The sequence below is a fragment of the Mesorhizobium sp. WSM4976 genome (assembly GCF_029625685.1).
Classification (GTDB): domain Bacteria; phylum Pseudomonadota; class Alphaproteobacteria; order Rhizobiales; family Rhizobiaceae; genus Mesorhizobium.
Genome location: NZ_JARTVT010000028.1, coordinates 1 through 42783, shown reverse-complemented (window position 1 = coordinate 42783; position 42783 = coordinate 1). Strand labels below are relative to the sequence as shown.

Here is a 42783-nt window from a genome sequence, read left to right as displayed (position 1 = left end):
ACCGGCGCTACTGGAGCAACCGGCTCGACTGGTGCAACGGGTGCGACCGGAGCAACTGGAGCGACTGGCTCGACCGGTGCAACGGGCGCGACCGGAGCAACTGGAGCGACTGGCTCGACCGGTGCCACTGGAGCAACCGGCTCGACAGGTGCCACAGGCTCGACCGGGGCGACCGGCGCCACAGGTGCGACGGGCGATACCGGCGCTACTGGAGCGACTGGCTCGACCGGAGCGACCGGCGCCACAGGTGCGACTGGCTCGACCGGAGCGACTGGTGCTACGGGCTCGACCGGTGCCACTGGAGCAACCGGCTCGACAGGTGCCACAGGCTCGACCGGGGCGACCGGCGCTACAGGTGCGACGGGCGATACCGGCGCTACTGGAGCGACTGGCTCGACCGGAGCGACTGGTGCTACGGGCTCGACCGGTGCCACTGGAGCAACAGGTGCGACGGGTGACACCGGAGCAACAGGCTCGACTGGCGCAACGGGCTCGACTGGCGCCACCGGAGCAACTGGAGCGACCGGTGCGACCGGAGCAACCGGCGCCACGGGTGCGACGGGTGATACCGGCGCCACTGGAGCAACCGGCGCAACCGGAGCCACGGGCGCGACGGGTGATACCGGTGCAACTGGAGCAACAGGCTCGACTGGTGCAACGGGTTCGACCGGAGCAACTGGCGCCACGGGCGCGACGGGTGATACCGGCGCTACTGGAGCAACGGGCGCCACGGGTGACACCGGCGCCACTGGAGCGACTGGAGCAACCGGTGCGACAGGTGCCACGGGTTCAACCGGTGCAACCGGAGCCACGGGCGCGACCGGATCGACGGGTAGCGGGGGTCCGACGGGGGCCACCGGACCGACAGGCCCAGGCGGCGAAACGGGGCACCAAGGTCCGCAGGGCAACAACGGGCACGGCAATGGCCAACAAGACGCGCCAGGCAACTCCGGCGACCACAACAACGCCGATAACAGCCCGCACCAAGGGCAGGGCAACTCTGCCGGTGGCCAAGGCAATGGAAATGGCGGGCCTCACGCAACCTTGACGGCAAGCACGCTGGGGCTGACGGACTCCAAGCAGTTCTTGCAGTCCGGCTCGTCCGGCGGAGGCAACCCCGCCTCGTTCGGAAAGCTCGTCAGCCAGGCGGCCGCTTCTGCAACGACGGACCTCTTGAACGTTCTCAATTCGATCAAGGGCTTCGGTGAGAACCAGGGTAAGCCGTCGGGCGCCACGTCCGACTTGACCTCCGACAAGACCAAGCAAGGTGTCGGACACGTCCAGACCGACGATACGCTCAAGAATGCGCTTAAGAACATTCTGAAGCCGCATGACTGAGTAGACATGGCGGGCTGGTACCGGCCCGCTTGAAGACTAGGAACGGGCGCGGGTTTTGCATGAATGCAAGGTCTGCGCCCGCCCGCATGACGGAAGAAGGGCAGATGGCTGTTGTATCCGTGAACATCGAAGGCCAGCAGCTCCTGATCCAGGCTGACACGGAGTCTGGTCCGCAGGCCACGACTGGGCCAGAAAGCGAAGCAGTCCGGAGCCCCGGCGGCCCCGGGGTTGTTGACCAGATTGCCCCCCGCCTCAAGGCGATGTTGCGGGTTGCCCGCTACCATGGGATCGAGCTAGACCCCAACGAATTCAGGGCAGCGAAATCCAAGCCGATCCCGGAAGCTGCCGATCTTTCGCAATGGGCGCAGAATGGCGGCATGTGGGCGCGCGCCGTCCGCATCCGCTGGTCGCACCTCCTGCGCTTCGAGCAGTCGGGACCGGTCGTCCTGCTGTTCAGCGACGGCGGCGCAGGCATCCTCATGGGGGCTAGCGCAGAGCGCAATGTCGTTCTCCTCAAGAGCGTCAATGCGCCTGACGACGCGGAGGGCGTACCGATCGACGAGTTGCGGTTGTTGCGGGTTTGGTCGGGCGAGGCCGTTCTGTTGCGTCCGACGCGATCCTACATCCCAGCGGACGCGCCCTTCACCTTCTCGTGGCTTGTCGATCTCGTGCGGTTGGAAAGCCGGCCGCTGCGAGACATCGGCATCGCTTCCTTCACGCTCAGCATCCTGACCATTCTGCCTCCCCTGATCGTCATGACGGTGGTCAACAAGGTGCTGCAGTTCAACAGTACCTCGACCCTGGCGCTGCTGACCGCTATCATCGCTGTCGTTTTCATCTACGAGACGCTGCTCGGACATGCGCGTCGACTGATCATCAACGTCGTCGGGGCCCGGCTGGACACCAAGTTGCATCTGCATGTCTTCAGCCGGCTCCTGCGTCTGCCGCTGGACTATTTCGAGCGCCATCCGGCCGGTGAAACCATGTACCGTCTCGCGCAGGTCTACCGCATCCGCGAATTCCTCACTGGAAAGCTGCTCAGCACCTTCCTCGACCTGATCACGCTGTGCGTGCTCATACCGGTGATGTTCTACATAAACTTCACGCTCGCCTGGATGGTGCTTTTCTGCGCCGCAGTGATCACGGCGATAATCTTTGCCTTCCTTGCGCCGCTGCGCCGACGCTACCAGCAAGTCGTCGACGCCGAGACTTGGAAGGCGGCGGCTCTCGGCGAGACAGTCGTCGGCATTAAGACCGTCAAGGCGCTCGGTCTCGAACCGCAACGCAAGACGTTGTGGGACGAGCGGGTGGCGGACGCGGGCAAGGCCAGGCTCGCCTTCGGACAATTGGCGAACTGGCCGCAGACTCTCGTCACGCCGATAGAGCGTGTCATGGTGCTCGGCACGATGCTGATCGGCGCCTATCTCGCGATGAACGACCAGACGGGCTATATGGTCGGCAGCCTGTTCGCCTTCATGATGATCGCTCAACGCGTCGCGCAACCATTGGTCGGCCTTGCTCGGCTGGTCGAGGACTACGAAGAAGTGGGGGCCGCAATCGGCGAAGCCGCGTCGGTTCTCAACCGCCCGCTGGAAAGTGCGTCCAATTCCGCCGGCCTGCGGCCGAAGCTTGCCGGGAACATCAGTTTCGACGACCTGACCTTCAGCTACATGGGCACAAAGACCCCGGCGCTCGACCACGTCACCTTCGACATCCCAGCGGGTACGATGTTCGGCATCGTCGGACGCAGCGGGTCGGGCAAGTCGACGATCGCGCGGCTGCTGCAGGGTATCAATCGTGACTACAGCGGGTTCCTGAAGCTTGACGGGGTGGACCTGAAGGAGATCAACCTTCGCCATCTTCGCCAGGGTTTGGGTGTTGTCCTGCAGGACAATTTCCTTTTCCGCGGCTCGATCCGCGACAACATCATTGCCGGGCGGCCCGGCTTGACGCTGTCAGACGCCATGCGAGCCGCTCACCTTGCTGGCGCCGCCGAGTTCATCGAACGCATGCCAAATGGCTACGACACCTACATCGAGGAAGGATCGCCGAATCTTTCAGGCGGCCAAAGGCAGCGTTTGGCTATCGCGCGCGCGCTGATCCACAATCCGAGCATCCTGATCCTCGACGAAGCGACCAGCGCGCTCGACCCCGAAAGCGAGGCGGTGGTTAGTGCCAACCTCATGCGCATTGCCAGTGGCCGCACGATGGTCATTGTATCGCACCGGCTTGCCTCACTCACCGAATGCGATCAGATCCTCGTCATGGATCAGGGCAAGGTGCTCGACGTGGCTCCCCATTCGGTGCTGCTCGAACGATGCGGTCTTTACCGTCAGCTATGGTTCCAGCAGAACCGGCACCTCGGTGCGCGACATGGCCATCTGGCCGCTGTGCCGCCGGGCGTGGCTTGAGGCGGGGTCGGCCATGAGCAGCATAACTGTCTCAGCCCCTCCCGCTCGCCGGCGTGGCGTAGAAGCGAGCGATCCGACCGCCCCCATCATCCTCGAATTTCAGTGGCCATCGACGGCGGTCGCCAACGCCCCCATTCCACGGGTCGCGCGCAGCATCGTTTGGATCATCTTCAGTCTGGTCGTCGCGTTGATAACGCTTTCGGCACTGATCCCGGTCGATCAGGTCGTCACGACACGGGGCCTCGTGGTCTCGCAGTCACCCAACATCATCGTTCAACCGCTGGAGACCGCGATCGTCCGTTCGATCGAGGTGCGAGAGGGGCAACAGATCAAGGCCGGGCAGGTGCTGGCAAGGCTCGACGCCACTTTTGCCTCGGCCGATCTCACGGCCCTCGCCACCCAGGTCACGACGCTTGAAGCGGAAGTAGCCCGTCTGAAGGCCGAGGCGGATGGAAAGCCTTTCACCTATGACGGATTGGACCCAAGCTGGACGTTACAAGCCTCGATCTTCGATCGTCGCAAGGCCGTCTACGACGCGAAACTGGAAAGCTTCGATAGGCAGAGCGACGAGCTCAGCTCGATCATCTTGCGCTCGCAGTCGGATGCGGAGGGCTACCGGCAGCGTTTGGCGGTCGCGGGGTCGATCGAGGAGATGCGCAAGCAGCTCGAGGTCCGACAGGTCGGCAGCCGCCTCAACACACTTCTTGCCGAGGACAATTCAGCCGAGATGTCGCGCTCGCTCAGCAATGCCGAGCAGACGACGGAAGCTGCCAAGCGTCAGAAGGCCGCCGTTGCCGCGGAGCGTGACGGCTACATCGAGAGCTGGCGTGCCGAGGTCTCGCAAAGCCTTTCGGATGCCAACTCGCGCATGTCCGATGCACGTGAATTGCTCAACAAAGCGAGGCTGCGCAAGCAACTGGTTGAGCTGAGGAGCCCAGCCGACGCCACCGTGCAGTCGGTCGCCAAGGTCTCGGTAGGTTCGGTGCTGCAGTCGGGAGACAGGCTGATCACGCTCGTTCCTGCCGATGCGGTGCTCGAAATCGAGACGAACATAATTGGTCGCAGCAGCGGTTTCGTCCACGTGGGTGATCCCGTGGCCATCAAGTTCGACACTTTCCCATATTCGCAATATGGCTTGGCGCATGGCACAGTTCGCACGGTCAGCCCGGACTCGTTCTCGGCCCGGGAACAGGCACGCGACCCCAACAGCTCGCTGGCCATGCTGCCCTCCGACGCCGACCTGTTTTACCGCACGCAGATTTCCATCGACGACGTCGCGCTGCATGGCGTGCCCGCTGACTTCGCTATCAGTCCGGGCATGCCTGTAACTGCCGACGTCAAGGTCGGTCGCCGTACAGTGCTCAGATATCTGCTCGGCGCCATGCTGCCGATCGGACAGGAAGCGATGCGGGAGCCATAGCATGGCTATGCTCGACCGCCTGATTGGACGCATCCACCCCGCTCTCGCGCTTCGCCGGGCGATTCAGCTTTCCGACAGCGGCAAGCCTGGCGAGGCCTTTACGCTGATGGCCGTGGCGGCACGCGCGGGGATTTTGGAAGCGCAATATCGGATCGGCCGCTGCTACCTGGAAGGCACCGGCGTGCCGCCCAGCCACGCGGAGGGCGCGCGTTGGTTGCGACGCGCAGCCGATCGCGGCAGTCCCGATGCGCAAGCCCTTCTTGCTGCGCTCTGCGTAGCCGGGCTTGCCGACCGGGAAGTCGACGGTGGTTCGGAAGCCTTGTTCGAGCGAAATTCTTCGAGGAAGCCAGACTTCGCGGCAGCGCTCGACCTGGCGCGGAAAGCCGCCGAGGCAGGCTCCGCAACAGGACAGGCCCTGCTGGGCTATATCCTGAGCAAAGGTCCCAAAACGATGCGCGATCTTGATGCGGCGCACGGCTGGTACGAGAAGTCTGCGGCCGTCGGCTGCGCGGAAGGATGCCTTGGCCTTGCCCTTTCCCTGATGCGGATGGGACAGCCTGAGCAAAGCACCAGAGTTGCCGCAGAGGTCCGTCGCGCAGCGGACGCCGGGCTGCCAACGGCGATCTATTTACTTGCCATCCTCACCGAGCATGGCATGGGAACGCCTGTCGATCTGAATGCGGCTCAAAGGCTCTACCGACAGGCCGCCGAGAACGGCCTCACATCTGCCCAATTCCGGCTGGGCCTGGCGCTGATCGAGGGTAGCCTGGTGGATCGGGACGCCGTCGCTGGCGAAGCCTGGGTGCGTCGCGCCGCGCTGGCGGGAAATGTAGATGCCGCGTATCGCCTCGGCGAACTGTATGCGAGCAGTCCCCAGCGGGACTATGCAGAGGCCGCGACATGGTACCGGCGGGCCGCGGATCAGGGCCACCAGACCGCCGCCCGTACATTGGCTTCCCTCTATCTCTCGGGCAACGGCGTGGCTCAGGATGCCGAGGAAGGAACGCGCTTGCTGCGTGCGGCGGCAGCCAGTGGCCACCGAGAATCCCAAGTCGATCTTGCAAACCTCGTTCTCGAGGGCTCAGGCGAGCCAGATGACGGCATCAGCGTTGCCACATGGTTTGGAGCAACCGCGTCCTCGGGCGATCTGGTTGCGGCGTTCAATCTCGGCCTTTGCTTTGCCGAAGGCGTTGGTGTGAGCAAGGATCAAGAGCGCGCGGCGCATTGGATGGAGCGCGCGGCGAAAGGCGTGGCCGAGGCGCAATACATGTATGCCCGTCTGCTTCAGGAAGGGAGAGGCATAGCTGCCGACCCGAGGCGGGCCCGGGTCTTTTTTGAACAGGCGGCCAAGGCAGGCATCGTGGACGCGCAGGTGGCTCTTGGCGAAATGCTCTACAATGGCCGCGGTGGCGAACGCTCTGTTGTTGCGGCAGCCCATCTTTTCAAGCAAGCCGCAGCTGCTGGACATGCCGGAGCGATGTTCGCGATCGGCGCTTTGTATGAGAGCGGACAAGGCCTGTCGATTAATACCAAAGCGGCGCAGCAATGGTTTGCAGCGGCCGCCGAAAGAGGGCACGGGCATGCGCAGCTGATGCTTGGCCGCTATCTCTCCAGGGGCACTGCCGGCGACCAAGACTTGGCTGCTGCCCGCATTTGGCTTGAGCGGGCAGGTGCGCGCGACGTCGAGGACGCCGCTGGCGAGCCTGCCGAGACTTAGATTATCGGACATTCAGGTTGAATCGCGAAGGATCCCGCTGATGAAGGGTTTGTGATTCACTTACTTATGGAGGTGATTTGCCATGCCCAAGCCTTATTCGCTCGATTTGTGTGAACGCGTTGTGCGGTTTGTCGAGGGGGCCATTCGCGGCGTGCGGCGGCGGCACATTTTGGGGTGTCGATTTCGTTTTGGTGATCCTGATGAGGAACTAGCGAAAGACCGAGAGCCTGGCGTCCAAAGCCAGCGGTGGCCGCCGCCATTCCAAGCTCGACCCGCATAGTGCGGTTCCCGCTTGCTTGTAATGGCCGACATCACCATGCCGGAGCTTGCCACCGAGTTGGTTACTGCCACAGGCGTCCAGATGCCGCCGCCTCGATGACGCCCCAACAAATGTGATCGGCGGAGGCGACTGAAGTCGCAAATCCTAGGGGATTCAGTCGGTTTGCTGACATCCATTCCAGCACGCCGGGATCGGCCAGCCTCATCACTATTCGGGCGAGCAGCGTTGTTTCTATTGAAACAGACCAACCGCAACCGAGGCAATTGCAGAGCCAAGTATGTGGCAGGACATATTGGGTTATGAGCCGTCGCGGAATTTAGCAATTGCTAGAAGCACAACTATCAGAAGCAACGCACAACCGGCAGCGAAACCAAAATCTGCCAAGCTCCAAGACCCAGACGAGATGGCTGGCATAGTGATGTCGTTCATCAAGACGACATTACCACGATTTACTCCCTGTTACGAGAGCGAGCGCTCCGTACCGTCCGTAGCATCAAAGGAAAGCCTCACCGTCGCCACGGTGCTGGCGGCCGCCTCGGCTTGGCAAATCCCCAGCCGGCATTCTTGCCGCAGCCTCCATGCTCGCAGACATGCCAAATGCCAACAGTCATGTGCGCAAGCTGCTCGCCAAAGGTCGATAGAGGCCCGCCATTGTGCAAAGCCAGCGGAGCGCTGCCGCATGACCAAGCGAAAGATGGTTCGCCCCGACCAGGTCGACCTCTTCGCATGGGCCGCCGCTCGGCCGACGGAATTGCTATTCCTGGCATCGCAAAGCGGATGTGGCGGGAGCGGCACATGCAGCAGCCGAACAACCCGCCGCACATCGTGCCGCTGCGGAGGCGCGCATGATAGCGTATCGCAGCGCCGCCGTCTGGATCGAGACCGCGCTTGGCTGCTTCGCGGCGGCTGCGGAGCGCATGCCTGAGGCTGCATTCCTCGCAACACTAAGCAGCACACAACACGCCGCGGACGCCGGTCGGCGATGTTGTAGCAAGCGTGCTCGAGCGCGAATGGTGACGCAGGTTTCCCTGCGGGCGACGAATGAGCGCCGCGTTACATGTTGCTGCAGGGACGGATCGGCGGCTTCGGCTTGAACGGAAGTGACTGGCGCCTGAGAGGAACGTCAGCGAGAGACGTTCGGTTGACGGCAGCGGTGGTCGACTGAGCGGCTGCGGCACGCCTCGCGAGCAGCGCCGCCGACATTTTCGCGAGCTTCGATTTTATATCCAAAGGACGGAACTCCTCCCAAGAGACATCCAGCCTCTCGCCTCTACCACAGCCACCGAGGCGCCCGCATTAACCTTTGACGCGTGGGAAGGGATTTATCGATTAACCCGACCATCAGACCCGGACCAACCGTCAGCGCCAACTCGTCAATGCGCGCTTGTCTGCGGCCCAACCTTCAGCAGTCGCCGGTTGGTCTCGGCGATGCGGCGCTGCCTTGCTCCGATCTGCGAAGCCGACCGCAAGGCCGCAATCATCGTCAAGCATCGCTTTGGCGTTCCTAAGGGAAGACTCCGAGCGTACAACACGCTGCCGAACTCTTGCCTGTTCCATGTGCAGCAGTTCCATTGGTGCGCTTCCTTTCGAGTTGTAGCCCCCTCACTTTCGAAAGCGTCGCGGTTTGGATCGGTTCCGACAGGCTCGCAACACGCTGTCACATGGTGTCACGGAGGGTCGGCTGACGCCGTCAAAGCCCCAGCGTCTGCCCCACGTCCAGGTGCAAGAAAGCCGCCGATGAATTGCTGCGAATGGCGTCTTCGAAGGCCTCTGTGGCGTTGTCGTGAGTGACGTCGACCAAAACGGCGGCGGCTCGCTCGACTTCGTCGGCCGCGCGTTCAACGCGATCAAGACGCTTCGCCAATCGATCATGGAGCATTTCCAGCCGTGCGGCCCGGTGCAGATCGGATCGCTCTTCGCGGTGGTCGAAATCAAGTGGCGCAAACATCATCGTGGTCATAATTCCGGCTCCTCAATGCGCGGTCGGCGAGATCTTCAGCAGCCGGCGCTTCGCTGCCTTCGCTCTGGCCTGGCCGGCTCTAATGCGGCAGCAAAGTGCAAGGCTGACGGCGAGACCATGGTCCTCGTCGAGCAGCGCCGTGGCCTGCTTCAACGAGCGCTCGGCTCGCTTTGCGCGTTGCCTTGCGACCCCCATTTCAAGGACCGTGAGTTCAATCATCGTTCGGCATACTTGCGGTTTGCCGTCCCTTCGAGAAATCAATCAGCGCCGGGAACTTTTGTTCCCGCGACGTTACATCCCTTACCAGGCGCCAAATTGATCGCTCAACTGAGGCGAGCACGCGGTGGACCGAGTCAGGACAGGGCAGTCGGGCTGTTAGTCATCGGCTCGCCCTTCGCCGGCCGGCCGCTTGAGCCTCAGCCTCGCTGCAGAACAAGCGCTCGCCCCTCAGCAGATTAATCCACGTCGCGCTACCCAGTAATGATGGGGCGTCCGAATTAGTTAGCCTTGGATGGTGCCTATCGCATACCCATGACTCTGGCGCGGCAGTCGCTCCGTCAAGCTCTTGCTAATGGAACATCGTATCCCAAGGTAAGTTGACCAAGCAGGCGGTGCGCGGACAGGCTGTTTATATCCGAGCGCCGCGTCGGGTGGGATTCATCGCAACCAGGCCCACACTGGAAATGCGATTTCCGCAGGTAGGCCCGATAAAGAGCCCGTCTGTCACCCATGTCAGGCGGGCTCTTTCACAATGCTGAATGGACGACCATCGAATAGGACCCTTATGACAAGGGGTTATCGAAGATCATTGCTTACCGCCGAGTTTGAAACCATTCCCCCCCGGAATAGGTGTCGGCGGCCAAGCCCGGCCCGCATAATCCTGTGTAACCTCGATTTGCGAGCCGGGCTTTGCGCCAAACCAATTCGTCATTTGGCAAAATCCTTGGGCGGCTCTTCTGCAATGCTGAATTCGTGGACGGTGCCTTCCCGTTCGTCGACGACCCGAAACCAGTGCTCTTACAAGGCCTTGGTAGAGATCGCCTTTCCGGTCAGGATCGCTGCGGCGCTGAGCGCATCATGTGCCTCTGCAGATGTCGTAGCGGAAGGGCTTGCCCCCTTGTCCTTGATCCGGGCGGCCGGCTAGCAGCGGGGTAGGCCGCAGGCCGGGCCTGACCGGTGGCGCACGACTAGATATTCACACGCGCTGGCCGATAGCGATCATATGGGGAATTTCCTAAAATCATCGCCATCCGAACGAAAGGAGGTCCCGAGTTGAAGGATCATCAACTCGCGGGGCCCGAGCTGGATGCCCTGGTCTGAGCGGCCCGACAGTTCCGCGCTCTGTTGGGGTGCGTTGGTCGAACCGCCGGGCCTAACCGACTCGGGGTGGGGAGTCGGTCGACGCACACGTTACATTAGCGAGGCTGCATGAATATCACGGTTGGTTACATTCCACCGGTTTTGCTGAAGCGCGCCACGCTTTCTCTCCCGGCGGCGCCAATTTCTGTTGTCGGCCTCGCGACTACCGGCCTCTTCGTCGCGCATCAATGATGGGCTCCCGTCAACTGCAAAGACAATTCCCGCGCCCTCCAAGGCCCGACGCATGGCGGCGACAGCACCGGGCCTCGGTTTCCTGACCCCGTTTTCAAGTTCGCTGATAGTCATTTCGCCAACATTGGCCTTGGCAGCGAGTCGCACTCGAGACCAATTCAACAGAGCTCTGGCGGCTCTTGCTTGTTCTGCGGTGAGTAAGTGCCGGCTGTCCATAGGCATACAATGCCGGAGCGACATATAGGTTCGCAAGCATCGGCTAATATGTTCTCGCGCTTGCCGCTAAGCCGCGACTTATGCGAATATTTGCGGTCCCAACAGGGAGGCGCGGACATGACCGAGACCGAGATCGTGGTCGAAGGGGTCGGCGCCTATCGACTGCCCAACGAACGGCAATACGGGCCGTCTAGGCCGGCTGCGGGTCGAGAAACGCCACAACGCGGTCTTGGCCTTAGGATGCGACATGCCGGTCCGCCAGTTCGCCAAGCTCTCCCTGGACAAAGGGCTGGAACTCGAGGCCAAAGCTCCCAGGCATTTAGCGCGCTCCGCTCCAGCCGAAATCAACGCTGGTGCCTGCCTATTGTTTCTTGCGCCGCGAAAATGATGGAACTTTCGTCAGGACGCGCGTGCTGTTGCTTGCAACCTAGTGGGAACCGCGACTTATGACAAATCTTCTCAAGCTACCTGCCATGACGGGCCAATATTTCCGGATGGTGATCGAGACGCCCAAGGGCTCGGCTGCAAAGCTCGCCTACGAACCGAAGGCGGGTGTATTTGAATACTCGCGACCGCTGCCCGTGGGGAACACTTACCCGTTCGATTGGGGGTTCATTCCTTCGACGTTGGGTGATGACGGCGACCCGCTGGACGGGATGGTGATCCACCAGGCCGCGACGGCTCCCGGCGTTGTCATAAAATGCGCGTTGCTCGGGGCTGTACGCCTCAAGCAGACAGACGATGACGGCAACAGGATTCGCAATGACCGGTACATCTTTTGCCCGCATAAGGAAGATGCGCCCGACGAGCCGATTACCGACGGTCATGTTCCGGACGAGTTGCGCCGCGAGATCGAGCAGTTCTTCTTTTCGTCAGTGCTCGGCACGGGCAAGAAGATCAAGCTGAAAGGCTGGCAGGACGCGGATGAAGCGGCAGTGTCCCTGCGCAAGGGAATGAAGGAGTTTCGGCGCCGGCAGGCACATTGACGATATCGGTAGATGACCCTTGCCGCTGGGAGGGCGCACATCTGCGTCGGCGTGGCGCTTCGCGATTGGGGACGTTCCTGCGGCTCGTTCAAACGGTCCCGGTGGACGACAGGCCGGGCTTGCAGCCCTTTTAAGATCGCCAGGTCCCAACCGTGGCACCATTTCAGTTGAGGTGCCGCTTCATGATGTCGTTCAGCCATCTGTAAAGGCTGATTTCAGCTGGCCGATTGGACTCTTCTGAAAGCGCAACGCGCAAAGTCAACTCCACCAACTCATCACCCGCGTCCGTGGAGCCGCCGCGGTAACGAGCGGCCTTTCTACGCAGCGGACCCAGAAGCTGCACCACCGATTGTGGTGTTTGCCTTGTGGAATTTGCCATGACAGCAAAATAGTCGAGGCAAGCGCCATCGCCGAATACATTTGATAGTGTCGCCCGACGGTGACGGACTGGCGATCGCCGGTTCCTGCCGAGACTGCCGCGCGATTTGCCGGCCGAGGGGTCACATCCGGCTCTCTTGCCTGAGAACCTTAACATTTGTGAGCGCGCTGTGACGCGCCATGTGCCTATATAGGCCCTCGACCCTGGCGGGGTCGAGCCATAGCCAACCATTCACCCGCTGGCTTCGGCCGGCGGGTTTTTTGTCGTCAAATGCTTGTGAGCCGCAAAAAGGCGCAGCTTCTCGGGATACCCAAGACGCAGGGGTTCGTCGCAACTCAGGCAACTGAAAGTTCACACGAAGTTTGTTGCACGAGCGGGGACCTGTCAGTTTCCGGCAAGGACTTCGCCGACCGGAGTCACACGACTTACGGACGAGACACTCGAATTTGTGGAACAACGCGAGCTTTCCGGGGCTCACTGCGGCCTGACATTCTCCTGGCGCCAGAATCTCCAATGCGTCGGGTGAACATCGACGGCAACGCCGGTAATAGCATTTTCCCAGCCCTCCACTGTCCGTCGGCATGGGAAGACCAGTGGGTGCTCGCCCTCGTCATCTATGACGGCCAATTCCAAGGGGCATAAGAAGGGCGCGTTTAGGACCGTGTTCCACATCCGCTGGATCATGCGCTGCAGGGCAAATACTGCTTTGATCCCCCTCAAATCGAGCGCCATTATCTGAACGCGTACTTATATACCGCGAGTGCTCTCTTCTGTGAGGCGGACCGCCAGCGACCTCTTTCTTGATGCCGATCGTTGCAGCCTCCCAGGGCATTCTGGCTATAAGGGTGTAATGGGAACCCTGCCTTTCGCCGGCCGTCTCTTCCACCTGGTAGGTCTTCATACACTCTGCCTTGTTCGATCCCGGGTCCAACTTGATGCCGGAGCCTCGTTGCGGCTCCGGGCGGGATCGCCTGACCATCACTACGGGCGGGGTCGTCGCTTCAGAAGTGAGATGATGAAATGGCCGTTGAACTAGGTCGGCGGATTCTTCTGACGTGCCTTCCTCTTCGGCGGCTGGTGGCTCGTAACGAGCCGGACGGCACTGCGCTTGACCGTGATGCCTAAGTCCTTACCGCCGACAGTCACGGTATCTTCGTCCACGCGCTCAACTTCGCCCACGAGCTCGATCTTCTGCCCGCTACTGATGTGAGGTGTGGTGTCCACGATCGAATGGGGCTGGTGGTAGGAAGGGATCAACACGCTGACCCTGTCCTCTGTGACACGCTTGCGGATCGTTGCGGTGATCGCAACCGTATCGCCGACGTTGATGCTGCCCATCGCCATAAGGCGAGTCTGGTGCGGCTGCGCCGTTAGTCAAGATTGTTCTAATGTACGTAAAACTGTCTGCAACCAATTGGGCGCCTGTTGGTTGTGGGGAAAGCGGTCTATCCTTCCGGGGTGTAGCCGCTGGACGTCTCAGGGTCAGCCCGTCGCCATTTTCCTCCCGAGCTTGGCGACGGGCTTCTCCAACATCATGCCCGTCCAGCCCGCTTTCTCTCAACTATGATATTGGCCTCGCGCATGAGGGAGGCGACTCGAAGCCTAAGACCCCATTCAACTCTTTCGCTTCCTCTACCGAAATCCCGGTTTCATCCACCAAGCGCTGGATGATATAGGTCCTGGCGTTTTCTGGTCTGCCGGGCGTGTCCGTCACGGGAAAATCTCTTGCCGAGTTCAACTCGGGCGCCTAATCGCTTGTTCCGCTTCACAGGGCTCGCGAAACCGCCGTTTGGGATATAATTCGCCTCCGATGGCGAAATCACAATGACGGCGCTGGACGCCGACATCATAGATCTGCCTTCCTAAAGGAAGTCGCCGGAGAGCCAGTGGCGGGAGATGGCTATGCAGCTAATCCAGTCGTACACCGGGCAGAGGGAAGTTGATCCCGACATGCTGGATTGGATCATCAGGAGGCCGTGACGGCCGGAGCCAAATATTGGCGCACCTGGTGAAACATTAGGGGTTGTCGCAAGTTCGATGTCTAGGCGGCGTTCGAGACGCACGCCGCGTTGGGGCGCAGGTTGTCGCATCGACGGGAGTGAGGATGCTTGACGCGCGCCCCGACAAAGAGCCCGCCCCCCAGCAGAGCGGGCTCTTTCCTGTGAAAAGGTGAGGCACACGCAACCCAGGTTAATGCACCGGCGGGCGGCTAAAGCAGGATGAACACATGCCACACTACTTCTTCGACATAGACGCCAACGGCGACCACACTCACGATGAGGTCGGGCTTCCGTTTTCCTCAAAAATTCAGTTTCGAAAAGCTGCTGTCGCGACCTTGCCGGCCTTAGCGCTTCGAGACCGTGATGCGGAAGGCGGCAACCGCAATTACAGCATTTCCGTCCGCGACGAGCGGGGGCAAGTGGTGTACACCGCGTCCCTGACCTTTGATGACGCATTCCATCATTAGCTCTCTTCAGCCCCAGCACCTCGCTTCAGAATTTTCGAGCCGCTCGCGCTAGCACAGCTAACAAGCGGCGCTTGGAACCTCTCACGGTACGCGCACGTTTTGTCCTTAGGATTATTATCTCAAGGAGGTAGTCCGATGAATATCAAGATGTTCACAATGGGCGCCCTTACGCTCGCCATGGTGAGTGGTGCAGCAATGGCCGGGTCCACGTCTGCGCTCGACGACCCCGCCAAGATGTCGCCGTTCTTCACCGATGCCGGGATGAAGACCCTGAGGTCGGAAGCCGATTTCAAAACGGCCTGGATGGCGATGAAACCTGACGAAAGAACCGCGGTGTTGAAAGACTGCGGCGATACCACGCTCAACAAGGCGCATGCCGATTTCTGCGCCATGGCCAAGAAGATGGGTGGCTGACTTGTTCTGACGAGGAAGGCGGACCATCGTCTGCCTTTGATGCATACCCACAGGTTCGCTGAAACTCGTCGGGCAAGGCCCAACAACTGGCTCAAGCCCGACGACCTGCCGGCCCCGGGAAGGGCGCCAGGAAAGGAGTCGACCGATACTGGCCGAGTTCGAGCCGTGGCTGCGCGATGTTCGCCCTGATCAGCCAGAAGACGAAGCTGGGAATGCGACTTGGGCCAATGAATGAGCTGGGAGAACCGGCTGGCCGGAGCGTTAGAATTGCGCGGGTGTTCCCCACCCGAGAGCATCGGACGTAATGTTCGCCGATGCAATCAAGGGGGTCAGGCCGTGGCGTATGGCGGCCTCTGTCTTGAGGCCCACGGTTTCGTCCGTCTCGCCGAAATGCTCACGGCGTTCGGAATGGCCGAGTTCGACGATATCCAAAATCACAATCCTTCAGCATGCGCCTTCGTCGGCTCAATGCATGTTCTGGGCTCCGACCTTGACGGACGTATACTGCAGATCGCCTTGACCTCGCGCGCGGCGGTGAAGGGCGGGATGACGAAGCGCCGGACACGCGGGTCGCCTTCCGGGTCGGCAAGCAGCCCGCCGGCGAAGGCAGGCGCCTCGCCAAGCGTCTTGCTCATCTTCCAACTCGTGCCGATCCAGACATCAGGCATCGGTGTCATTGGTCAGTTACCTGGCGACAGCGAATCGGATGTGGTGAGGGCGGCATGGCGCTATCAACCGCCGAGACCGTCGCGGATGGCGGAGAAATAGCGGTCCGTTCCGACCTGCCCGCCCTTCAGCGCAACTTCCAGCCCGTCGATCGCAGCGATGCTCGAATGGGCGACACAGAGCGGCGAGCCGGGTGAGGCCGGCAGCGGCATTCTGACCGTCAACGCGTCGACGCCCATCTGGCCGAGCGCGTGGCTGGAGGTATCGCCGCCGGCGATGATCACACGCTTTAACTTTTGCTCGACGGCCAATGCGCGAAGCAGTTCGCCGAGGCCGCGGCCGAGCTTGTGGCGGGCGCCTTCCTGGCGGTTGATCTCGGAGCCGCGGTCGGCGGTCGGACCAAGTGCGGTATAAAGGATCACGCTACGCCCGGCCTGCAGGCTGGCCTTGCCGGCTGCCGCCGCGCGCGCGATTGCGTTGTTGGAGTCCTCGGAGACCAGCTCGACCGGGTCGACCTCGACGCCGTCGAAACCGTCGCCCATCGCATGTCGGATCTGCCGTTCCGTCGTCGGCGAGCAACTGCCCGACACCACCGCGATCCGGTCGGCTGCTCCGGGCGGCGGGAAGCTCGCGCTTGGCCCCGCATTCCCGTGCCATTCGGACAGCAGCGCATATTCGATGCCGGACGAGCCGACGACGAAATATCCGCCCGGCTTGCGGGCGCGCCAGATCTCCTTGCCGGCCAGCGCCTGGCTTTCGGGGCTGTCGACATCGATAAGCAGGATCGCCGCGCCGGCGGCCAACCTGTCGAAGGCTGCGGCTCGGCCGGGCGAGCGCAGCGTCGCCAGGTCGAGCAATTCAGACAGAAGGTCTGTTTGCCGTGACAGATGCACCAGCAGGTCGGATTCATCCATCGGTGTGGCGGGGTGGCGGCTCATCACCGGGTGGCGGTCGATGCGGTAGTATCGGTCGCGATAGGCCGCGAAGAGATGGCCGAAGGCGGTATAGCGCTTGAGCTGCGGCGCGCCGATCACAAGCGGCACGCATGCTTGCTCGAACACCGCGCGCCCGATCTCTATCGCGCGGCCGATGCTGCCGATCGTCGGGCTGGAATCGAAGGTCGAGCAGACCTTGTAGTGGCAGATCTCGGCCTGTAGCGTCCTCAGCCAGTCGAAAGCCTCTTCAAGATGGGTATCCATCCATTGCGAGAATTCGCTGCGACTGGTGCCGGCGAGCCCGACGGCACGGCAATGCGCGAAGCGCGCCAGCAGATCGGCGTCCGGCTTGCGCATGAAAAGCACGGTCGGCACGCCGCCGAGTTCCAGCGCTTCCATGACGTCGGTTGAGCCGGTCAGATCGTCGCCATAGTAGCTGAGGAGCAGGTTCTGCATGCTCAGGCCGCCCCGCCGTCGGCGAACTTCTCGATCGAGCGCGCCAGCTCGACATGGCTCCTGGCGAAGTCCTCGAGCGGGACGCCTTGGACCGCCGCCTGCCAGGCCTGCTGCACGGCGCGCACGCCGGCGCCCGGCCCGTCGGGATGGCTGACGATGCCGCCGCCGCAGAGATAGAGCAGATCGACCGTGCGGCCGGTGCGTTGATAGGTCTCCGGAGCCTGTCCGCCCCACTGACCGGAGCCTGCCACCGGCAGCGCGCGATCCTCGGGCGAGAAGAGCGGCGTCGTCACCGCCTCGAAGGAGCGGATGAAGGAGTCGTCCGGCTCCCAGTATTTTGAGGCGATGCCGTTGATCTGGAACTGGTCGACGCCAAGCAGCCGCCAGAACTGCTGCCAGACCTTGAAGTCCATGCCGAGGCCAGGATGGCGCGTGAGAATGTCCCAGCCGTTGCGATGCGCATGCAGTACCAGGCCGGAGCGCTTCCTCAGATACGCCATGCCGCCGAAGCCGATAGAGTTGATGTTGACGACCGCGCAATTGCCGCCGGCTTCAAGAACTAGATCGTGGTTGCGCATCATTTGGTCGGGGTCGGCGTGCGAGATGCCGAAGGCGTACATCACCTTCTTGCCGGTCTTCTGTTCATGATCGAGGATCAGCGGCATGATCGCTTTCACCCGCTCCGGCAGCGGCGAATAGGCCGGACTCATCAGCTTCTCGTCGTCCTTGATGAAGTCGACGCCGGCCTCGATCAACTCGATCACCATCTCGGCTGTCTCATGCGGCCGCAAACCCAGCGCCGGCTTGACGATGGTGCCGATGATCGGACGGCCCTCGACGCCAGTCAGCCTCCGGCTGCCGGCGACCCCGAACTGCGGGCCGGGATAAGCGCCCCTGAATTCCTCCGGCAGCTTCATGTCGACGACGCGGATGCCGGAAAGGCCCCTGATCGAATAGGTGCCGCCAATGGCGATCGTCATCAGCGCCGCCAGGTCGGTGCCGATCGCATCGAATGGGAAGGCGATGTCGACATCGGCACGCTTGAAGGGGCCGCTGCCGGCTTCGGGTATCGAAGGTTGCGTGACGTCCGGCAAATGCCGAATCGCCAGCACCCGCGCCGCCACCCTTGCCTTCAACTCCTCCGTTTCGCCGGGCAAAGCTACGAAGGTGCCGGTCGACTGGTCGCTGGCGATCTTGGCCGCCAGCGCCTCGATACTCCCCGCGGTCTCGATGCGATAGGTGAGGGTGATCATGGCCGGTCTACTCAGTCGAAAGGCAGGAAAAGAATTCCCTGCGCTCGAAATCTGGTATAATGAGTATATGAGCATTGCAAGCAATATCGTCTTCCGCGGAGCGCTCTGCGAAAGGATGAGGGGCATTCCGGAAATTGCGGCCGCGGTGTTAGATTGAGGCCAGGTCAAAGGAGTGATTCGCGGCGATGAACCGTTCGGAACCGATCGTCCGGCGCAAGCTTTCCGATGAAGTCTTTGCCAGGCTGAAGCGCCTGATCACCAGCGGCGAATTGCAGCCGGGCGACGACATGCCGTCCGAGCGCGAGCTGATGGAGCGCTTCGAGGTCGGCCGGCCGGCAATCCGCGAAGCCATGCAGGCGCTGAGCAACATGGGGCTCGTCGCCATCTCGCATGGCGAGCGCGCCAAAGTGCTGCAGCTCACCGCCAAGTCGATCATCAAGCAGGTCGACGGCGCGGCCAAGATCATCCTGTCGTCGTCGAAGGACACGCTGGAGCATCTGAAGAGCGCGCGCATCTTCTTCGAGCGCGGCATGGTCAGGGAGGCCGCCGACAAGGCGACACCCGAGGATGTGCAAAGGCTCAAGGCAACCGTCGCCGAGCAGCGCGCAGCGCGCGGCGATGCCGAGGCGTTCATCTCCGCGGACATGCGGTTCCATACCCAGATCGCGGCGATTTCGGGCAATCCGATCTATGTCGCCGTCAGCGAGGCGATGCTCGGCTGGCTGAAGGAATATCATACCGAGATGCTGATCTGGACCGGCAAGGAAAAGTTCACGCTGACCGAGCACGAAGAGATCATCGGCCGCATCGAGAAGAAGGACGCCGACGGCGCCGAGAAGGCGATGATCAAACACCTCGAGCGCTCGCGCGCGCTCTACGTGATGAACTCCGAGAAATAGCTTCGTTCAGATCAGGATGACGTTTCGTTGAACCGCCATCCTGCTCATGCTCTTTGCTTGAGCATGATCTTTCCGAAAACCATTGCCACTTTTCGGGATCATTGCTCTAGCCGATCCTGGCTATGGCATAGGCCGGCATCGTCAGGCGTGCCAACGCTTCATCTGGGTCAATCCTGCGCACACCCGCTCCGTCCCAAATCGTCACCGAACCCGCGAACGCCGAGGCGTCGACCGGCACATCGTCCGGCGTGAGGTTTGCCAACCACGCCGTGACGGCGCCGGCCGGCGACCGGCCTGTCAGCGCAGCCACGCGATCGTCGCTGACGCGCGCAACAACTTGCGTATGGCCTGCCAGCGCGGCGAGGCCCTGCACCGCATGGAAGATCGGCCGCGGCGTTTCTGCCTCGCCGGGTTCGCCGGCGGCGGCCAGCACACCGAACGGCCCAGTGAAGCTGGAAAGCGTCAGCATCTCGAGCTCCGCCGGCGCCACGCGCGCCGCGTAGCCGATCGTCCAGGCGGCGGCGAACAAGCCGGCATGGCGCGGATCGCGATTGGCCATGGCGATGCGCTGGCCGTCAAAATTGTCCTTGGTCGCGCCGCCATAGGGGTTCTGCCGCATGGCGATGGTCGAAGGGCCGATACGGTAGGGCTTCGTCCCATAGATCGCCCGCACCGACTGGGTGATGAAAGGCTGCGCCTCCAGCGATTGCATGACGCTGAGATCGTCGGCGGCATGCACGATCGGGCAGGTGCAATGGGTGACGAAATCGAGCGTCCCTGCCGGAACGTGCTTGCGGTTGAGCTCGGTGAAATAGCTGAACATGCCGCCGCCGAGCCGGATGCCGGGGAAGGCGCGTCGGGCCGCGGCATAGACGTCCTCGAGCGGCGGACAGGCCGGCCAGACGCTGCCGGGAGGCGTCGACTGCCGGTCGACCGAAGGCGAGACCGCGATGGCATCGAGACGCAGGCCCGCCCTGCGCACCATCTTCGCGACATCGGAGAGTTCGGCGTCGAGATCGCCGGCGCAGGCGGCCACGCATTCGAGAGTGGTCTTGGCGGGGAATGCGGCGGCGAGTTCGGCATGCGCCTGCAAGGCGTCCAGGCCATGGCCGCGCGTGGGATCGTAGTGGAGAAGAAGCTGCTGCGGGCCAAGCTTCGTGAGCAGCGCAAGGTTGCCCAAGGCCGCCTCGACATCTTCCGGATAAATGACCGCGCCGACATCGGGCAGCTTCGTTCCGGCCTCGCCATTTTCGATGCGCACCGGCTCGGCGCCGGTCGCGGCGACAGTCACCTCGGAGCCGCCCGTTACGCGCAGGGTGATCGTCTGCCGATTGATCTGTCCCGCCGGCAGCACATAGGGCCATGGCAGGGCGAGCGGCCGCACATACGTCTTGTAGGAGGCGTCCGACCAGTTGCGCTGGTCTTCCATCTCGAAAATGTCGCCTTCCATCCGGCATTCCGCGCTGACGCCCGGATGAACCTGATGCGTTATGGCGCGCATGTCCTTGAAGGGCTGCCAGGGGTCGATCAGTAGCGGCAGGTTCGTGTCTGCCACGCTGCCGTCGGTGTGTTCGATCTTGACCGGACTGCCGGCAAGGCCGGCGATCGGATGCAGGATGCAGAAGCCGCAGCGGTTTGTCTCGAAATCGCTTTCGGGCAGCGCGCTCACATCGAAGGTCAGCCGGCCGTCGGCTTTGCCCTCGATCGTGGCGCGAAAGCCGAGCCTGCTTCCACCCGGCCCCTCGCAGCTTGCCGCGTAGCGCACCGAGAAACTTTCGTCGCTCTGTTCGATGAGCAGATCCGACAAGGCTGGCTCATAGGTGCCCCAGTCGCGATCGCGCACGATATACGCAATCGCGCGCAGCACCTCGATGCCGCCGTGCCGGATGCCGCGCAGATTGCCGTTGACGAAATCGGCGCTGAGCGGGCCGGCGCTGAGCCGGATCGGTTCTGCCTCGACCGCGCGCGTGCCGTAGAGGAGCAAGGCGTCCGAGGTCATCTGAGCAAGCTGTCGAGCTGCACTGGTTCCCGGCTCGCCGCACCGCCATAGGCTGCCTCGACCAGCGCGAAGGTCTTAAGGTTGTCGGCGCCCGAGGTGGCCGGCTCGACCCCCTTCGTCAGGCAGTCCACCCAGTGTCTCTGGATCGCCACGACGCTTTCCTGAATGTTGTGCCATGGCCGTGAGGCCCAGGAGAGCAGTGCCGGTGAAACGTCGCTGACGGTGGTGCCGCTCTTGCCGGTGACCGTGAGTTGGTAGCCCTGCGCCAGCCGGATCGTACCGTCTGAGCCGTCGATCTCGATCAGCGTCTCAGGGAAAGGCTCGGTCACAAGCTTCGTCGCATAACTGCAATCGACCACTGACGTTGCGCCGCCCTCATGGTCCATCAGCATCGTCGCCACGTCCTCGCCGGCGATGCTGGGATTGACGCGCTTGATGCGGGCGGTGAGGCTCGATACGTCGCCGAGCAGGAAGCGGGCGATGTCAAGGATATGGATGCCCAGATCCTCGATGATGAAGCGCTTGCCCGTCGCCAGGTAGGGCTGGCCCGAAAACACATCATAGGCCGAGCGGAAGGAGATGCGGCCGAAGAAGGGCGTGCCGATCTCGCCGCTGTCGAGCACGGCGCGCACCGCCTGGATCGGCGACTGCCAGCGGAAGTTTTCATGCACCATCAGCGGCACGCCGGCCTCGGCGCAGGCCTTCACCATGGCCTTGGCGTCGGCCAGCGTCGGCGCGAACGGTTTTTGGCAGATCACCGGGATATGGTTGGCGGCGGCCAGTTCGACCAGCGGCCGATGACTGCCGACGGTGGTCGCGATGTCGACGAAGTCGAGTGTCTCACCGGCAAACATCGCGGTCGCATCGCGGTAGCGCCGCTCGATGCCGAACTGGTCGCCGACGATCCTAAGGCGCTCGGGATCGCGGTCGCATATCGCCACGATCGACGCGCCGTCGATGTCGCGCCAGCCATGCATCTGGTTGACGGCGAAGAAGCCGCAGCCGATCAGCGCCCCGCGTAATGCCGTCATGTCAGCCCACCTTTGCCATCTGCATTAACGTCACACGGCTCTGCAGCCGGCGCTGCGCCTGGTCGACCACGACCGCGACGATGATGACGAGACCCTTGATCACCATCTGCCAGAACGAGCTCACGCCCATCATCACCAGCCCGTCGGAGAGGATGCCGATGACGAAGGCCCCGACGATGGTGCCGCCGATCGTGCCGCGACCGCCAGACATCGACGTGCCGCCGAGCACGGCGGCGGCAATGGCGTTGAGCTCGAAGCTCTCGCCTGTCGCGGGGTGCGAGGCCATCAGCTCCGACGAGATGATGAGGCCGACGATCGCCGCGCAAAAGCCGGAGAACATGTAAACGAACATCTTCACCACGTTGACGCGCACGCCAGAAATGCGCGCCGCTCGCTCATTGCCGCCGACGGCGAAGATATGGCGGCCAAGCGGCGTGTAGCGGGCAAGATAGGCCGCTCCCAGCGCCACCACGGCCAGGATCCAGATCGAGATCGGCAGACCAAGCAGTCTGCCTGCGCCGAGATAGCCGAAGCCGGTGGTGCCGAGCTCCGGCTTGCCGACGAGGTTGGGGAAGGTGCGGCCGTCCGACGACAACAGCGCCAAGCCCCGCGCGACATAGAGCGTGCCGAGCGTGGCGATGAAAGGTGCTACGTTCAGCCTGGTGATCAGCAACCCGTTGACGGCGCCGATCAGAATGCCGACGCCAAGTGTGATAAGCGCGATCTCGACGACGTTGAAATAGACGGTGTAGCCGATCTGCAGATCGATGCCGTTGAGCACCAGATAGCCGGCGACCATGCCGCACAGGCCGACGATCGAGCCGACCGAGAGGTCGATGCCGCCGGTGATGATGACGAAGGTCATGCCCATGGCGAGGAAGGCATTGAGCGCCACATGCTTGGCCATCAGGATCAGGTTGGCGGCCGAGAGGAAATTCGGCGCCGCGATCGAGAAGAACACCAGCACCGCGATCAGCGCGATGAAGGTCCTGAGCTTCATCAGCGTCAGCAGCACGGAGCCGCTGGATACGGATGGCGCGGCAGCCTTGGCGGGGATGTCGGTCATCGGCGTTGCTCTCCATGCACGGGTCCGTGGCCAAGCGCCGACGCGGCGACGATCGCCGCCTCCGTCGCCTCGGCTCGATCGAACATGCCTGTCAGTTTTCCGTTGCTCATCACCGCGATCCGGTCGGACAGCGCCATCACCTCGTCGAGATCGGAGGTGGCGAAGAGGATGCCCAGCCCATTCCGCGAAAGCTTGCGCATGGTGCGGAACACGTCTGCCTTGGCGCCGACATCGATGCCGCGGCTCGGCTCGTCCATCAAAAGAACTTTCGGCCCGGTGAGCAGCGCCTTGCCGATCACCACCTTTTGCTGGTTGCCGCCAGACAGCGACGACACTTCCTGCGCCGGATCAGCGACCTTGATCGCCAACTCCCGCACCATCTGCGTGACGGCCTGGCGTTCGGCGCGGCCGCGGATGTGGAAGAGGCTGACGAAGCGCGACAGGCTGGCCAAAGTCAGATTGCTGGCCACCGACAGGATCGGCACCAGACCCTCGCGCTGCCGATCTTCGGGGATCAGCGCCAGGCCGCGCTGGATGCGCCGGGTCGTGTCGCGCTCTTTGACCTGCTTTCCGTCGATAAAGATCCTGCCGCCCGCCTGGCCGTGGCGACCCATGATGCAGTCGAACAGCTCGCTGCGTCCGGCCCCCATCAATCCGTAGATGCCGAGGATTTCGCCAGCGCGCAGGGAGAGCGAGACATGATCGACCGCAAGTCCGCCCGTGACGCGCGGCAGAGTGATCTCCTCGGCCCGGAAGACCTCCTCGCCGGGTTTGTGGCCATCGGCCTTGGCGAAGTCCTTGGCATCGGAGCCGATCATCTGCCGCACGATCCACTGCGTGTCGACTTGTCTCATCTCTTCCTGGCCGGTGATGCGGCCATCACGCAGCACGGTGATGTAGTCGCCGATGCGGATCAGCTCTTCCAACCGGTGCGAGATGTAGACGATGGCCACGCCGCGCGCTTTGAGATCGGCAACGACCTTGAACAGGATCTCGACCTCGGCCGCGCTCAGGGCGGAGGTCGGCTCGTCCATGATCAGGATGCGGGCGTCGAGCGAGACCGCCTTGGCGATCTCGACCAGCTGCTGCTGGCCGATGCGCAGGTCCTCGACGAGCATGTCGGGCCGGATGCCGGCTTCGAGCTGTTCGAGGAATTCAGCGGCGCGTCGCTGCTGTTCCTTGTGGTCGATCTTGTAGAAGCGGTTGGTGAGCTCGCGCGTGGCGAAGATGTTCTCGGCGACCGAGAGATTACCGAGCAGGTTCAGTTCCTGGAACACCATGCCGATGCCGTAGCTCACGGCATTCCCCGAAGACGAGAACGAGACCACGTTGCCGTCGATCAGTATGCGGCCGGCGGTCGGCTGTTCGACGCCGGCGATGATCTTCATCAGCGTCGACTTTCCGGCACCGTTCTCGCCGACCAGCACGTTGACCGCGCCTTTGCGCACCTCGAAATTGGCATGCTTGACCGCAACTGTGCCGGCATAGACTTTCGAGATGTCCTCGAGCTTGAGGATGACGTCGTGGCCGGGTGAGGCGCTCATGGCTTCGGCCCGATCTCGGCCTCCGCCGGAGTCACCAGCGGCAGGTCCTGCCCGCCTTCGATCGTGTAGGCGCCGAGCACCTTCGCGGTCCGGCCCTCCAGCCGTTCGCGCGGCAGCTTGGACAGCACCGTCTTGTCGGCATAGGCATTGAAGGCCTTGCCGAACTGGGCGAAATCGATCTGGTTCGTGAAATCGTTGAACTGAACGAAGTCCAGACTGTCGCGCAGCGCCGTTCCGCGCATCGCCGGCCCGATCTGCACCCGAGCATCCGCCTTGCCGTCGCCGTCGACGTCGATATCGATGCTTGCCGCGCGCGACTGCGTGTTGGCGGCAACGATCTTGCCTTCGACGCGCACCGCGAAGGTCCATGGCGAGTTCGCCTGTTTCTTCGGATTGCCGTATTTCGCGCCGGCAGCGGCGGGGTCGGTCTTTGCCAGCGCATGGACCTCGGCGAACGAGCCTGCCTTCTGCTGCAGATAGGGAATGACCTTCGAGGCCCAGATATCTTCGACCATGCGGTCGGGATTGAAGGCGGAGCTGTTGGCGCTATCGCCGCCTTGCGCGGACCGCGTCGGCAGGATCTTGCAGGCGCTGAGGCCGATGGCGGCGGTGAGCGCAAGGATCAGCCAACTCTGCTTGGTCATGGCAATCAAGGATACCCGAAAGTGAAATGGAGGCGAGGGGCGAACGCGCGTTCGCCCCTCGCAGCTTATGTCGCGCGCTTAGTTCTTGAGCGCGAAGGTCTCCAGCTTGGGAGCGTTGTCGCCATTGATGAGGACGCAGTCCATGAGCTGCTTTTCCTTCTCGGGCGACTTCTTGTTCTTGATGAAGTCGTTGGCCTGCTCCACGGCCATCTGTGCCTGGGCGAAGGCCGGCTGCAGCACCGTCGCCTTGATGCCGCCGGAGGTGATGGAGTCGCGCACGTCGTTCGAACCGTCGAAGCCGACCACGATAACATCCTTGCGGCCGGCAGCGGCCAGCGCCGCGTAGGCGCCCATCGCCATCGTGTCGTTGCCGGAGATCACGCCCTTGATGTCCGGGTTGGCCTGCAGGATCGACTCCATCTTGGAATAGGCCTCGGTCTGGCTCCAATTGGCCGACTGCTGAGCGACTTTTTTCAGGTCCGGATAGTCGTCGATGACGTCGTGATAGCCCTTGGAGCGGATGCCTGCATTGGTGTCGGACTCCTTACCGACCAGCTCGACATAGTTGCCCTTCTCGCCCATCAGCTTGACGAATTCCTGCGCGCCGAGCTGGGCGCCCTGATAGTTGTTGGAGACGATCTGCGCCACCGCAACGCCGGTGGCGTTGATCTCGCGGTCGATCAGGAATGAGGGAACACCGGCATCCTTGGCCTTCTGCACGGCGGCGACCGTGGCGTCGGCGCCGGCATTGTCGAGGATGATCGCCTTGGCGCCGCGGCCGATCGCGGTGTCGATCAGTTCCGACTGCTTGTTTGCGTCGTCGTCATGCACCAGCACCAGCGTGTCGTAGCCGAGTTCCTTGGCCTTGGCCTCGGCGCCGACGGCTTCCGCCTTGAAGAATGGATTGTCATGCGAAGGCGTGATGATGGCGATGAGGTCCGCCGCATAGGCCGGCATCGCGGTGCCGAGTGCGAGCACGCCGGCGAAAGCCGCAAGTGTCATTCTGCGAGTGAGTTTCATGAAGTCCTCCCTTGAAAAACCGGCCTCGGACAGCCGAGCCGACGTCTGAATTCCTCAGGCGGTGGAGGTCGCGCCACCCGGATCTTGAAGAGCCTGCACAGGCTTTCATCCGAACCAGAGCCTTGCCGCTGTTCCCCGCCTTCCTCCGCTTGTCCATCCCGGATCACAGCAAATCCGAGCTGGAAGAGCTAAAGCTAACTGGTATAATGAGTCAATCATTAATTCAGGTGATATGTGCCTGATAACGGCAGCTCCGTCAGCATGCCTGTTTCAACAGCAAGCGGGTCGACTCCTCAGGTGATGCGCTGGATGCTGGCGGCAATCTCTTCCGGTTCGAAGACGCGCTTCCAGTCGTCGCGCATCAGCACCGGCTTGCCGAATTCGATCGCCTTGTTGCAGGCGTCCGAGAACACGCCCTTGGTTTCGCCGAAGATGACGGCACCCAGCACGTTCATATGGCCGAGCAGGAAGTCGAGAGCCGCCTGCCGATCGACGCCGCGCGCCACGACCTCATCGAGCGCTTCCTTCATGACGACGAGCAGTGAAGCACAGACCGTCTCAGAGAGACCGGGCTCGAGGAGGGCCATCTGTTCGACGGTGACGCGGTGCGATCGCATCACCGGTGCCCAGATGATCTGGGCGATCTTCTCGCCCTTTGCATAGTCTTCCTCGGGCCCCTGCATCAGCGCGCTGACGAAATGCTGCTTGGCCTTGACGCCGCCGAAGAAGTCCTTCTTGGCGGCCATGTCGGTTTCGTCGTTGAAGATCGGCGGATGGCAGGGATGGGTGACGAAATAGGTCAGGTCCGAGCGCTTCGGCAGATGGCCGGCAAAGGGCGCCGCGGCATCGAGCACGATCACCATCGTTCCCGATGCCAGCTTGCTTTCGATGCCGGCCGCGACCTTGCCGATATGCGTGTCGGGAACCGCCAGGATCACCACTTCGGCCCCGTTGAGCGCTTCGTCGACGCCGAGCGTGTCGATGCCGAGCCCGGTTTTCAGGCGCTCCTTGCCGGCCTCGCTGATCTCGACATGGCGGATCGTGTAGGGCGACCCGCGAAAATTGGTCGACAGGCGGTAGCCCATTTTGCCACCGGCACCGAACAGCGCAATCGTTGTCATCTGACCTGCTCCTGAATGTTCATGCGACCGTCCACGTCGATCGTCACGTTGTATACTGGTATGATCACTCTACCAAAATTTGGCAAGAGGAATCGTTGATTTGTCTTTCCATCATTTCGGCCGGGCCGTCGCGGCGCCCGCTTCCGTCTTTGCCGTAGCGTCCTTGTCGCCGTCGCCAGGATCGACAGACGTGCGCCGCGCCAGCGCTTGACGTCCGGCAAGCGCTAGCACGAAGATGACGACGATGCCCTGCACGATGTCCTGCACGCCCGGCGGCAGGCCGATGATCTGCATGGTGGTGACGATGAGGATCAAAAGGATGCTGGCGAAGAGCGTGCCGAGCGCGGTCGCCGAGCCGCCGAAGATGAGTGTTCCGCCGAGCACAACTGCGGCGATCGACTGCAGGAGATAGGGCTGGCCCATTTCGAGGAAGGCGCCGCCGACATAGGCGCCAAGAAGTAACCCGTCGAGCGATGCCAGCACCGAGGAAATGATGAAGGCCGACGCAATCACCCGGCCATTGCGAATGCCGGCGAGCCTTGCCGCGGCGCGGTTCTGGCCGACCGCCGACAGCAATTGCCCGAACACGCTATAACGCAGAACGAAGGAAGTCGCCGCCACGCCGATGATGGCGATGACGGCCATGATCGGCACGTCGAAGATGCGGCCCGTCGCCAGTTCCTTCAGCGCCGGGCTGACGGCGAAGCCCGGGATCGCCTTGTTCGACAGAAGCGTCGCGGTCGCCAGCACATATCCCGTCGCCAGCGTAGCGATGATCGCCGGAATGCCGAGGCCGACGACGAGTAGCGAATTGAGCGCTCCGACCGCAAGGCCAAGCAGGATGGCAGCGACGACGCCGATGGCGAGGTTCGCGTCCTGACCCTTGATGCTCAGCAACGCGACGAAAGCGCTGAGCGTGATCACCGAAGCGACGGACAGGTCGATGTTGCCGCGCCCGGTGGTCACCACGAACATCTGGCCGATGCCGACGACAGTCAGGAAGGATGCCGACAGAATGACGCCGGAGAGGCTCGATAGGCTTAAGCGGCTGGTGACGACGGAAAGTACCAGCCACAAAAGGAGTACGCCGATCGCTGCCCAGATCCAGCGGTTGCGCTGCGCCCAGATACCGAAGTCCGCGAATGCCTTCATGGCTCGCTCCTGCGGTCGGCGGTCAGGCTGCGCAGCGTGAGCAGCGCGATCAGGATCAGCCCTTGCGTGGCGGCGTTGTAATCGCTGCTGACGCCGAGCGTGCCAAGCAGGGCGCCGATCAGCGACAGCGTCACCGCGCCGGCGACGGCGCCAACCGGCGAAGTGATTCCGCCGAGCAGCGAGCAGCCGCCCATCACCACGGCGGCGACGCTGAGCAAGGTATATGAATTGCCGGAGTTGATGTCGCTCGCGGTGTTAATGGCGGTTAGCGATAGGCCGGCGGCTCCCGCGAACAGCCCGGCGATGAGATAGCGCACCAGCGCGTAGCGCGTCGGCGACCATCCCGAGCGGATCATCGCGGCCGGGTTGTTGCCGAAGCCGCGCAGCACCACCCCGAGCGGCAGCCGGTCGATAATAAGCACGATCAGCGCCACGGCCACGGTCACCATGATCGAGGTGGGCATGAAGCCGATCGACCAGGCGAAGAGCGTCGACAACCACTCGGGGCTGGCGCCGCCAGGCGTCGGCTGCAGAGCGTAGCCGATGCCGACCCAAATGAAGGACGCGCCCAGCGTGACGACGATGGCGGGGATCTTGCGCGCCTGAATCAGACCGCCAAGCCCCGCATAGGCGGCGAGCGCGGCCACCAACGCCAGCGCGCCGAGCCAGGGCTGGTCGTAGAGCAGCGTCGCGCTGAGCACGCTGACCAAGCCTGCGAAGGCGCCGGCGCCGAGATCGATCTCGCTGCCGCCGACGATGAACATCTGCGCAGCCGTCACCAGCACCAACGACAGCGCCGGCATCAACAACAGGTCGAGCCCGAACGTCGAGGCGACCGCCGGGTTGATCGCGATCATGATGGCAAGCACGGCGGCAAGCCCGATGAAGGGCGCTGCATTGACCAGTCTGCGCCCGAGCCCGGCCATGGCGGTCCGCTTGCCGGCGCCGCTTGCCTGACTGTCCGCCGATTGCGCGAAGGACGCGCCGACGATCGCCTGCTCGGTGATTGCCTCGCCCGCCAGTTCCTTGACGATCCGGCCACCGGAAAAGACCAGCACGCGGTCGCAGGCGAGCAGCTCGGCGTCCTCGGTCGTGTGCCAGACCAGCGCCCGACCGCTGCGCGCGACCTCGTTGCACAGCCGGTAGAAATCCTGCTTGGTGGCGATGTCGACGCCGCGCGTCGGATCGTCGAGCAGGATGACCGGCATGTCGGCGACCAGCGCCCGCGCCACCAGCGCCTTCTGCTGGTTGCCGCCGCTGAGCTCGGTGATGTTGGACTGGAAGCGCTTGTCGTCGAGCCGCAGGCGGGTGGCGGCACGCAAAGCTGTGTCCCGGCTGGCGCGGTCGGATACGACACCCAGCGCCGGACGGCGGGCAAGCGCGCCGATGCTGATGTTGGAAAGCACGCTCCAAAGCGGGAACACGCCTTCCTTCTGCCGGTCCCCGGCGATGAAACCGGCATCCGCGCGCCTGGCGACAGCGGCGTGTTGTTTGCGGCCGGGGCTAAAGATCGCGTGCAGCAATTCCTTCTGCCCGCTGCCTTCGAGACCGGCCAGCCCGACGATCTCGCCGCGCACGATGTCGATGTCGCGGCCGAGCCCGGCCGTCAGCGGCCCGGAGAGCCGCACCAGCACGTCCCGGGAGGATGCGGCCGCGACGGCGTGCTGGTGGACCGGATTGGCGTCACCGCCCATAAGCTGCACCAGCTTGCCGATGGATGCGTCCGCGGCATGGCCCTGCCAGGCGGTGCGGCCGTTGCGCAGCACCACCACCTCCGTCGCGATGTCGATGATTTCCTGCAGCTTGTGGCTGATGAAGATGAAAGCAAGTCCTGCCTTTGCCCGCTCGCGAACGAAGGCCCTCAGCTGCTTCGAGCGATCGAGATCGAGCGAGGATGTCGGCTCGTCGAGCACGATGAGCTTGACGCCAGGCGTGGCCGCGGCGCGTGCGATCTCCACCATCTGCCGCTCGGCGATGGTGAGGTGTCCGACCTCGGCGTCGGCGTCGATGCCGTTGCCGGGAAAGACGGCGTCCAGCGCAACGCGGGCGCGGGCGCGGTAGAGCGCGCGCCAGCCAGGCCGGCTTGCCGAGTCGGCGGGGGTTTCGAGAAAGAAATTCTCGGCGACCGACAGGTTGGCGCAGAGCGACAGCTCCTGATGCACCATGCGGATGCCGCGCCGCTGCCCTTCGCCGGTGTCGTAGGCTGCGAACGCCACCTCCTCGTCGGCGAAACAAATCGAGCCGAGCGTCGGCCACATCGCGCCGCACAGGATGCGCATCAGCGTCGATTTCCCGGCGCCGTTGCCGCCGACAAGCCCGATTACGTCGCCGGTGTGGACGGACAGGTTGATCCCCGCATTGGCAAGCGTCGGCCCGAAGCTTTTGGTGATGCCGCTGAGCGACACGACACTTGGCCGGACAGGAGCGGCAGGCTTCACGGCCATGGCGACCTCCTGATCGGCAACGGCAAGCTGGGACATTCGTCCTCCGTTTTGTTCGACGGCAAGGAACGGGCGCGGCCGCGAGGCGACGCCCGATCCAGCAGGTCCCTTTACTTGCTGAGCAGGTTCTGCTTGACCCAGTCCAGCGAATAGCTCGGGCTGATAATCTGGCCGCCCGGCAGCTTCGCATAGTCCTTCAGATTGCCGGCATCGACCGTCGCCACTGGCATGATCATCAGCTTGGGCGCCTTGGCGCCCTTGAGCAGCGACAGGCCGAGCCAGAAGGCGGCGCCGCCGATGCCCGGCGTGGTGTTCATCGACACGGTCTGGTAACCGTTCTTGGCATTCTCCTCGGCCCACCATTTGACGAAGTCGGTGCCGCCGCCGCCTTCGATGACCGGCATCTTGTCCTTGTAGTCGCCGCCATACTGGACGAAGGCCTGGGCGATGCCGACGTCATCGCTGCCGCCCTGGCCGAGCACGGCGTCGACATGCGGCAGCGAGGGCAGCACGTTGGCGATCGCCGATTGCGCGACGGATGCCGTCGCCTGGCCATAGACGGTCGCGACCACCTTGATGTCGGGATATTTGGCCAGCACCGACTGCTGCGCGTTGAACATGTCGTTGTCGGGCGCCGAGCCCTTCACGCCGCGCACCTGGATGACGTTGCCTTTGCCGCCGAGCATCTTGAACACGGCTTCCGCCTGGGCGGCCTTGTAGCCCTTGAAGTCGAAATTGAGCTGGTAGTTGCAAGGCGCTGAAGCGACCGAGTCAAAGGAGATGACGATGATGCCGGCCTTGCACGCCTTCTCGATGACGCCGTTGACGGCGGTCTCGGAAGCGGCGTCGACGGCGAGCACATCGACCTTCTTCAGGATCAGTTCGGCGATCTGGCTGTTCTGCTGCGCGACCGAGCCGTCGCCATTCATGACGATATAGTCGGCGATCTGTCCGGCGGCCTTCGCCTCCTTGGCCGAAGCCTCGAAGGCTTCCACCATCTGATGGCGCCACGTATTGCCGTAATAGGCATTGGCGAGCGCGATGACCGGCGCGTCTTGGGAAGCCATTGCCGGCAGAGCCGAAACGCTCCCTAGCGCGGCGCCCGCGAGCGCCGTCACAATTGCAAACTTCATGTTACTTCCTCCCAAAAATGCCGCCTATGCGGATGGCCGCAAGCATTCCCGGCGGCGTCCCTCCAAGACACCATACCAGTTACATGTTATACCAGTATACATCGAATAAGCAAGCCGGGATCTTTTCGATCTGCCTTTGTCGGGATCCGATAGGGTATTTCGATGTTGCGGGTCGCGACGCTGGAGAATTCCAATCGCAAGGGCATTTCGATGCTACCGGACGCGGCCACGGCACGGTAGCCGCAAGATTGCTGCGGAAACCGGCCGCGCTGGGCACGCCCGGAGCTTCTCATCCGGTAACGGCTCGGGGCTACGAAAGGATTGGGCATGCCCCTACTCGCGGCCTCGCGGGCATCTTTCCGGTTCATCGTGGCATGTCGTGCCAGGCCGGGTCGAGATGATCCACATGAAGCGCGCCGAATGGAGGCAGGACTTCAACACCGCGAGACCCCATTCCTCTCTCGGATACCAGACCCCGGCGGCCTTCGCCGGAACCCTCACCGCAACCGGCTCCGACGATGGAGCTTCGGGCGTGGTTGAGGCCGAAGAACAGGCTCTCGTTCAACAGCTCATCGCGCATCCGGCCGTTGAAGGATTCGACGTAGCCATTTTGCTGATGCGCGGCGGCGCCAGCTCCGGCGGGCGCGGCCGCCAATGTGAAACTCGTCCACCGGCGAGAGGCCCTCGGCGGTGACCGTGCTGTCGGTCTTGCCCATGGCGGCAAGACCATCACGGATATCTGCGACCAGGCTAGCTCGCGCGTAGTGTTCCGCAACCTGTGAACGCGGCGTCGCTTCCATACCTTCGCCCCGTTTGACTCCGCCCATCATAGGTATGAATCCACCTACAGGTCGCTTTTTGGGCGAAGGCCCACTTATTCAGACAGTGTTGAGTGGCTTTTTTGGAACTAAGGCGCAGCTTGCTCTAAATTAGAAAATCACCCGTTCAGAACCCCAAACCGGGGTCAAAGATCGAGTAAAACAGCGCCTTGGGCGCGGCTGCAACAGGCCAGGACAAAGCCCGCCGATTTTTCTTCGGGCGTGAGGCCGCCAAGGTCATGCATCGCGACTTCGCCCGAAAGCTTGGCTATCCGACACGTGCCGCAAATTCCCTGCTGGCAGCCGGTGGGGACATAGACTCCAACCTTGCGCGCAGCGTCCAGCAGGGTCTCTCCGGGCGCACAGCGATGCTCTGACCCGGAACGGGCGAAATGGACCGTGGAAGAAACAGTAGATTCCACTGGAGCAAAACCACCCAGCCCGCCTCCGAAGCTCTCCTCATGGTATCGACGAGGGTCAACGCCTGCCTCGCCAAGACCGCCTCGCATCGCCCTCATGTACTGTTCGGGGCCGCAGGCGTAGACCGTACGCTCCCCAAGATCAGGGACGAGGCCCAGGAGCATGGGGGCATCTATGCGACCAGTCGGGCCTGCCCAAGCGGTATCCCCCTTGGAACACACGCATGTCACACTTAGATTGCGGAAGCGGGCAGCGAGCGCATCCAGTTCCGACCTGAAGATGATATCTCGCGGCGATCGTGCGCTGTACACGAGACGCAAGTCCAGATCGGATGCTCTGTCCGTCAATGATCGCAGCATAGACATAAGAGGTGTGATCCCGCTGCCGCCCCCAAGAAAGAGAGGTTTTTCAGTCGGCAAGCCATGGAGGTTAAAGGAGCCTAGTGGGCCTTCAATCATGATTTCGTCGCCACGCCGCAGATTGTCGTGGAGCCAATTGGAAACGAGCCCGCCTGGCGTGCGCTTTACCGTGATGTGCAAGTCAAGCGGTCGTGTCGGTGGCGACGAAACGGAATAGGACCGGGCCACCGCAGCGCCATCGATCGTGAGATTAAGGACTACGTATTGCCCCGCATGGAAGGAGAACATTTCGCCTGATGCAGCCGAGAAGACAAATGTCTTCACATCGTGTGTCTCGTCGATGAGTCCACGGCAGAGCATTGCCTGTGGCGACGTATCAGCCCATTGCCGCTGCCGCATCGTTGCGAAAAAATCGAAACCAGGAAGAGAAGTGTGCGCGTTCATGGTTGGCTCTTCAATGACGCGCCAACATGGCAGCCGGACGCTCTCCGGAACAGTGGCTTGAATACTGCTTTTTAATCGGCAATTTCGATCTACGTCTCGAGCGACATCACCGCCAGCTGCAGCGCACGGAGCCCTTTGCGGATGATCGGCTCGTGCTTGCGGCGGGCGAGCATAGCCGTGTGCACGGGTTGATAGAGTGTCGGTGCGCCCTCGACAAGGAACGACGGGCACTCGGACGTAAACCTGCGGGCATCGTCGTTGCGCATGTAACAACTTCCCCCGGTTCGCCGTAGCATCGCTTCCGCCAGGCTCTCGGATCCCATGGAAAGGCGCGAAATTGCCAGAGAAGGAATCAGCTCCGAATGGGTTTTCTCAAGTACGACGGTGTAGCCCGGACGAATGTAACTGTCAGGATCGACCTCCGACATTGTCCTCGCAAAGGTCGAGACCATCACATATTCCTCGACCATGAGGTGCTCGTAAGCAATTTCGGGAAGATAGCGCGGCGCATACAGCACCGCTATGTCGAGATTGCCCATGCTGAGATCCGTCACCATCTGATTGGAATAGTCGGATTCTACATGGATCGAGGCTTTGGGAAGCGCCTGACAGAGCGCCTCCACCCACCCAGGCAGCACCGAGCGGGTCATGCCAACCTGCGCCGCCACGCGCAGAGTTCCTTCGAACCGGTTGAACGCCCGCACGTCATGGCGCGCTTGTGACCAGGTCGACAGCATCGCCCTCGCGTAGGCTTCGAAACGTCGCCCCGCCGCGGTCGGTTCAGCGCCGGCTCGACCACGATGAAACAGCTCCGATCCTACCGCACTTTCGAGACTCTTGATCCGGCTGCTAACAGTCGATTGGGTAACGTTCAGCCGGTCGGCAGTCCGATTGAAGTTCCGCGATTCAACGATGTCCAGAAACGTCTCAATGTGGTCGAGCTGCATGGTCATACCCAATCGAAAAATCCGATTATTACCCAGAGATCATTGTCTTGATCCGGCACTTGTCAAGGCGGAAGCTGGAGGAACTAAACGGCTAGCCACGCCGAGGTCCGAGAGGGAGCATAAACCAAAGTGTTTATCGTCGACTGCGATTGTCACAATTACTGGTCCAGCGCCACGGTATTGGAGCCTTATCTTTCGGGCATCTGGAAGGACATGTTTATTGAGGGCGAGAAGACTGGCCCCAGGGGATCCTTCCCGCACGGCCATCGTCCCTGGTTTCATCCTCAGGATTTCTCCCGGAAGGATGTGCGGCCCGAGACCGAAGCCGACAACTACCGTATCATGAAGGAAAAACATCTCGACAAATACAATGTCGGCGTGGCGATCCTGACCGGGGACGAGCCGATCGAAGCCTCAACACTTGCAAACCCGTATTACGCCAGTGCGCTGGTGAGTGCCTACAATGACTATCAAATCGCCGAGTGGTTGCCGAAGGACAACCGCTTCATGGGATCGATCATCATTGCGCCGCAGGATCCCAAGCTAGCGGCTGCGGAGATCCGTCGCCTAGGCAGCCATCCTCGCATGGTCCAAGTTCTAGCCTCCCAAGGCTCTGTGAAGCCGTACGGCGATCCCTTCTATCACCCGATCTACGAAGCGTGTGCGGAAATGGGATTGCCGTTCGCCATTCACCTCGGTGGACACGGCGGCGTTAACTGGAACGCCGTCGCGCCTGCCCCAACAACCTTCTTCTGGGAAACGCACGCCATCCTCCACATGTCGGCGATTAGCCACGTCGCCAGCATGATCGCTCACGGCGTTTTTGAGAAATGGCCAGAACTCTATTTCGTAGTGATCGAATGCGGTGTCGCCTGGGTGCCGACGGTGCTGTGGCGCCTCGACGCCGACTACAAGGCGCTGCGTAAGGAAACGCCATGGCTCAAGATGCTGCCATCGGAATACTGCCGCCGGAACATCCGCTTCTCAACACAGCCGCTGGAGCAGCCGTCCAACGTGCAGCATCTCTGGTCCATTCTGGAAGCCATGGATGGCGAGAACACGCTGATGTTTGCGTCCGATTATCCGCACTGGGACTATGACGACGCCAACACGCTGCATATTCCGCCTGCCTGGAAAGCAAAGGTGATGGGTCAGAATGCACTCGACGTCTACAAGCGCATTCCTGCCATCCTGACCGCGAATGCTGCCTGACGGAAGAGAACATGAGCGAGAAAACTTTCATTTGCCGCGTTGACGAGATCGAACCGGGGACGCCAGTCATTGCCAAAGTCCGCAGCCTCTCGGTGGGTGTATTCCGCATTGGAGAGACCTTCCATGCGCTACTCAACATCTGTCCACATCGCGGCGCGCCACTCTGCGAGGGGCCGCAGTGCGGGACAACCGCGCCGGTTGATGAAGCCCGGTTCATCTATCACCGGGAAAACGAGATCGTGCGCTGCGCCTGGCACGGCTGGGAGTTCGACATCAAGACCGGTTCTGCTCTTGTCGACCCGACCGTGCGTGCGCGGACATTTCCGGTCGTGGTCGAGGACGGCAACGTCTATGTGACCGCGTGACGGTCACATTCAACTCCAATGAAGGAGGCGAAAAGCAAGGAAGAAGGATTGGCAGATCGAAGAACATGACGAGGGTTGAAAAATAACGCGGGAAAATCCGCATGGGAGAACAAAATGTCGGAATCTGAGTACAAACTTCGCATCGCGCAAAGTCTGATCGGGCGCGGCAAGGTTTCACGCCGCGACTTCATCCATCTCGGCCTGGCGGCAGGGTTTACCGTCGCCGCCGCTGACCAGATCTTCGTCACCGTGGCCCGGGCCGAGCCGCAGCAAGGCGGCTTCGCCAAGCTCGGCATGGCGCATGGGGCAACCACCGATTCAATCGATCCGGCCGGCTATCCCGATACGTTCACGCAAACGGCTTTCTCGGGAGCCATGTCCAACGGCCTCACGGAGGTTGATGCCAAAGGTAGCATACAGCCGGACCTGGCCGAGAGCTTTGAATCTTCCAACGGCGCTAAAACATGGGTTTTCAAGCTGCGCAAGGGCGCCACCTTCCACAACGGCAAGACCGTGACGGCGGACGATGTCGTGACCTCGATGCGGTATCACATGGGTGCCGACACTAAGTCGGCAGCAAAGTCTCTGCTTGAACCCGTTTCCAATATTAAGGCCGACGGTCCCGAAACGGTGGTCTTTACGCTTAACAGCGGCAATGCCGATTTCCCCTACATCGTGAGCGACTATCATTTCGTCATCATGCCGAGCGTGGAAGGAAAGGCCGATTGGGCATCAGGAGCACGAACCGGCGCATTCGTGCTCGAGAATTTCCAGCCGGGAGTTTCGGCCAAGCTCAAGCGCAACCCCAACTATTTCAAGAACGGCAAGCCTTACCTGGATGAGGTGGAATTCATCGCGATTACGGATTTGGCCGCACGCATGGCTGCGCTCTCGACCGGAGAAGTGGACTATATTGGACGCGCCGATCTGAAGACACTCGGCATGTTGAAGCGCAATCCAAAAATCGAGATCATCGAGATCACCGGCTACGGCCACTATACTTTGCCGATGAACGTCACCATGGCGCCTTTCGACAATCCGGATGTGCGCATGGCAATGAAATGGGCGATCAACCGTCAGGAGATCGCCGACAAGATTTTCCTTGGCCATGCTACCGTCGCCAATGACGATCCAATCGCGCCGGCGATCAAGTTCTATAAGAACCCGCAGCCGCAACACAGTTTCGACCCCGAAAAGGCACGCCATTATCTGAAGAAGGCGGGCATGGAAAAGCTGAAGGTCGACCTCTCCGTGGCAGATGCCGCTTTCGCGGGTGCGGTAGACGCGGCCGCGCTCATTCGCGAGACGGCCGCCCAGTGTGGCATAGACGTCAATGTGGTGCGCGAGGCTGAGGACGCCTATTGGGATAATGTCTGGCTCAAGAAGCCGTGGTGCGCTTCCTATTGGAGCGGTCGCGCGACCGCCGACTGGATGTTCACACAAGCCTTCGCAGCCGAATCCAACTGGAACGAGTCGTTCTGGAAGAACCCCCGCTTCAACGAATTGCTCGTCAAAGCCCGAGCCGAAACGGATGAGGCCAAGCGCGCCAACATGTATGGCGAAATGCAGCAGCTGACCCACGACGATGGCGGCAGTATCGTGCTGGTGTTCAACAATTTCGTCAGCGCCAAATCCAAGAAACTAGCCCATGGCGATGTGGCGCCGAATTGGGAAAATGACGGGCTGAAGATGGCTGAGCGCTGGTGGATGGCTGAGGCATAGGGGTGTTTGCCAAGCACGCCGCTAGCACTGCGGACGGCGCGCTCTTGGGAATCCGCGCATGCGTGTGAATCCGGTCGCGAAAACGGTTCTGCAACGGTTAGGCCTCGGCCTGGTCACTCTGTTCATCGTTTCGATCATCATATTTTCGGCGATCGCAATGCTGCCCGGCGACTTCGCCAAGGCGACGCTCGGTCAATCTGCTACCCCGGAAACGGTCGCGGCCCTTCAACACGAGATCGGCCTCGATCGCCCGCCAATCCAACGCTATTTCAGCTGGATCGGTAAGATGGCACAGGGTGACTTCGGATCCTCCTTCGCAAGTCGCACCGGCTATCGGCGGACCGTCGCGGAAATCATCGCCCCTCGTCTCTACAATACCATGTTCCTGGCGCTAATGACCGCTCTCGTCGCGGTGCCGCTGGCATTGGGGTTGGGCATTTTTGCGGCCCTGTACCGCAACAGCTGGTTCGATCGACTTGTAAACACGGTGACGCTTACGACGATTTCGTTCCCTGAATTCTTCGTCGCCTACATACTCGCCTTCCTGATCATCTCGCGCGATACGTTCGCCGGCACGCAGTTCGCACAATCTCTACCCGTCTGGCTTGCGGTTTCGATCAACTGGACCCTGAACGTCGTACCGAAGTTCCCGACCCTGGCAAATATCAGCGACCAGACGCCGTTCTGGGAGCACGTCTGGCGTGCAGCCCTGCCGTCCATCACGCTCACACTCGTCATCGTCGCTCACATGATGCGAATGACGCGCGCGGCAATCATCAACATGCTTTCAAGCCCCTATATCGACATGGCTCGGTTGAAGGGAATGAGGCCAATGGTGATCGTGCTTCGGCACGCTTTGCCAAACGCCTGGGCCCCGATCGTGACGGTTGTCGCCTTTAATCTTGCCTATCTCATCGTCGGTGTCGTGGTTGTCGAGGTGGTGTTCGTCTACCCCGGCGTCGGCCAACTGATGGTCGATGCCGTGAAATCGAGAGACGTGCCCGTCGTGCAGTCCTGTGCCCTTGTCTTCGCCGCCACCTACATTCTGCTCAACCTGATCGCCGACATTATTTCGATTGCAACCAACCCGAGGCTTTTGCACCCACGATGACAAGCGCAGAGCCCGTCATCCACACCACCGGAGCGCCCAGAGTAAGGCGCACGCGCCGGTCTCGCATGAGGATAGCGCTGAAGAAGGCCCCGCTCAGTGCCTGGTTCGGTATGGGTGTAACCCTATGCTACATCCTGGTCGCCCTATTTGCGCCGCTGATTGCTCCGTATCGAGAAACGCAGGTATTTAGCGAGGCATTCGCGCCGTGGGGCCACGAGTTTATGTTCGGGACCGACCAACTCGGTCGCGACATGCTTACTCGACTGATCTATGGGGCTCGCAACACGATCGGCATCGCCTTTGCCACAACAATCATATCCTTTGCAGCGGGTGTGACGCTGGGCCTTCTAGCTGCAATGTACCGGGGCTGGCCGGACCAGATATTGTCGCGCGCGGTGGACGTGTTGATGTCGATCCCAAGCCTGATTTTTGCGCTGATGCTGCTCTCCATATTCGGCTCGTCGATCACCAGCCTCGTCCTGATCATCGCGCTGCTCGATTCAACGCGCGTGTTCCGCCTGGCGCGAGCTGTTGGCCTTAACGTAGCGGTGATGGAGTTTGTCGAGGTCGCGCAATTGCGCGGGGAAGGTCCGGCATGGATACTGCGCAAGGAAATCCTGCCCAACATTTTGCCGCCGCTCATAGCGGAATTTGGTCTGCGATTTTGTTTTGTGTTTCTGACCATTGCAGCATTGTCGTTCCTGGGCGTCGGCATACAGCCGCCATCGGCTGATTGGGGGTCGATGGTGCGGGAAAACGCAACGCTGATCACCTACGGCGATGTCACGCCGCTGTTACCGGCGGGGGCCATTGCCCTCCTCACGGTAGCGGTGAACTTCGTCGTCGACTGGGTTTTGCATTCGACCAGCGGACTGCGTGATGAAAAATAACAGTGGCACCGCGCGCGAAAAGGGAACAGATCTTCTCAAGGTCCGGCACCTCCATGTTGAAGGCTTTTCCGATGAGCGGTGGCACCCGATCGTGCGCGGCGTGAATCTCTCGCTTAAACGCGGAGAAGTGCTCGGACTGATCGGTGAATCCGGCGCCGGAAAATCGACTATCGGCCTTGCGGCAATGGGGTATGCCAAGCCGGGTTGCCGTATCACCCAAGGCTCGGTGCTGTTCGACGGCGTCGATCTTTTGTCAATGACCGAAGCCCGCCGGCGGCGGCTGCGGGGCTCCCGCATTGCTTACGTGGCGCAAAGCGCGGCCGCCTGGTTCAACCCGGCTCACCGGCTCCTCGATCAGACCGTGGAAACCGCAGTTGCGCACGGGATCGCCAGCCGAGACAAGGCCAATTCCGATGCTATTGACCTTTATCGACGCCTCCAGCTTCCAGAACCCGAGAGCATAGGCTTCCGGTATCCGCACCAGGTATCCGGTGGCCAGTTGCAGCGAGCCATGGCTGCCATGGCTATGGCTTGCCGACCCGACCTGATCGTGTTCGATGAGCCTACCACCGCGCTCGATGTGACGACACAAGTCGAGGTCCTCGCCTCGATCCGCAGGATTGTTGAAGATTTCAACACGGCAGCGATCTACGTGACGCACGATCTGGCAGTCGTGGCCCAGATGGCGGACCGGATCATGGTTCTGCGCCATGGGCAAACCGTCGAAGAAGCCGAGACGCGGCAGATGCTGACGGCCCCTGCCCAGGAATACACCCGCACGCTCTGGGCCGTGCGCAAGCTCGCCAAGCCCGAGATTCAGACCCACGATCACATCCTGTCGATCGACAATGTCACCGCCGCGTATGCCGGAAGGATTAAGGTGCTGGTTGACGTGTCCATCAAGGTTCCGCGTGGCCGAACCGTGGCAGTGGTGGGCGAATCAGGGTCCGGCAAATCGACGCTAGCTCGTGTTGTTACGGGCTTGCTGCCTGCCATATCCGGGTCGATCTCATTTGATGCCAAGCCGCTTCCATTGTCCCTGAGGGAACGCTCGAAAGACCTGCTGCGGCGCATCCAAATGATCTATCAGTCACCGGACAGCGCGCTTAACCCTCGCCAGACTGTCGAGGAGATAATCGCGCGTCCGCTCGAATTCTATTTAGGTTTAAAAGGCCAGCAGCGCGACCGGCGGATCGCTGAACTCATGCACATGATCGAGATGGACGAAGGGTTCCTCGACAGGCTGCCCGCAGAATTGTCCGGAGGGCAGAAGCAGCGAATCTGCCTAGCCCGCGCGCTGGCTGCAAATCCGGAGCTCATTATCTGTGACGAGGTCACCTCAGCACTGGATCAGATTGTACAGGAAGAGATGTTGACGCTGTTGATGCGCCTGCAGCGCGAACTCGGCATCAGCTACATCTTCATTACCCACGATATCGCAACGGTAAGAGCAATCGCGGACGAGGTTGTGGTCATGCGTCAGGGGAAGGTAGTGGAGCAGGGCTTAAAAACCGAGATACTGACGCCACCCCACGCAGCCTACACCGAACTGCTTCTTTCGTCCGTGCCGGAAATGGATCCGGATTGGCTGACGACATTGCTGGCCAGACGAAAGAACCAGGGTAGTCCTAGTGCGGCTGGCTGAACAGCGCTGCCATCGGCGCCGTGGCCGCTCGCGCTGACATTGCCGATCTTGACGCGTTGCCTGCTGCGATGCTTGCCCGCAGGCTCGACAGATCTGGAAGTGTTCCTCCTCTGTGGCTGCCCTTTGTGACGTTGCCCCGAGTTTCTATCCAGTTTTGAGTTCGTTTCCGGCGTGGGTTGTGAGGTGCTGCCCGTCTTTGGATCGCCCCGGGCCGGAACTTCCGGAGTGTTTGGCTCAGGTAGCGGAAGCCGCCGATGAGCCTTTCATGAGCGAAATCGGCGGCTTGTTGCCGATCGCGCTGTGGGGTCGGACGGTATTGTACAACTCGACGACTTAACACCCACGGGACTG

34 protein-coding genes and 4 pseudogenes are annotated in these 42783 nt (G+C 61.9%); 17 read left to right on the top strand and 21 right to left on the bottom strand.

Annotation, left to right across the window (positions count from 1 at the left end; all coding sequences use genetic code 11):
• The 5 genes from P9272_RS28430 to P9272_RS28410 all read left to right on the top strand — a co-directional run.
• Positions 1-458: hypothetical protein (locus tag P9272_RS28430; RefSeq protein ID WP_278163094.1), on the top strand; the 458-nt coding region annotated here is incomplete at its 5' end.
• A 586-nt stretch (positions 459-1044) separates the two neighbouring features.
• Positions 1045-1338 (top strand): hypothetical protein, encoded by a 294-nt coding sequence (locus P9272_RS28425; protein WP_278163093.1) that lies wholly within the window; start codon positions 1045-1047, stop codon positions 1336-1338.
• A 104-nt stretch (positions 1339-1442) separates the two neighbouring features.
• Positions 1443-3749: a peptidase domain-containing ABC transporter gene (locus P9272_RS28420; RefSeq protein WP_278163092.1), complete on the top strand. Its 2307-nt coding sequence runs from the start codon at positions 1443-1445 to the stop codon at positions 3747-3749.
• Positions 3750-3762: 13 nt separating this feature from the next.
• Positions 3763-5169 carry an HlyD family type I secretion periplasmic adaptor subunit gene (locus P9272_RS28415; RefSeq protein WP_278163091.1) on the top strand — a complete coding sequence of 469 codons (1407 nt, stop codon included), beginning with the start codon at positions 3763-3765 and terminating at the stop codon, positions 5167-5169.
• 1 nt (position 5170) lies between these two features.
• Entirely contained in the window at positions 5171-6886 is a 1716-nt protein-coding gene (locus tag P9272_RS28410; RefSeq protein ID WP_278163090.1) for an SEL1-like repeat protein, read from the top strand.
• A 1970-nt stretch (positions 6887-8856) separates the two neighbouring features.
• Here P9272_RS28410 and P9272_RS28405 read toward each other — a convergent pair.
• Positions 8857-9126 carry a hypothetical protein gene (locus P9272_RS28405; RefSeq protein ID WP_278163089.1) on the bottom strand — a complete coding sequence of 90 codons (270 nt, stop codon included), beginning with the start codon at positions 9124-9126 and terminating at the stop codon, positions 8857-8859.
• 12 nt (positions 9127-9138) lie between these two features.
• Complete coding sequence (locus P9272_RS28400) at positions 9139-9279, bottom strand: hypothetical protein (RefSeq protein WP_278163088.1); 141 nt, start codon at positions 9277-9279, stop codon at positions 9139-9141.
• A gap of 1275 nt (positions 9280-10554) precedes the next feature.
• On the opposite strand from P9272_RS28400, the gene P9272_RS28395 reads away from it, so the two are divergent.
• A complete protein-coding gene (locus tag P9272_RS28395; RefSeq protein WP_278163148.1) occupies positions 10555-10677 on the top strand; it encodes a hypothetical protein in 123 nt (40 codons plus the stop codon).
• Positions 10678-10728: 51 nt separating this feature from the next.
• On the opposite strand, the pseudogene P9272_RS28390 reads toward P9272_RS28395, so the two are convergent.
• Positions 10729-10893 (bottom strand): annotated as a pseudogene (locus P9272_RS28390) (helix-turn-helix transcriptional regulator); the annotation flags it as partial.
• 446 nt (positions 10894-11339) lie between these two features.
• Between P9272_RS28390 and P9272_RS28385 the strand changes: the two are divergent.
• Entirely contained in the window at positions 11340-11879 is a 540-nt protein-coding gene (locus tag P9272_RS28385; protein ID WP_278163087.1) for an inorganic diphosphatase, read from the top strand.
• 163 nt (positions 11880-12042) lie between these two features.
• Here the strand turns inward: P9272_RS28385 and P9272_RS28380 are convergent, their stop codons facing one another.
• Together P9272_RS28380 and P9272_RS28370 are read right to left on the bottom strand one after the other, a co-directional pair.
• On the bottom strand, positions 12043-12258 hold the full coding sequence (locus tag P9272_RS28380; protein WP_278163086.1) for a hypothetical protein: 216 nt from the start codon (positions 12256-12258) through the stop codon (positions 12043-12045).
• Between the two features lie 1032 nt (positions 12259-13290).
• Positions 13291-13596: a hypothetical protein gene (locus tag P9272_RS28370; protein ID WP_278163142.1), complete on the bottom strand. Its 306-nt coding sequence runs from the start codon at positions 13594-13596 to the stop codon at positions 13291-13293.
• 889 nt (positions 13597-14485) lie between these two features.
• On the opposite strand from P9272_RS28370, the gene P9272_RS28365 reads away from it, so the two are divergent.
• A complete protein-coding gene (locus P9272_RS28365) occupies positions 14486-14725 on the top strand; it encodes a hypothetical protein (RefSeq protein ID WP_278163085.1) in 240 nt (79 codons plus the stop codon).
• 135 nt (positions 14726-14860) lie between these two features.
• Entirely contained in the window at positions 14861-15139 is a 279-nt protein-coding gene (locus P9272_RS28360; RefSeq protein WP_278163084.1) for a hypothetical protein, read from the top strand.
• Positions 15140-15457: 318 nt separating this feature from the next.
• Here the strand turns inward: P9272_RS28360 and P9272_RS28355 are convergent.
• The 3 genes and pseudogenes from P9272_RS28355 to oiaX form a co-directional block, all read right to left on the bottom strand.
• Positions 15458-15816 (bottom strand): annotated as a pseudogene (locus P9272_RS28355) (triose-phosphate isomerase); the annotation flags it as partial.
• Between the two features lie 54 nt (positions 15817-15870).
• Positions 15871-17196: a four-carbon acid sugar kinase family protein gene (locus tag P9272_RS28350; protein ID WP_278163083.1), complete on the bottom strand. Its 1326-nt coding sequence runs from the start codon at positions 17194-17196 to the stop codon at positions 15871-15873.
• A gap of 2 nt (positions 17197-17198) precedes the next feature.
• Positions 17199-18449 (bottom strand): 3-oxo-isoapionate-4-phosphate decarboxylase OiaX, encoded by a 1251-nt coding sequence (gene oiaX / locus P9272_RS28345; protein ID WP_278163082.1) that lies wholly within the window; start codon positions 18447-18449, stop codon positions 17199-17201.
• 185 nt (positions 18450-18634) lie between these two features.
• Here oiaX and P9272_RS28340 point away from each other — a divergent pair, with 185 nt between their 5' ends.
• Positions 18635-19348, top strand: a complete 714-nt coding sequence (locus P9272_RS28340) for a transcriptional regulator NanR (protein WP_278163081.1) — start codon at positions 18635-18637, stop codon at positions 19346-19348.
• 106 nt (positions 19349-19454) lie between these two features.
• Here the strand turns inward: P9272_RS28340 and P9272_RS28335 are convergent, their stop codons facing one another.
• The 10 genes from P9272_RS28335 to P9272_RS28290 all read right to left on the bottom strand — a co-directional run bounded on the left by P9272_RS28335 (position 19455) and on the right by P9272_RS28290 (position 32499).
• Entirely contained in the window at positions 19455-21347 is a 1893-nt protein-coding gene (locus tag P9272_RS28335; protein ID WP_278163080.1) for a hypothetical protein, read from the bottom strand.
• The gene (locus P9272_RS28330) at positions 21344-22378 is read right to left on the bottom strand and encodes a Gfo/Idh/MocA family oxidoreductase (RefSeq protein ID WP_278163079.1); all 1035 of its coding nucleotides are present in this window, start codon (positions 22376-22378) and stop codon (positions 21344-21346) included. Before P9272_RS28330 ends, P9272_RS28335 begins: the two co-directional genes overlap by 4 nt.
• 1 nt (position 22379) lies before the next feature.
• Positions 22380-23444 carry an ABC transporter permease gene (locus P9272_RS28325; RefSeq protein WP_278163078.1) on the bottom strand — a complete coding sequence of 355 codons (1065 nt, stop codon included), beginning with the start codon at positions 23442-23444 and terminating at the stop codon, positions 22380-22382.
• The gene (locus P9272_RS28320; RefSeq protein WP_278163077.1) at positions 23441-24988 is read right to left on the bottom strand and encodes a sugar ABC transporter ATP-binding protein; all 1548 of its coding nucleotides are present in this window, start codon (positions 24986-24988) and stop codon (positions 23441-23443) included. Before P9272_RS28320 ends, P9272_RS28325 begins: the two co-directional genes overlap by 4 nt.
• On the bottom strand, positions 24985-25632 hold the full coding sequence (locus tag P9272_RS28315; protein WP_278163076.1) for a DUF2291 family protein: 648 nt from the start codon (positions 25630-25632) through the stop codon (positions 24985-24987). Before P9272_RS28315 ends, P9272_RS28320 begins: the two co-directional genes overlap by 4 nt.
• 78 nt (positions 25633-25710) lie before the next feature.
• Entirely contained in the window at positions 25711-26652 is a 942-nt protein-coding gene (locus tag P9272_RS28310; RefSeq protein ID WP_128260533.1) for a D-ribose ABC transporter substrate-binding protein, read from the bottom strand.
• A 293-nt stretch (positions 26653-26945) separates the two neighbouring features.
• The gene (locus P9272_RS28305; protein WP_278163075.1) at positions 26946-27773 is read right to left on the bottom strand and encodes a phosphogluconate dehydrogenase C-terminal domain-containing protein; all 828 of its coding nucleotides are present in this window, start codon (positions 27771-27773) and stop codon (positions 26946-26948) included.
• A 111-nt stretch (positions 27774-27884) separates the two neighbouring features.
• Complete coding sequence (locus P9272_RS28300; RefSeq protein WP_278163074.1) at positions 27885-28925, bottom strand: ABC transporter permease; 1041 nt, start codon at positions 28923-28925, stop codon at positions 27885-27887.
• Positions 28922-31405 carry an ATP-binding cassette domain-containing protein gene (locus tag P9272_RS28295; RefSeq protein WP_278163073.1) on the bottom strand — a complete coding sequence of 828 codons (2484 nt, stop codon included), beginning with the start codon at positions 31403-31405 and terminating at the stop codon, positions 28922-28924. Before P9272_RS28295 ends, P9272_RS28300 begins: the two co-directional genes overlap by 4 nt.
• Positions 31406-31476: 71 nt before the next feature.
• The gene (locus tag P9272_RS28290; protein WP_128260537.1) at positions 31477-32499 is read right to left on the bottom strand and encodes an ABC transporter substrate-binding protein; all 1023 of its coding nucleotides are present in this window, start codon (positions 32497-32499) and stop codon (positions 31477-31479) included.
• Between the two features lie 415 nt (positions 32500-32914).
• Here P9272_RS28290 and P9272_RS28285 point away from each other — a divergent pair.
• Positions 32915-33010 (top strand): annotated as a pseudogene (locus P9272_RS28285) (integrase core domain-containing protein); the annotation flags it as partial.
• A gap of 6 nt (positions 33011-33016) precedes the next feature.
• Here P9272_RS28285 and P9272_RS28280 read toward each other — a convergent pair.
• The 3 genes and pseudogenes from P9272_RS28280 to P9272_RS28270 form a co-directional block, all read right to left on the bottom strand.
• Positions 33017-33112: pseudogene (locus P9272_RS28280) on the bottom strand (integrase core domain-containing protein); the annotation flags it as partial.
• Positions 33113-33463: 351 nt separating this feature from the next.
• Positions 33464-34540, bottom strand: a complete 1077-nt coding sequence (locus P9272_RS28275; protein WP_278163072.1) for a hybrid-cluster NAD(P)-dependent oxidoreductase — start codon at positions 34538-34540, stop codon at positions 33464-33466.
• An 89-nt stretch (positions 34541-34629) separates the two neighbouring features.
• Positions 34630-35493, bottom strand: a complete 864-nt coding sequence (locus P9272_RS28270) for a LysR family transcriptional regulator (protein ID WP_278163071.1) — start codon at positions 35491-35493, stop codon at positions 34630-34632.
• A gap of 123 nt (positions 35494-35616) precedes the next feature.
• On the opposite strand from P9272_RS28270, the gene P9272_RS28265 reads away from it, so the two are divergent.
• The 6 genes from P9272_RS28265 to P9272_RS28240 all read left to right on the top strand — a co-directional run bounded on the left by P9272_RS28265 (position 35617) and on the right by P9272_RS28240 (position 42432).
• Positions 35617-36699, top strand: coding sequence for an amidohydrolase family protein (locus tag P9272_RS28265; protein ID WP_278163070.1), 1083 nt, complete (start codon positions 35617-35619; stop codon positions 36697-36699).
• 11 nt (positions 36700-36710) lie between these two features.
• Entirely contained in the window at positions 36711-37064 is a 354-nt protein-coding gene (locus P9272_RS28260; RefSeq protein WP_278163069.1) for a Rieske (2Fe-2S) protein, read from the top strand.
• A 114-nt stretch (positions 37065-37178) separates the two neighbouring features.
• Positions 37179-38786, top strand: coding sequence for an ABC transporter substrate-binding protein (locus P9272_RS28255; RefSeq protein WP_278163068.1), 1608 nt, complete (start codon positions 37179-37181; stop codon positions 38784-38786).
• Positions 38787-38850: 64 nt separating this feature from the next.
• Positions 38851-39897, top strand: a complete 1047-nt coding sequence (locus P9272_RS28250; RefSeq protein WP_278163141.1) for an ABC transporter permease — start codon at positions 38851-38853, stop codon at positions 39895-39897.
• A 65-nt stretch (positions 39898-39962) separates the two neighbouring features.
• The gene (locus tag P9272_RS28245) at positions 39963-40787 is read left to right on the top strand and encodes an ABC transporter permease (RefSeq protein WP_278163067.1); all 825 of its coding nucleotides are present in this window, start codon (positions 39963-39965) and stop codon (positions 40785-40787) included.
• Positions 40777-42432 (top strand): ABC transporter ATP-binding protein, encoded by a 1656-nt coding sequence (locus P9272_RS28240; protein WP_278163066.1) that lies wholly within the window; start codon positions 40777-40779, stop codon positions 42430-42432. The genes P9272_RS28245 and P9272_RS28240 overlap by 11 nt, the downstream gene beginning before the upstream one ends.
• Positions 42433-42783: the final 351 nt, after the last annotated feature.

What these genes read in the sequence shown, in the direction of transcription:
- P9272_RS28420 (WP_278163092.1), top strand. Translation starts at nt 1,443, where the DNA reads ATGGCTGTTGTATCCGTGAACATCGAAGGCCAGCAGCTCCTGATCCAG.
- P9272_RS28415 (WP_278163091.1), top strand. Translation starts at nt 3,763, where the DNA reads ATGAGCAGCATAACTGTCTCAGCCCCTCCCGCTCGCCGGCGTGGCGTA.
- P9272_RS28410 (WP_278163090.1), top strand. Translation starts at nt 5,171, where the DNA reads ATGGCTATGCTCGACCGCCTGATTGGACGCATCCACCCCGCTCTCGCG.
- P9272_RS28405 (WP_278163089.1), bottom strand. Translation starts at nt 9,126, where the DNA reads ATGACCACGATGATGTTTGCGCCACTTGATTTCGACCACCGCGAAGAG.
- P9272_RS28395 (WP_278163148.1), top strand. Translation starts at nt 10,555, where the DNA reads ATGAATATCACGGTTGGTTACATTCCACCGGTTTTGCTGAAGCGCGCC.
- P9272_RS28385 (WP_278163087.1), top strand. Translation starts at nt 11,340, where the DNA reads ATGACAAATCTTCTCAAGCTACCTGCCATGACGGGCCAATATTTCCGG.
- P9272_RS28380 (WP_278163086.1), bottom strand. Translation starts at nt 12,258, where the DNA reads ATGGCAAATTCCACAAGGCAAACACCACAATCGGTGGTGCAGCTTCTG.
- P9272_RS28370 (WP_278163142.1), bottom strand. Translation starts at nt 13,596, where the DNA reads ATGGGCAGCATCAACGTCGGCGATACGGTTGCGATCACCGCAACGATC.
- P9272_RS28365 (WP_278163085.1), top strand. Translation starts at nt 14,486, where the DNA reads ATGCCACACTACTTCTTCGACATAGACGCCAACGGCGACCACACTCAC.
- P9272_RS28360 (WP_278163084.1), top strand. Translation starts at nt 14,861, where the DNA reads ATGAATATCAAGATGTTCACAATGGGCGCCCTTACGCTCGCCATGGTG.
- P9272_RS28350 (WP_278163083.1), bottom strand. Translation starts at nt 17,196, where the DNA reads ATGCAGAACCTGCTCCTCAGCTACTATGGCGACGATCTGACCGGCTCA.
- oiaX (WP_278163082.1), bottom strand. Translation starts at nt 18,449, where the DNA reads ATGATCACCCTCACCTATCGCATCGAGACCGCGGGGAGTATCGAGGCG.
- P9272_RS28340 (WP_278163081.1), top strand. Translation starts at nt 18,635, where the DNA reads ATGAACCGTTCGGAACCGATCGTCCGGCGCAAGCTTTCCGATGAAGTC.
- P9272_RS28335 (WP_278163080.1), bottom strand. Translation starts at nt 21,347, where the DNA reads ATGACCTCGGACGCCTTGCTCCTCTACGGCACGCGCGCGGTCGAGGCA.
- P9272_RS28330 (WP_278163079.1), bottom strand. Translation starts at nt 22,378, where the DNA reads ATGACGGCATTACGCGGGGCGCTGATCGGCTGCGGCTTCTTCGCCGTC.
- P9272_RS28325 (WP_278163078.1), bottom strand. Translation starts at nt 23,444, where the DNA reads ATGACCGACATCCCCGCCAAGGCTGCCGCGCCATCCGTATCCAGCGGC.
- P9272_RS28320 (WP_278163077.1), bottom strand. Translation starts at nt 24,988, where the DNA reads ATGAGCGCCTCACCCGGCCACGACGTCATCCTCAAGCTCGAGGACATC.
- P9272_RS28315 (WP_278163076.1), bottom strand. Translation starts at nt 25,632, where the DNA reads ATGACCAAGCAGAGTTGGCTGATCCTTGCGCTCACCGCCGCCATCGGC.
- P9272_RS28310 (WP_128260533.1), bottom strand. Translation starts at nt 26,652, where the DNA reads ATGAAACTCACTCGCAGAATGACACTTGCGGCTTTCGCCGGCGTGCTC.
- P9272_RS28305 (WP_278163075.1), bottom strand. Translation starts at nt 27,773, where the DNA reads ATGACAACGATTGCGCTGTTCGGTGCCGGTGGCAAAATGGGCTACCGC.
- P9272_RS28300 (WP_278163074.1), bottom strand. Translation starts at nt 28,925, where the DNA reads ATGAAGGCATTCGCGGACTTCGGTATCTGGGCGCAGCGCAACCGCTGG.
- P9272_RS28295 (WP_278163073.1), bottom strand. Translation starts at nt 31,405, where the DNA reads ATGTCCCAGCTTGCCGTTGCCGATCAGGAGGTCGCCATGGCCGTGAAG.
- P9272_RS28290 (WP_128260537.1), bottom strand. Translation starts at nt 32,499, where the DNA reads ATGAAGTTTGCAATTGTGACGGCGCTCGCGGGCGCCGCGCTAGGGAGC.
- P9272_RS28275 (WP_278163072.1), bottom strand. Translation starts at nt 34,540, where the DNA reads ATGAACGCGCACACTTCTCTTCCTGGTTTCGATTTTTTCGCAACGATG.
- P9272_RS28270 (WP_278163071.1), bottom strand. Translation starts at nt 35,493, where the DNA reads ATGACCATGCAGCTCGACCACATTGAGACGTTTCTGGACATCGTTGAA.
- P9272_RS28260 (WP_278163069.1), top strand. Translation starts at nt 36,711, where the DNA reads ATGAGCGAGAAAACTTTCATTTGCCGCGTTGACGAGATCGAACCGGGG.
- P9272_RS28255 (WP_278163068.1), top strand. Translation starts at nt 37,179, where the DNA reads ATGTCGGAATCTGAGTACAAACTTCGCATCGCGCAAAGTCTGATCGGG.
- P9272_RS28245 (WP_278163067.1), top strand. Translation starts at nt 39,963, where the DNA reads ATGAGGATAGCGCTGAAGAAGGCCCCGCTCAGTGCCTGGTTCGGTATG.
- P9272_RS28240 (WP_278163066.1), top strand. Translation starts at nt 40,777, where the DNA reads ATGAAAAATAACAGTGGCACCGCGCGCGAAAAGGGAACAGATCTTCTC.